The sequence below is a fragment of the Myxococcus sp. CA005 genome (assembly GCF_006518205.1).
GTDB classification, from domain to species: domain Bacteria; phylum Myxococcota; class Myxococcia; order Myxococcales; family Myxococcaceae; genus Myxococcus; species Myxococcus xanthus.
Map to the genome: position 1 here is coordinate 171329 of NZ_SRLV01000001.1, position 51122 is coordinate 222450.

At 69.5% G+C, this 51122-nt stretch carries 49 protein-coding genes (1 of these 49 cut by a window edge); 22 read left to right on the forward strand and 27 right to left on the reverse strand.

Annotated elements, in window-relative coordinates:
• From FMQ63_RS00655 to FMQ63_RS00670, 4 genes are all read left to right on the forward strand, one after another.
• Positions 1-245, forward strand: partial view of an alpha/beta hydrolase gene (locus FMQ63_RS00655; protein WP_011556319.1) — the end only. 565 nt of this gene lie to the left of the window's left edge; only the last 245 of its 810 coding nucleotides appear in the window; its start codon lies off the left edge, out of view; its stop codon occupies positions 243-245.
• Between the two features lie 216 nt (positions 246-461).
• Positions 462-1346, forward strand: a complete 885-nt coding sequence (locus FMQ63_RS00660; RefSeq protein ID WP_011556318.1) for an S-methyl-5'-thioadenosine phosphorylase — start codon at positions 462-464, stop codon at positions 1344-1346.
• Complete coding sequence (gene mtnA / locus FMQ63_RS00665; protein ID WP_011556317.1) at positions 1343-2449, forward strand: S-methyl-5-thioribose-1-phosphate isomerase; 1107 nt, start codon at positions 1343-1345, stop codon at positions 2447-2449. Before FMQ63_RS00660 ends, mtnA begins: the two co-directional genes overlap by 4 nt.
• Complete coding sequence (locus FMQ63_RS00670) at positions 2446-3117, forward strand: class II aldolase/adducin family protein (RefSeq protein ID WP_011556316.1); 672 nt, start codon at positions 2446-2448, stop codon at positions 3115-3117. Before mtnA ends, FMQ63_RS00670 begins: the two co-directional genes overlap by 4 nt.
• Here FMQ63_RS00670 and FMQ63_RS00675 read toward each other — a convergent pair.
• Both FMQ63_RS00675 and FMQ63_RS00680 read right to left on the reverse strand, forming a co-directional pair.
• Complete coding sequence (locus FMQ63_RS00675) at positions 3071-4297, reverse strand: metallophosphoesterase (protein ID WP_026113846.1); 1227 nt, start codon at positions 4295-4297, stop codon at positions 3071-3073. The two genes, FMQ63_RS00670 and FMQ63_RS00675, sit on opposite strands and share 47 nt — an antisense overlap.
• Before the next feature lie 105 nt (positions 4298-4402).
• Positions 4403-4936, reverse strand: coding sequence for an FHA domain-containing protein (locus tag FMQ63_RS00680; RefSeq protein WP_011556314.1), 534 nt, complete (start codon positions 4934-4936; stop codon positions 4403-4405).
• A gap of 198 nt (positions 4937-5134) precedes the next feature.
• Here FMQ63_RS00680 and FMQ63_RS00685 point away from each other — a divergent pair, with 198 nt between their 5' ends.
• From FMQ63_RS00685 to FMQ63_RS00705, 5 genes are all read left to right on the forward strand, one after another.
• Complete coding sequence (locus FMQ63_RS00685; RefSeq protein ID WP_011556313.1) at positions 5135-7180, forward strand: hypothetical protein; 2046 nt, start codon at positions 5135-5137, stop codon at positions 7178-7180.
• Positions 7181-7514: 334 nt separating this feature from the next.
• Positions 7515-7781 (forward strand): alpha/beta fold hydrolase, encoded by a 267-nt coding sequence (locus tag FMQ63_RS00690; protein WP_331274239.1) that lies wholly within the window; start codon positions 7515-7517, stop codon positions 7779-7781.
• A 187-nt stretch (positions 7782-7968) separates the two neighbouring features.
• Positions 7969-8382 (forward strand): hypothetical protein, encoded by a 414-nt coding sequence (locus FMQ63_RS00695; protein ID WP_020478024.1) that lies wholly within the window; start codon positions 7969-7971, stop codon positions 8380-8382.
• 3 nt (positions 8383-8385) lie between these two features.
• The gene (locus FMQ63_RS00700; protein WP_011556310.1) at positions 8386-9444 is read left to right on the forward strand and encodes a peptidoglycan-binding domain-containing protein; all 1059 of its coding nucleotides are present in this window, start codon (positions 8386-8388) and stop codon (positions 9442-9444) included.
• A 97-nt stretch (positions 9445-9541) separates the two neighbouring features.
• Complete coding sequence (locus FMQ63_RS00705; protein WP_020478025.1) at positions 9542-12274, forward strand: hypothetical protein; 2733 nt, start codon at positions 9542-9544, stop codon at positions 12272-12274.
• Between the two features lie 16 nt (positions 12275-12290).
• On the opposite strand, the gene FMQ63_RS00710 is transcribed toward FMQ63_RS00705, so the two are convergent.
• The 4 genes from FMQ63_RS00710 to FMQ63_RS00725 form a co-directional block, all read right to left on the reverse strand.
• Positions 12291-12491 carry a VOC family protein gene (locus FMQ63_RS00710; protein ID WP_331274222.1) on the reverse strand — a complete coding sequence of 67 codons (201 nt, stop codon included), beginning with the start codon at positions 12489-12491 and terminating at the stop codon, positions 12291-12293.
• An 83-nt stretch (positions 12492-12574) separates the two neighbouring features.
• Positions 12575-14218, reverse strand: a complete 1644-nt coding sequence (locus FMQ63_RS00715; RefSeq protein WP_011556306.1) for a long-chain fatty acid--CoA ligase — start codon at positions 14216-14218, stop codon at positions 12575-12577.
• Positions 14219-14309: 91 nt separating this feature from the next.
• Complete coding sequence (locus tag FMQ63_RS00720) at positions 14310-15347, reverse strand: 6-phosphofructokinase (protein WP_011556305.1); 1038 nt, start codon at positions 15345-15347, stop codon at positions 14310-14312.
• Positions 15348-15427: 80 nt separating this feature from the next.
• Complete coding sequence (locus tag FMQ63_RS00725; RefSeq protein WP_011556304.1) at positions 15428-16855, reverse strand: amidase; 1428 nt, start codon at positions 16853-16855, stop codon at positions 15428-15430.
• A gap of 67 nt (positions 16856-16922) precedes the next feature.
• On the opposite strand from FMQ63_RS00725, the gene FMQ63_RS00730 reads away from it, so the two are divergent.
• On the forward strand, positions 16923-17651 hold the full coding sequence (locus FMQ63_RS00730; RefSeq protein ID WP_011556303.1) for a glucosamine-6-phosphate deaminase: 729 nt from the start codon (positions 16923-16925) through the stop codon (positions 17649-17651).
• 15 nt (positions 17652-17666) lie between these two features.
• Here FMQ63_RS00730 and FMQ63_RS00735 read toward each other — a convergent pair whose 3' ends face one another.
• Together FMQ63_RS00735 and FMQ63_RS00740 are read right to left on the reverse strand one after the other, a co-directional pair.
• A complete protein-coding gene (locus FMQ63_RS00735; protein WP_011556302.1) occupies positions 17667-18398 on the reverse strand; it encodes a lytic transglycosylase domain-containing protein in 732 nt (243 codons plus the stop codon).
• Positions 18399-18408: 10 nt separating this feature from the next.
• The gene (locus tag FMQ63_RS00740) at positions 18409-19137 is read right to left on the reverse strand and encodes a TetR/AcrR family transcriptional regulator (protein ID WP_011556301.1); all 729 of its coding nucleotides are present in this window, start codon (positions 19135-19137) and stop codon (positions 18409-18411) included.
• 98 nt (positions 19138-19235) lie between these two features.
• Between FMQ63_RS00740 and FMQ63_RS00745 the strand changes: the two genes are divergently transcribed.
• Entirely contained in the window at positions 19236-19796 is a 561-nt protein-coding gene (locus FMQ63_RS00745) for a sterol desaturase family protein (protein ID WP_011556300.1), read from the forward strand.
• A gap of 11 nt (positions 19797-19807) precedes the next feature.
• Here FMQ63_RS00745 and FMQ63_RS00750 read toward each other — a convergent pair whose 3' ends face one another.
• The 3 genes from FMQ63_RS00750 to FMQ63_RS00760 form a co-directional block, all read right to left on the reverse strand.
• Complete coding sequence (locus FMQ63_RS00750; RefSeq protein WP_011556299.1) at positions 19808-20353, reverse strand: hypothetical protein; 546 nt, start codon at positions 20351-20353, stop codon at positions 19808-19810.
• Positions 20354-20371: 18 nt separating this feature from the next.
• Complete coding sequence (locus FMQ63_RS00755) at positions 20372-20998, reverse strand: hypothetical protein (protein ID WP_011556298.1); 627 nt, start codon at positions 20996-20998, stop codon at positions 20372-20374.
• A 141-nt stretch (positions 20999-21139) separates the two neighbouring features.
• Positions 21140-22525, reverse strand: a complete 1386-nt coding sequence (locus FMQ63_RS00760) for a M28 family metallopeptidase (protein WP_011556297.1) — start codon at positions 22523-22525, stop codon at positions 21140-21142.
• 233 nt (positions 22526-22758) lie between these two features.
• On the opposite strand from FMQ63_RS00760, the gene FMQ63_RS00765 reads away from it, so the two are divergent.
• The 3 genes from FMQ63_RS00765 (at position 22759) to FMQ63_RS00775 (ending at position 25185) form a co-directional block, all read left to right on the forward strand.
• Positions 22759-23454, forward strand: a complete 696-nt coding sequence (locus tag FMQ63_RS00765; RefSeq protein ID WP_225909546.1) for a carboxypeptidase-like regulatory domain-containing protein — start codon at positions 22759-22761, stop codon at positions 23452-23454.
• Position 23455: 1 nt separating this feature from the next.
• Positions 23456-23980, forward strand: coding sequence for a hypothetical protein (locus FMQ63_RS00770; protein WP_011556295.1), 525 nt, complete (start codon positions 23456-23458; stop codon positions 23978-23980).
• 113 nt (positions 23981-24093) lie between these two features.
• Complete coding sequence (locus FMQ63_RS00775; RefSeq protein WP_011556294.1) at positions 24094-25185, forward strand: hypothetical protein; 1092 nt, start codon at positions 24094-24096, stop codon at positions 25183-25185.
• A gap of 10 nt (positions 25186-25195) precedes the next feature.
• On the opposite strand, the gene FMQ63_RS00780 is transcribed toward FMQ63_RS00775, so the two are convergent.
• The 4 genes from FMQ63_RS00780 to FMQ63_RS00800 all read right to left on the reverse strand — a co-directional run bounded on the left by FMQ63_RS00780 (position 25196) and on the right by FMQ63_RS00800 (position 29593).
• On the reverse strand, positions 25196-25684 hold the full coding sequence (locus tag FMQ63_RS00780) for an STAS/SEC14 domain-containing protein (RefSeq protein ID WP_225909545.1): 489 nt from the start codon (positions 25682-25684) through the stop codon (positions 25196-25198).
• Between the two features lie 100 nt (positions 25685-25784).
• Complete coding sequence (locus tag FMQ63_RS00785) at positions 25785-27122, reverse strand: carboxypeptidase regulatory-like domain-containing protein (protein ID WP_020478028.1); 1338 nt, start codon at positions 27120-27122, stop codon at positions 25785-25787.
• A 269-nt stretch (positions 27123-27391) separates the two neighbouring features.
• Positions 27392-29185 carry a hypothetical protein gene (locus tag FMQ63_RS00795; RefSeq protein ID WP_225909544.1) on the reverse strand — a complete coding sequence of 598 codons (1794 nt, stop codon included), beginning with the start codon at positions 29183-29185 and terminating at the stop codon, positions 27392-27394.
• Positions 29186-29215: 30 nt separating this feature from the next.
• Positions 29216-29593 (reverse strand): hypothetical protein, encoded by a 378-nt coding sequence (locus tag FMQ63_RS00800; RefSeq protein ID WP_225909543.1) that lies wholly within the window; start codon positions 29591-29593, stop codon positions 29216-29218.
• Between the two features lie 175 nt (positions 29594-29768).
• Between FMQ63_RS00800 and FMQ63_RS00805 the strand changes: the two genes are divergently transcribed.
• On the forward strand, positions 29769-31175 hold the full coding sequence (locus FMQ63_RS00805) for an FAD-binding oxidoreductase (RefSeq protein ID WP_011556289.1): 1407 nt from the start codon (positions 29769-29771) through the stop codon (positions 31173-31175).
• 12 nt (positions 31176-31187) lie between these two features.
• On the opposite strand, the gene serA is transcribed toward FMQ63_RS00805, so the two are convergent.
• The 5 genes from serA to FMQ63_RS00830 all read right to left on the reverse strand — a co-directional run bounded on the left by serA (position 31188) and on the right by FMQ63_RS00830 (position 38392).
• Positions 31188-32441: a phosphoglycerate dehydrogenase gene (gene serA, locus FMQ63_RS00810; protein WP_011556288.1), complete on the reverse strand. Its 1254-nt coding sequence runs from the start codon at positions 32439-32441 to the stop codon at positions 31188-31190.
• Between the two features lie 69 nt (positions 32442-32510).
• Positions 32511-35732 (reverse strand): hypothetical protein, encoded by a 3222-nt coding sequence (locus FMQ63_RS00815; protein WP_011556287.1) that lies wholly within the window; start codon positions 35730-35732, stop codon positions 32511-32513.
• A 2-nt stretch (positions 35733-35734) separates the two neighbouring features.
• Complete coding sequence (locus tag FMQ63_RS00820) at positions 35735-36082, reverse strand: hypothetical protein (protein ID WP_216608565.1); 348 nt, start codon at positions 36080-36082, stop codon at positions 35735-35737.
• A 180-nt stretch (positions 36083-36262) separates the two neighbouring features.
• Entirely contained in the window at positions 36263-37900 is a 1638-nt protein-coding gene (locus FMQ63_RS00825; RefSeq protein ID WP_011556284.1) for a serine protease, read from the reverse strand.
• Between the two features lie 114 nt (positions 37901-38014).
• Positions 38015-38392, reverse strand: coding sequence for an STAS/SEC14 domain-containing protein (locus tag FMQ63_RS00830; protein WP_011556283.1), 378 nt, complete (start codon positions 38390-38392; stop codon positions 38015-38017).
• Between the two features lie 215 nt (positions 38393-38607).
• On the opposite strand from FMQ63_RS00830, the gene FMQ63_RS00835 reads away from it, so the two are divergent.
• From FMQ63_RS00835 to chrA, 4 genes are all read left to right on the forward strand, one after another.
• Entirely contained in the window at positions 38608-38997 is a 390-nt protein-coding gene (locus FMQ63_RS00835; RefSeq protein WP_011556282.1) for a hypothetical protein, read from the forward strand.
• Positions 38998-39190: 193 nt separating this feature from the next.
• Entirely contained in the window at positions 39191-40171 is a 981-nt protein-coding gene (locus FMQ63_RS00840) for a fumarylacetoacetate hydrolase family protein (RefSeq protein ID WP_011556281.1), read from the forward strand.
• On the forward strand, positions 40168-40827 hold the full coding sequence (gene maiA, locus FMQ63_RS00845; RefSeq protein ID WP_011556280.1) for a maleylacetoacetate isomerase: 660 nt from the start codon (positions 40168-40170) through the stop codon (positions 40825-40827). The genes FMQ63_RS00840 and maiA overlap by 4 nt, the downstream gene beginning before the upstream one ends.
• A gap of 69 nt (positions 40828-40896) precedes the next feature.
• Positions 40897-42108: a chromate efflux transporter gene (chrA, locus tag FMQ63_RS00850; protein WP_011556279.1), complete on the forward strand. Its 1212-nt coding sequence runs from the start codon at positions 40897-40899 to the stop codon at positions 42106-42108.
• Here chrA and FMQ63_RS00855 read toward each other — a convergent pair.
• From FMQ63_RS00855 to FMQ63_RS00875, 5 genes are all read right to left on the reverse strand, one after another.
• Positions 42095-42580 carry a hypothetical protein gene (locus tag FMQ63_RS00855; RefSeq protein WP_011556278.1) on the reverse strand — a complete coding sequence of 162 codons (486 nt, stop codon included), beginning with the start codon at positions 42578-42580 and terminating at the stop codon, positions 42095-42097. The two genes, chrA and FMQ63_RS00855, sit on opposite strands and share 14 nt — an antisense overlap.
• Positions 42577-43035 (reverse strand): hypothetical protein, encoded by a 459-nt coding sequence (locus FMQ63_RS00860; protein ID WP_011556277.1) that lies wholly within the window; start codon positions 43033-43035, stop codon positions 42577-42579. The genes FMQ63_RS00855 and FMQ63_RS00860 overlap by 4 nt, the downstream gene beginning before the upstream one ends.
• On the reverse strand, positions 43032-44528 hold the full coding sequence (locus tag FMQ63_RS00865; protein WP_011556276.1) for a fused MFS/spermidine synthase: 1497 nt from the start codon (positions 44526-44528) through the stop codon (positions 43032-43034). Before FMQ63_RS00865 ends, FMQ63_RS00860 begins: the two co-directional genes overlap by 4 nt.
• A 112-nt stretch (positions 44529-44640) precedes the next feature.
• Positions 44641-45465 carry a hypothetical protein gene (locus FMQ63_RS00870; RefSeq protein WP_011556275.1) on the reverse strand — a complete coding sequence of 275 codons (825 nt, stop codon included), beginning with the start codon at positions 45463-45465 and terminating at the stop codon, positions 44641-44643.
• A 25-nt stretch (positions 45466-45490) separates the two neighbouring features.
• The gene (locus tag FMQ63_RS00875) at positions 45491-46561 is read right to left on the reverse strand and encodes an aminomethyltransferase family protein (protein ID WP_011556274.1); all 1071 of its coding nucleotides are present in this window, start codon (positions 46559-46561) and stop codon (positions 45491-45493) included.
• Positions 46562-46599: 38 nt separating this feature from the next.
• On the opposite strand from FMQ63_RS00875, the gene FMQ63_RS00880 reads away from it, so the two are divergent.
• From FMQ63_RS00880 to FMQ63_RS00890, 3 genes are read left to right on the forward strand one after another with little or no spacing between them, the layout of a single operon-like run.
• Positions 46600-46926, forward strand: coding sequence for a cupin domain-containing protein (locus FMQ63_RS00880; protein ID WP_011556273.1), 327 nt, complete (start codon positions 46600-46602; stop codon positions 46924-46926).
• A complete protein-coding gene (locus tag FMQ63_RS00885; RefSeq protein WP_026113844.1) occupies positions 46923-48341 on the forward strand; it encodes a thioredoxin domain-containing protein in 1419 nt (472 codons plus the stop codon). The genes FMQ63_RS00880 and FMQ63_RS00885 overlap by 4 nt, the downstream gene beginning before the upstream one ends.
• A gap of 18 nt (positions 48342-48359) precedes the next feature.
• A complete protein-coding gene (locus tag FMQ63_RS00890) occupies positions 48360-48749 on the forward strand; it encodes a translation initiation factor (RefSeq protein ID WP_020478031.1) in 390 nt (129 codons plus the stop codon).
• 396 nt (positions 48750-49145) lie between these two features.
• On the opposite strand, the gene FMQ63_RS00895 is transcribed toward FMQ63_RS00890, so the two are convergent.
• Both FMQ63_RS00895 and FMQ63_RS00900 read right to left on the reverse strand, forming a co-directional pair.
• A complete protein-coding gene (locus FMQ63_RS00895) occupies positions 49146-50150 on the reverse strand; it encodes an isocitrate dehydrogenase (NAD(+)) (protein WP_011556270.1) in 1005 nt (334 codons plus the stop codon).
• Positions 50151-50295: 145 nt separating this feature from the next.
• A complete protein-coding gene (locus FMQ63_RS00900; RefSeq protein ID WP_011556269.1) occupies positions 50296-51066 on the reverse strand; it encodes a DUF2270 domain-containing protein in 771 nt (256 codons plus the stop codon).
• Positions 51067-51122: the final 56 nt, after the last annotated feature.

A 51122-nucleotide genomic window follows, 5' to 3' on the forward strand; every position in this document is an offset into this window, starting at 1 on the left:
TCCGCCTGTTGGCCCGGGACCGGTATGACACCGCGTCCAAGGCCGCCGCCGTGAAGCTGCCCGTGCTCATCATCCACGGCGAGGAGGACACGCTCATCCCCGTGGACATGGGGCGCCGGCTGGGCACGCTCTTCCCCCAGGCCGTCGTGGAGACAGTGGCTGGGGCGGGGCACAACGATGTCCTCGAAGACCCCGGAAAGGTCTACAGACATCGGATGGCGTCATTCGCACTGGGAGAACCCTGAGCGGCGGAGTCGGGTGGATTTGACGCTGTCTGTCTGGCTTCAATGTCGACACATGGCGACATGGCGCCGCACCGGGGCGGTGTCGAAGGGACCGGGCGCACGGCCCCATGAGCGCTTGGACAGGACCGCGCTCTGGCTTGCTCGAGGCCGCCGCGACTCCTACGCTCCCTGCCGCCGGCGCATTCCTTGTGCCGGCGTCCACCGGGAGCCCGCCGCATGTCCAACCCTACCTCGCCCGTCATCGGCATCATTGGTGGCAGTGGCCTGTACCAGATGGATGGCCTGACGGACGTCGAATGGAAGAAGGTGACGTCCCCCTTCGGTGAGCCTTCGGACGAGCTGTGCTTCGGCACGCTCGGAGGGCACCGCGTCGTCTTCCTGCCGCGTCACGGGCGAGGCCACCGGCTGGCGCCGACGGACATCAACTTCCGCGCGAACATCGACGCGCTCAAGCGCAGCGGGGTGACGGACCTGCTGTCGTTGTCCGCCGTGGGTGGCCTGCGCGAGGAATACCCACCGGGCACCTTCGTCGTCGTGGACCAGTTCATCGACCGGACCTTCGCCCGGGACAAGAGCTTCTTCGGCACGGGGCTGGTGGCGCACGTCTCCATGGCGAAGCCGGTGTGCTCGCGGCTGGGGAACGCGGTGATTTCCGCGTGCGAGGGCCTGGGCGTCGTCGCGCGCCGGGGCGGCACGTACCTGGCCATGGAGGGGCCGCAATTCTCCTCCAGCGCGGAGAGCCACATGTACCGGAGCTGGGGCTGTGACGTCATCGGCATGACGAACATGCCGGAGGCCAAGCTCGCGAGGGAGGCGGAGCTCTGTTACGCGACGGTGGCCATGGTCACCGACTTCGACTGCTGGCATCCGGACCATGACGCCGTCACGGTGGACCAGGTTGTCTCCGTGCTGCTGGGCAACGCGGGCAAGGCGAAGGGACTGGTGAAGAACGTGGTGCCGCTGCTCGGGTCGCATACTGGCCCCTGTGCACAGGGCTGCCACAGGGCGCTGGACCACGCCATCATCACCGCGCCCCCGGCCTGGGACGCCGCCATGGTGGAGAAGCTGTCCGCGGTCGCGGGCCGGGTGCTGCGCCGATGAAGGTCCATGGCAAGCCGATGCGCTCCATCTGGCTGGCGCCGGACGCGCAGGCCGCGGAGGCCATTGACCAGACGCGGCTGCCGCATGCGCTCGTCAGCGTGCGGCTGACGACGCTGGATGAAGCCGCTCATGCCATCCGGAGCATGCTGGTGCGCGGCGCGCCCCTCATCGGTGCCACCGCGGCCTATGGCGTCTGGCTGGCTTTGCGCGCGGATGCCTCGGACGGCGCGTTGGAGCACGCGCTCGCGGTGCTGCGGGGCACGCGCCCCACCGCCGTGAATCTGCACTGGGCCCTGGATGACATGCGTCAGCTCCTGGCGCCGCTGCCTCCCGCTGAACGGGTGGCTGCCGCGCTTCGCCGCGCGGAGGCCATCAGCGACGAAGACGTGGCCATCAACCGCGCCATCGGTGCGCACGGCCTGAAGCTCCTGGAGGACGCCTGGATGCGCAAGGGGCGCCAGGGCCGTCTGGAGGTGCTCACGCACTGCAACGCCGGCTGGTTGGCCACGGTGGACTTCGGCACCGCGCTCTCGCCCATCTACCAGGCGCACGACGCGGGCATCCCCGTGCACGTCTGGGTGGACGAGACGCGCCCTCGCAACCAGGGCGCGCAGCTCACGGCCTGGGAGCTGGGGCAGCACGGCGTCCCGCACACCGTCATCGCGGACAACGTGGGGGGCCACCTGATGCAGCACGGGCAGGTGGACCTGTGCATCGTCGGCACGGACCGCACCACGGCCCAGGGCGACGTGGCGAACAAGATTGGCACCTACCTCAAGGCACTGGCGGCGAAGGACAACGGCGTGCCCTTCTACGTGGCGCTGCCCTCGCCCACCATCGACTGGACGCTGCGGGATGGGGTGCGTGAGATTCCGATTGAACAACGCGACGGCACGGAGCTGAGCGACGTCACCGGACGGTTGGCGTCGGGCGAGGTGGCCACGGTGCGGATTACGCCGGAGGGGAGCCCCGCGGCGAACTACGCTTTCGACGTGACGCCCGCGAGGCTGGTGACGGCGCTCATCACCGAGCGCGGCGTGTGCCCGGCTTCGCACGACGGGCTGCTGTCGCTCTTCCCGGAGCGGCGCGGGAGGGCGGAATGAGCGGTGCGTGCGAGCACCTCGCCCTGCGCGAGTCGATGATTGCCACCGCGCGGCGGATGAATGCGTCCGCGCTCAACCAGGGCACTTCCGGCAACCTGAGCGTGCGGGTGGAGGCCGGCTTCCTGCTGACGCCCACCGGCATGGACTACGACTCGCTGGTGCCGGAGGACCTGGTCCTCATGCGCTTCGACGGCAGCCACGAGGGGCGCCGGAGTCCGTCCTCGGAGTGGCAGCTCCACCGGGACATCCTGGCCGCCAGGCTGGAGGTGGGCGCGGTGCTGCATGCGCACTCCATGTTCTGCACCACGCTGGCGTGCCTGCACCGGGACATTCCCGCCTTCCACTACATGGTGTCCGCAGCGGGTGGCACGGACGTGCGCTGCGCGCCCTATGCCACGTTCGGCACGGCGGAGCTCGCGGCCCACGTGCTGGCCGCGCTGGAGGGGCGCAAGGCCTGCCTGATGGCGAACCACGGCATGGTGGCGGTGGGCAGGGACTTGGCGGCGGCCTTCAAGCTGGCCGTCGAAGTGGAGACGCTGGCCGCCATGTACTGGCGGGCGCTCCAGGTGGGTGAACCGGTGCTCCTGGACGGCGCGGAGATGGCGCGCGTCCTGGAGAAGTTCAAGACGTACGGCCAGCAGCCGACGCCCCCGTCGCGCGAAGCGTGAGGACCGTCACCTCTGTCGGAACGCCGATGCGGAAGGGCAGCCAGTGCCCCGTTCCGCCGGACACGTAGAGCTGGTGGTCGCCCTGGCGGTAGCGGCCCAGCATGTACTTGAAGACGAACCACAAGGCCGGGACGCCCAGGAAGGCCACCTGTCCGCCGTGGGTGTGGCCGGCCAGCGTCAGCCGGGCGCCGCGCTCGGCCGCGAGCGGGAAGAAGTCCGGATGGTGCGTCAGGCAGAGCACCACCTCTTCGGGCGCCACGTCGCGGAAGCCGGCCTCCGCGGACTGCTGCATGCGCTCCGCCTTCACGCGGTGACTGCGGCCGGACATGGGGTAGTCCACGCCCACCACACGCACGCGCTGGCCGGCGTGCTCGAAGGCATGGGACGTGTCCACCAGCAGGCGAACGGGGCCGCCTCGCGCCTCCACGTCGGCGTAGGCCTGGCGGATGGCCTCCAGGCCGCGCCAGTGCTCGTGGTTGCCCAGGATGGCGAGCATTCCGTGACGGGCCTTGCACTCCGACAGCGCCGCCATGGTGCCGTCGAGCTGGTCCAGGTCGTCGATAAGGTCCCCCGTCATCACCTGGAGGTCCACCTTGGCGTCGTTCATCGCCCGCACGGCGTCTTGCAGGTACTGGGTGTCGATGAACGTGCCGACGTGGACGTCCGTAATCTGGCCGATGCGGAACCCGTCCATCGCCGGAGACAGGCCGGGGAGGTGGATGTCGACCTCGCGGACGGAGAACTGCGTGTAGCCGTTGGCGAGCCCCACCGAGCTCGTCCCGGCCGCCAGCAGCGGCACCGCGCGGCCGGCGTTCGTCAGCAGGTTGCGGCGCGCCATGTTCACCGGCGGGGCGGGGTTGGCCTCGGGCGCGGTGAGGGGCGGCTCCTGGCGGGCGGGCCGGTCCAGCCACCTGCGCAGCAGGAGGAAGGGCGCGCCGGCGAGGACAATCATGATGATGGCGACGGACCAGCCCACGGAGAAGACGCGCAGGGCCGCATCCCCCACGGGAAGCTGCGCGTGCCGTCCGGCCACCGCGGAGTAGAGCCACGCCACCAGGGACAGGAAGGTCCCCAGCGCGAAGGCACCCAGGCGCCACTTTCGGAGCAGGCCGGGCCACAGCGACCGGAGCACGGCCCAGGCGCTGACGTTGAAGACGAGGAGGAACAGCAGCCTGCCCATTGACGGTGCTCCCTTGGCGTGAAGGGGAACAGTCATAGCCGGGGCGGGCGACATGCGCCGCAGGAAGTGGCTGGGGCTTGAAGGGAGTGTTCCGTCCCCGGCCCCTCAGCCCCGGCTGGGACTGGCCATCCTCAGGTGAGCGTGGAGCGTCTCCGTGCGCAGGTAGAGGAACTGGGCATCGCCAAAGGCCAGGGCGTCGCCGTCGTTGAGCATCCGGTCCTGGTCCGGCCCCAGCGAGGAGGCGTTGACCCAGGTGCCATTCATGGAACCCTGGTCGCGCACCGAGCAGTCACCGGCCTGGGCGTGCCACCGCAGGATCGCGTGGAGCTTGGACACGGACGGGTCGGGTACCACCAGGGAGCAGCCTTCGATGCGTCCCACGGAGAACTCCTCTCCCTCCGTCTCCGGCCTGAGGAAGTGGACCTCCAGGGCATCGAACCCGCGCAGCATCACGAACAGCCGGTCCACGAGCCGTGTCCGGTGGGCCATGCCCACGGTGCGTGCCTCGCCGAGCCGCATGGCCACCTGTTGGAAGACGGGCTCGGGAGGTTGTTGGACCAGCACGACGCGGCCGGATGCTTCGAGGAAAGCCTCCAGGGTTGCCAGGGCGAACGGGCGCAGTTGCTTGACGGACGGCATGGTGCCCGCACCTTAGACCGCGTCGCGCGAAGTTGGCGCTGGACCGCGCCCATCCCCCATGGAGTGTCCACCGCCGGTCGGGAGCCGCGCCGTCCCGCCGCTCCATGACGCGCGCGACCTTTCTTGGGGGAAATACGTCCGCTTTCATCGCGCCGGGGCAACTGAACCCCTTCCGCGAAGCCCTCCAGGAGCGACGACATGACGATGCGGATGAAGCGGTATGGCGCTGGACTGTTGACGGCGTGGTTGCTGGCGGTGGCTCCCGCCTGCGGCGACTCGGATGAAGGCGCGCCACCGGACGCGGGATTGCCCGACGCGGGCGACAGTGGGATTCCGGATGCGGGTGACAGCGGCACACCCGATGCGGGTGAGGAGCTGCCTCCGCTGCTGGTGCCCGCGGGCTGCAACCCGCTGGCCTCCGAGCATGACTGCCTCCTGCCATACCCCTCCGACTACTTCCTCGAGGAGGATGCGGCGCTGCCGTCCGGCCACCGGGTTCGGCTCTCCGAGGCGGCGAAGCTGAAGGCACCCGACGGCGCCGCGTTCGACTTCACGGACCTCCACCCGGCGGACGGTTACTCTCATGGCACGCAGGTGCTCGCGCTCTTTCCGGACGGTGTGGATGACGCGCGCCTGCCGTCGGTGACGAGCCCCACCGCCGCGACGAACGGGAACACGGTGTTCCTCGACGCGGAGCGCGGTGAGGGCGTGCTCCACTTCGCGGAGCTGGACCCCAGGGCTCCGGACGACGCGCGCCGCGCCTTGCTGCTGCGGCCCGTGGTGCGGCTGCGCAACACGGCCCGCTACATCATCGCCCTGCGCGGGCTGACGGCGAAGGACGGCACGCCCGTGCCGGTGCCCGAGGGCTTCCGGCGCATCCGGGATGGCCAGACGGCGGGAGACCCGCTGCTGGCACCCCTGGCCGCCAGGTACGAAGCGGACATCTTCCCGGCGCTGGAGGCCGCGGGTGTGCCGCGCGCGGAGCTCCAGCTCGCGTGGGACTTCACCACCGAGTCGCAAGAGGGCGTCACGCAGGACATGCTCCAGGTGCGCCGCCTGGCGATGGAGGCGCTGGAGGCCACGCCCCCCGCCGTCACGGTGGCAGACGTGCGGGATGACGTGGACGCCAACGTCGCCCGGCGCATCACCGGCACCTTGCGGGTCCCGCTCTTCCTGGAGAGCGACCAGCCCGGTGCGCTGCTGGCCCGTGACGAGGAAGGCCGTGTGCGGCGCAATGGCGACGCGGAGGTGCCTTTCACGCTCCAGATTCCTCGCAGCGTCTGGGGGCAGTCCGTGGCGCCGGTGCGCTTGCTCCAGTACGGCCACGGCTTCTTCGGCCGGCAGGCGGAGGCGGATGGTTCCTTCGTCCGGCCCTTCATCCAGGCCACGCGGATGGTGGTGCTGACGGTGGACTGGTGGGGCATGTCGCAGACGGACGCGCCGGGCGTGCTCCAGGCGATGGCGGGCAACCCTGGCCAGACGATGCGCTTCACCGACCGCGTCCACCAGGGCATGGTGAATCAGCTCGCCGTGACGTACGCGGCTCGGACGACCTTGGGGGCGTTGACCGAGCTGCAGGACGACGGCGTGCGCGTCTTTGACCCGGAGCAGACGTACTTCTACGGCATCAGCCAGGGCCACATCCTGGGCGGCACGTACGTCGCGCTGTCGCCGCACGTCTCACGGGCCGTGTTCAGCGTGGGCGGGGCGGACTTCTCGCTGATGATGTTCCGCGCCCGGCCCTTCGGCATGTTCCTGGATGCGATTGCCCAGACGGTGCCGGACGCGCTCGACCAGCAGAAGTTCGCGGCGCTGACGCAGACGTCCTTCGACCGCATCGACCCGCTCACCTATGCGCCGCACGTGCTCGGCGACCTGTATCCCGGAGCGCCCGCGTCGCGCCGGGTGCTGGTGCAGTACGGCCTGGGGGATGCGCAGGTGCCCAACGTGGCCACCGAGCTGCATGCCCGCGCCATGGGATTGACGCAGCAACTGCCCGCCACCTGGCGCGTGCCGATGCTGCCCGCGGAGGAGGGGACGGTGGAGGGCTCGGCGCTGGTGCAGTTCGACTTCGGGCTGCCGTCGCCGCTGCCCGGCACAGTGGCGGACCTGCCGGCCGCCGACAATGCCGTTCACGAAGGCGTGCGCCGGGACGACGACGGACGGGAGCAGGTGGACCGGTTCCTTCGGCCAAACGGACAGGTGGAGGTCACCTGCGACGGCATCTGCTTGGGTGGCAACTAATGAGCTTCAGCTTGTTGAGTTAAGGGACAGGCCGGCGTGAGCGAAGTAGGCGCGCAGGGTGGCGGGACGATGCTGGAGCCGCCGAAACTCCCTGCGCGCCTGCCGACGCAATTCGTCGATGCTTCCAGGCAGAGCGTTGAGCAGCGCCTTCTTGACGCTCGCATTCCGCAGCTGCCCGCAGTTGCCGCCCCTGCAGATGGTGCCTCCTCCTCGCCCGAGGCCGCCGCTGCGGGGAGCCGGCCGGATTCGGCTTCACCCCGCATGAGGAGAGCCTCGTCCTGGAGGCGTTCGTGGACCGGCTCGGACTCCGGGACGTGACGCTGGTCATGCAGGACTGGGGCGGGCCCATCGGCATCGGGCTCGCGGAGCGCCCTCCCTCGCGGACAAGCCGACGCTCATCTTCTGGGCGCTCGAGGACGTGGGCTTTCCCCAGCGCGACAGGGAGCGGTGGGAGCAGGCCTTCCCGAATCACAGGAGCGTCGAGTTCCCCGGCGTGGGCCACTTCTTCTTCGAGGACACCACGGACGACGTCATCTCGGAGATTCGCGCGTTCATGTCCTCCGCCGGCCCCGGGGTTCGCGTGGGAGGGGCTCCGCGCTGACGGCCGGGGCCCACGCCGCTACGGCCCCTGCGTCCAACGAGAACGCAGCCCGCGTCCCTTCACGACGCAGCGCCCTCCGGCCGATGCGCCTCCGCCCCTGGAGCCGGCCCCCGCCGGAATGGCGTCCCGGTTGCATTTGCACGGACGCACTGGCCTCGCATCGCCGCGCCCGACAGGAATGGATGGAATGCCCCCCTTCATCATCCGCACGCAACAGGGCCTCACCCTCCAGCACGCAAGCGAAGCGCGGTTCCGAAGGGAGATGGTGGAGCACCTGCGGACCCACTTCCCGGAGCGGACCACCGGGCTGGAAGCACGCGAGCTGGATGCGCACGTCGAGCGCGCACTCCAGGCCGCCCGCGACTATGGGCTCGCGAGCCGGCGGGAGCTGTGCCGCTTCCTCAACCTGTGTGGCCTCCATGGCTGGGACTTCGACCGGCGGCCGCGCAACGCCTGGATGAAGGCCATGCTCACGGCCCCGGACGTGACGGCCCCCGGCGCCCGGCTGGACCGGCTGGTGGAGCACTCCCTCCACCGGCTGGAGTTGGAGTCCCACCGCACCCGGCTCGAGGGCGAGTTCGGCCTTCACGAGGAGACGTGAGCCATGTCCGAGGCAGTCCTCCGTCAACAGCAGCTCCAGGCCGCGGAGGAAGCAGCGGCCCGGCAGAGCCACACCACGCCCCCGGACGGGGTGTGCATGCCATGTGGCTTGCGAAGCCTCCGGGCCCTGGAGGTGTGCGTGGTGGGCGAGGATGACCAGGGCCTGATGGACGTCCAGGTGGAGCTGCGGCTGGCACCGGGCCAGCTCCTGCGGGCCCGGACCAACCGTGAGGGCCGTGCCCGCTTCGAGGGGCTGGAAGCGGACGCGCGCTACACGCTGGGCCTGCCAGACCTGGACGCGGCGGCCTGGGAGCTCCTCGCCGAGGAGCCCCTGCCGGCGGAGCGGGCCGTGAGTGACGTTCCGGCCGCGTGGCAGCAGGCACCGTCCGCACAGCCGCCGCGCGTCCCCGAGGCCCATGTTGTCGACCAGGGAGACTGCATGAGCAGCATCGCCCACCAGCACGGCTTCCTGCCGGAGACGCTGTGGAACCTGCCGGAGAATGCCGTGCTGCACGCGAAGCAGCGCCAGCGCCACGTGCTGTACCCCGGAGACACCATCACCCTGCCGCCCCGGCGGGCGCGAGACGAGGAGGCACGGGCCGGACGCTTGTACCGGGTGCGCCGCAAGGGCATTCCCGACATGCTGCGGCTGCGCTTCCTCGACGTCGACGAAGAGCCCCGGGTGGGGCTCCCCTTCCTCCTCAGGCTCAGGACCTTCTCGGGGGAGAGCGTCCGGGACGTCCGGGGCGAGCTGGACGGGGACGGCTATGTCCAGGCGACCATCCCTCCCGATGCGGACCTGGGGGAGCTCATCCTCGGGACGGGGCCCGACCGCGAGACCTATCAACTCGAGCTCGGCCACGTGGACCCGCTCGGCACCTTCCCCGGGCTCCAGGACCGGCTGGCGAACCTGGGCTACTTCAGCTGCTGCGAGCAGGACAGTGAGCACCACCCGGTGACTCGCCAGGCCCTGGAGCGGCTGCAGCTGGCGTATGGCCTGAAGCCCACCGGGAAGCTGGATGGCGCCAGCCGCGAGCTGCTGAAGGCACTGCACCTGTCGTAATCGGAGACGCGCCATGGCCCGCTGTGCTCTCTGCAAGACCCATGTCGCCGACGGGAGCATCTGTCGTAATTGCGGCCAGCCGCTCTGCAACCGCCACATGGCCATGCATTCGTGCGGGTCCTCCTCCGACACGGACTCCAGCGACGAGTTCCAGCCTTGGGTCGAATCGGACGATGAGGACTGGGCGCTCGTCCGGGAGGAGAAGAGGCCGCGCAAGCGCCAGAAGAAACCGACGCCGAAGGCCCAGAACCCGAAGGAGAAGGAGAAGGAGGCCAGCTCCGACAACGAGGACGAGGACGAGGACGAGGCCAGCTCCGACAACGAGGACGAGGACGAGGGGGGGCCGGCCCCACTCCGGGGGCCTTCGCCCGACTTCGAGTACTACAGCAGCGATGACGACGAGACGCCGCTGGGCCCGATTGAGACCAGTAACCAGGGCACATACACCGCCAGGAAGGAGTTCGAGGCCACCGTGGCCTTCCTCCGGGCCGTGCAGGACCTCTTCGAGAACCTGTCGAATCACTACCAGGTCTGCCAGGCGACGGCGGAGCTGCTCAAGATACCCCAGGGGCCCATCCACCAGTTCACGGAGAAGGCGCTCTTTCACACCATCAAGAACAAGCAGAAGATCGCCGGACAGAACAGGGGCTACGAGTTCCGCATCTCCACCCCGGCGCAGTGGATGGCCCTGGCGAAGCTCCTGCGGAATGCGCAGTACCGCCCCTGCGACATCATCGTGGAGCTCTGGCCCAAGGCCGCGCGCAACCGCATGTGCATCCGGGGTGGGAACTCGCTCATCAGCCCCTATACGGGCATGGCCCGCACCTGGCCTTCACTCGCGCTGGAGCTGCATCAGACTGCCCTCATGCTGGGGCTCGAGGTCTGCGCCCGGGTGCTCAAGCAGGAGGTGCGCCCCAAGGGCATCGAGCGCATCGGACATCAGTTGCTGGCCGCCATCATGCTCCGTGCCTACAGGGGCCAGGGGGCGGAGGTCTTCGACTTCCTCGTCGGCAACCTCGGGCTCGGCAGCAAGGATATGGAGCGCCTCGAGGAGTTCATCTCCGAGTTCTTCGCCCTGTCCTTCGGCGTGGAGTCCGAGCGCCTGTTCCTCACCCACCTCGAAACGCTGCTGCACCTGGAGAACATCGCCAACGGCTTCAAGTTCTCCCTGAACCCGAAGATTCGCTGCTCCCGGGGCGGCACGCCTGGGGTGGTGGGCCAGCACCTCTTCAACTTCCTGAATGTCTTCTCCGGCATCCGGGAGATTGGCGGCGAGAACCAGCACGTCTACATCCCCGCCAGGCTCGAGAAGACGCCCCATGGCAAGGAGAAGGACGTCGCGAAGTACCAGGGCTTCGTCCTCGAGAAGGAAATCCAGCAGGCCCTGCGCTTCAAGGACATGCACGGGCGCGGCAAGAGCAAGCGCTCCCGAGGCAAATCCATGGTGGCGGGCGGGGCGGGCTTCTTCCACCTCAAGCCCTTCCTGGGAGGCCAGAACAAGAAGGGCAATCCCTACCGGGACTTCACCACCCGGACGGTCATCGAGGGCGTCTGGAATCAGCTCCGGCCGGTGGCTCCCGAGGAGGACCGTGGGCAGCTCCATGCGGACCGGCTGGAGTTCATGGCCTGCATCCGCATCTACAACACCCTGGCGAACTTCCTCCGCAGGAGCACCCAGAGCATCACCCGGGGGTACTGGGACCAGCGCTTCCGCTTCTACGGAGGCAATACGCGCATGGATGCGGAGTGGCTGGTGGGGTGGATCTCCAGCCTCCTGCTCGGTCGCAGGTCGTATGATTACGTGAGCACGATCTGGAGCCAGAGCCTGCCCATGCTGGGGAGCACGCTCGCGTTTCCGGACGTCGTGCAGCAACTGGTGGAGCGGGCCTTTCCCCAGCTCATGGGTGGCAAGCGCCTGACCCTGGACCCGTCCCATACGTATCAGCGGCACGGGTTCTGCTCCGGGATGAGGGTGTTGGAGGCAGAGCAGCTCATGCGGACCCTGCTGTCCGCCGGCTGGGTGCTTCAGGAGCGCAAGTACGGAGACGAGTGGCTCGGCAACGAGCACATGGAGGAGCTGTTCCTGCACCACCTCGCGGAGGCGAGCCCCTCCTTCGCCCAGGTTCCCCCGGTGGATGTGAATGCGGTGTGGTGGGAGATGACCGCCGCCATCGTCGACTCCCTCGCCGAGCAGTCCGCCTCCCCCCAGGGGGTGAGCCCCTTCCTGGTGTGCCCCATCAACCTGGGCAATCGACACTGGGCCTGCTTCGTCATCGAGCTGAACCTGGCCGACCTCTCGTCGCCAACGGTGTATTTCTTCGACTCCCTGGGCAGCAACGCCCAGAAGCTGGCGGTCGTCCGCCGCATCATCGAGGACACGCAACTGCTGAGCAGTCCCACGCTCGTGGACCTCTCCGCCGCCGTCCAGACCGACGGGCATACCTGTGGCACCTGGATGCTCGAGGCCGCCAGGCTCATCCTCCAACTGCGCCTGTCCGGAGTGGACCTGGCCGACATCGGCACCTTCCACGCCGAACTCCTGGCACTCCAGGAGCAGATTGGGGACCTGCACGCGCAGAACGTCCAGTTCCAGGAGGACTACGCGGCGGAGGACTCCATCGACGAGGACTCTCATGACACGACGGGAAAGGCCTCCATGGGCGCGTCGAAGAACTCGGACGTCGAGTTGATGAGCGAGGAGGTCGACCCGTTCGCCGAAGGGGAGGTCGACCCGTTCGCCGAAGGGGAGGTCGACCCGTTCGCCGAAGGGGAGATCGACCCGTTCGCCGAAGAGGTGGAAGGGATGAGTGAGGACGACTCCTCCGCCTGAGCAGGTGGGTGGCACCTCAGGCGGCGCGCGGGCGGCAGTTGACCTCGATGAGGAGGCCTCCGGGCGCCGTGCAGTACACCATCGTGCCGCGGTTGTTCCGGATGACCTCGGAGACCTCCAGCCCGTCGCCCTTCGCGCGGGCGTGGAACTGCGTCACCAGGTCTTCACTGTCCACGTAGAACCCGAGGTGGAACCCCAGTTTCGCCCTTGACCTCACTCCCTGAAGCTCACTAGCGCAGGGCCAGAAGTGACCTCCGCGCGTCAGAGGCGGACGCGTGGAGGTCACTGCCTCGTCGCGGTCTACGTCGCCGCGTCTGCCTTCGGATTCTTCAGCAGGTGGTCGCCGTAGTCCTCACGCAGCTTCGTCTTGAGGAACTTGCCGGTGGACGTCCGCGGCACCTGCGGGACGAAGACATAGTCATCCGGCAGCCACATCTTCGCGAACTGGCCCGCCAGGTGCGCGGTCAGCTCCTCCTTCGTGACCTGCTGCCCCTCCTTCAGTGCCACCGCGGCCAGCGGGCGCTCATCCCACTTCGGATGTTTCCCGGCGAAGACGGCCGCCTCCAGCACGGCCGGGTGCGCCATCAGCGCGTTCTCCAGCGCCACGGAGGAGATCCACTCACCGCCCGACTTGATGACGTCCTTGCTGCGGTCGCAGATGCGCACGTAACCGTGCGAGTCGATGGTCACCACGTCGCCCGTCTTGAACCAGCCGTCCTTCGTGTAGCGGTCCGCGCCCTCATCGCTGAAGTAGGACGACGCGACCCAGGGCCCCCGGACCTCCAGTTCGCCCATCGTCTCCCCATCCCAGGGCAGCAGCGTGCCGTCGTCGCTGGCGACGCGCGTCTCCACGAAAGGCAGCGCGAACCCCTGTGACGCCCGCGCCGAGGACTTCGCCTCATGCGCCGCCTGCCGCAGCGGCCCCTTGACCTTCGCCATCGTTCCGACGGGGCTCATCTCCGTCATGCCCCACGCGTGAACCACTTCCAATCCATGCCGCTGCTGGAAGCCCTCAATCAGCGACGGAGGCGCCGCCGAGCCACCAATCAGCATGGACCGCATGCTGCTCAGGTCCCACTTGTTCGGTGCCTGGTCCAGCAACGCGAGGATTCCAATCCAGATGGTGGGCACGCCGCCCGCCAGGGTGACCTTCTCCGCCGCCATCAAGTCCAGCAGGGAGGGCGGGTCCAGGTGCGGCCCGGGAAGCACCAGCTTCGCGCCGGTGAGGACGGCGTCGAAGGCCAGGCCCCACGCGGCGGCGTGGAACATGGGCACCACCGGCATCACCGCGTCCGCCTCGCGCATGCCCGTCACGTCCGTCATGCAACACGCCAGGGCGTGCAGCACGGTGGAGCGGTGGCTGTAGAGCACGCCCTTCGGATTGCCCGTGGTGCCCGACGTGTAGCAGAGCATCGACGCGGAGTTCTCATCGAGCTGGGGAAAGTCGAAGTCCGGGGACTCGGCCGCCAGCAGTGCTTCGTAGTCGAGCGTCCCCTCCGGCGCGGGGCCCGCGTCCGGCACCACGATGACGTGGCGGATGCTGGGCACCGCGTCCTTGAACTTCTCGAACAGCGGCAGCAGCGAGCGGTCCACCACCACCACGGAGTCTTCCGCGTGCCGCGCGATGTAGCCCAGGTCATTGGGGTGCAAGCGCAGGTTGAGCGTGTGCACCACCGCGCCCATGCACGGCACGCCGTAATACACCTCCAGGTGCCGGTAGTGATTCCAGCTCAGCGTGGCCACCCGGTCCCCCGCCTTCACGCCCAGCCGCGTCAGCGCGTTGGCCAGCCGGCACGTGCGCGCGTAGAAGTCCGCGTACGTGTAGCGGTGCAGCGACTTGTCCGGGTTGCGGCTGACGATTTCCGAGCGCGGGTAGAATGTCCGTGCGCGCTCCATCAAGTGGCTCAGCGTGAGCGGGAAATCCATCATGCGGCCTGGCAGCATCGGCACCCTTCCTTGTGACGGCGTGAGGAGGTGCCGATGCTAACGGAGCGCGGACCCGTGCTTCATCCACGCTCCGCGATGCTGCGTTGCGTCAGCCGAAGAAGACCTGGGCGACTTCGAAGAACTCCTGCGGGACGCGCTTGAGCTCGCGGGTGGCGTCCGCCAGGTCCACGCTGATGATGTCGTTGCCTCGCAGCGCGGCCATCTTCCCGAACTCGCCGCGGGCCACCATGTCGCAGGCGTGGACGCCGTAGCGGGTGGCGAGCACGCGGTCATGCGCGGTGGGGGCGCCGCCGCGTTGGATGTGGCCCAGCACGGACACGCGCGTCTCGAAGCCGGTGCGCCGCTCGATTTCGTGCGCCAGGATGGTGCCCACGCCACCGAGCCGCGGCCTGCCTGCCTCGTCCAGTGCGCCGCTGGTGACGAGCTGCTCCTGCTGGTCCGCCGACAGCTTGATGCGCGTACCCTCCGCCACCACGACAATGGAGAAGGTGCGCCCGCCCGCGTGGCGGCGCTGGATGTGCTCGGCCACCTTCGCGAGGTCGGCGGGAATCTCCGGCACCAGGATGACGTCCGCGCCGCCAGCGATGCCCGCGTAGGTGGCAATCCAGCCCACGTGACGGCCCATCACCTCGCAGACGATGACGCGCTTGTGCGACTCCGCGGTGGAGTGCAGCCGGTCAATGGCCTCGGTGGCGATGGCGACGGCCGTGTCGAAGCCGAAGGTGAAGTCCGTGGCGTTGATGTCGTTGTCGATGGTCTTCGGCACACCGACGATGCGCAGTCCTTCCTGCGACATGCGCGTGGCGGCCGACAGCGTGCCTTCGCCACCAATGGCGATGACGGCGTGGATGCCGTTGCGTTCGATGGCGCGCTTGACGCGCTCCAGCCCGTTTTCGACCTTGAACGGGTTGACGCGCGAGGTGCCGAGGATGGTTCCGCCCCGGTGGAGGATTCCGGACGTGGTTTCACGCGTGAGGCGGAAGTGGTTGTCCTCCAACAACCCCTTCCAACCATCTCGGAGGCCCATCATCTCGAAGCCGTGGGCGTTGGCGCGGCGGACGACGGCGCGGATGACGGCGTTCAGGCCGGGGCAGTCACCCCCGCCGGTGAGCACGGCGACTTTCATGGAGAAACGTTCTACCGCGCCCGACGCCAGACGCGATGTCCAAGTTCGCCCGAGCGCTCACCCGGGGACCTTCCAACCCTCTATCCGAACACCGCCGGACGACGCTGGGCCCAGGGGCGGGCAGCCTCCAACTGGGCGGCGAGCCGGAACAGGGTGGCTTCATCTCCAAAGCGCCCCATGAACTGAACGCCCACGGGCAGGCCGTCCGGGCTCCAGTGGAGCGGCAGGCTCATGGCGGGCAGCCCCGTGATGTTGGCCATCGGGCAGTGGGAGGCGAAGGCGCCCGCGCGGAGCAGCGGGGCCATGGGCTCGCCCGGTGGCGAGGAGAACGTGCCCAGCGGCGGCGCGAGCTCGTTGAGGGTGGGCATCAGCCAGACGTCCACGTCATCGAAGTGACGGAGCGCGGCGCGGCTGTGACGCTGCAATTCCGCGCTGGCGCGCAGGTAGGCGGACAGGCCCTGGTCCAGGCCATATTGGTAGAGGGCCCAGGTGAATGGCTCGAAGTGCGAAGCCTCCGGACTGCGTCCCAGGCGCTCGGCCATCGCGTCGATGCTGAAGACGACGCCCGCGGTCCACACGGTGATGAAGTGCTGGCCCACCGCGTCATCACCGGGCACCTCCAGGCTGCCCTCGTCCACGTGGTGGCCCAGGTCCTCCAGCAGCCGGGCCGCGGAGTGGATGGCGGCCAGGCACTCCGGGTGGATCGCGGCGCCCATGGGGTTTCGTACGGCCACGCGGATGCGCAGGCGGCCCGGGGGCGTGTTGACCTCCTGGGTGTAGGGCCGCGCCTTGGCGGGGGCCTGGTAGGGCGTCCCCGCGTCCGCGCCGCAGGTGACGTCGAGCAGCGCCGCGCTGTCTCGCACGGAGCGGGTGAGGGCGTGTTCGGTGACGAGCCAGTGGACGGCGTCCGCGATGTCGCCGCCCATGGGGTTGCGGCCCCGGGTGGGCTTGAGGCCGAAGAGGCCACATGCGGCGGCGGGGATGCGGATGGAGCCGCCGCTGTCCGTCGCGTGGGCGAAGGGCACCATGCCGCTGGCCACCGCCGCCGCCGCGCCGCCGCTGGACCCGCCCGGAGAGCGCGAGGTGTCCCAGGGGTTGCGGCAGGGCCCGTGCAGCTCGCCCTCCGTGGTGGGGAGCAGCCCCATCTCCGGCGTGTTCGACTTGCCCAGCACCACCAGGCCGCTGCGCCGGTGGCGCTTCACCAGCTCGCTGTCCTGGTCTGGAATGTAGTCCTTCCCGAAGCGCGAGCCGTGAGTGAGCGGGTGACCCTCCTGGGCCGTGAGCAGGTCCTGGAGCAGGAAGGGGACGCCGGTGAAGGGGCCCGGAGGCAGCGTTCCCCGGGCTCGCTCGCGCGCCTGGTCGAATTGCGTCTGGACGACCGCGTTGAGCGTCGGGTTGAGGCGCTCGATGCGGGCAATGGCCGCATCCACGAGCTCGAGCGGCGTGGCCTCCCGGCGCCGGACGAGCTCCGCCTGTGCCGTCGCGTCGAGACTGACAAAGGGGTCCATGTCCCCGACTTTGTCATGATTCACGCGACCTGGAAGCGCACCCGGTGCATGCCTATGTTTCGGACCCATGCGCATCCGCGTCTTCGATTCCGAGCGGGAGGCCGCCGCCACGTGCGCCCAGCGAATCGCCCGAGCGGCGGCGGCACACCCCTCCCTGGTGCTGGGGCTCCCCACGGGGCGTACGCCGCTCAACGTGTACCGGGAGCTGGTGGAATTGTTCACACGCGGCGGTTTGGATTGGGCCCAGGTCCGCACCTTCAACCTGGATGAGTTTCTGGGTGTGTCGGCGGACGACGCGGGCAGCTTCCGCGCCTACATGGAGCGGCACCTCTTCCAGCACGTCAACCTGTCGCCCGCGCACATCCAATTCCTCGATGGCGCGGTGGAGGACGCGGAGGCGGAGTGCGCGCGCTACGAGGCCCGGCTGGCCGAAGCGGGCGGACTGGACCTGGTGCTGTTGGGGCTCGGTTCGAACGGGCACCTGGCCTTCAACGAGCCGGCGGACGGACTGCGAGCGCGGTGTCACCGGACGCGGCTGAGTCGTCAGACGCGCGAGGCCAACCTCATGCTCTTCGGGGATGACCCGTCGCGCGTGCCGATGGAGGCGCTCACGTTGGGCATGGCCAGCATCCTCCAGGCACGGCAGGCGCTGCTGCTGGCTTTCGGCGAGGCCAAGGCGGAGGCGGTGCGCGGCATGGTGGAGGGCCCCGTGTCCCCCCGCTGTCCCGCCTCCTTCCTCCAGCTCCACCCGGACGTCGAGGTGTGGCTGGACCCGGCGGCGGCCCGCGCGCTGTAAGGCGCTGCGACTGCCTCAGCTCCGGCCATTCTCCGCGGGCGCTGCGGGCTTCTTCGGCTCCTTCGCCGCGGACGCCGGTGCCTTTGTGCGTGCTGGAGCCACCGGCTTCGGCTTCGCCACGGGCTTCACCGCGGGCGGCGCCTTCCGCGGCGGAGGCGGGCGCGTCAGCTCCCACGCCGCGAGCACCTTGGGCACGTAGAACTCCGTCTCGCCATTGCGCGGCACGCGGCCATTCACGGAGCCTGGGCCCGCGTTGTATGCGGCCACCGCGAGCCGCACGTCACCGAAGCGCCGCAACTGCTGGGCCAGATAGCGCGCGCTGCCGTCAATCGCCGGCTCCGGGTCGAACGGGTCCTTCACACCCAGCATGGCCGCGGTGCCGGGCATCAGTTGTCCGGGCCCCATGGCTCCCGCCGGGGAGATGCGGTGCACGCGCGTCTCCGACTCCACCTGCACCAGCGCGCGCAGCAGCCCCGGGGGAAGGCGGTGCCGGCGCTCGGCCGCGTCGATGACGGGCTCCAGGGGCGCGTGTCCCTCCACCAGGCACGACGGCCGGTGCGCCAGATACGCGCGCAGCGCGCCCGCCTTGGCCTCCAGGAACGAGAAGGACAGCGGCGACACGAAGCTGTTGCCGAACCAGGCCACCGCGACGTTGAGCAGCACCACCGGCGCGAGCACACACGGCAACCACCACGCCCACCCGGGCACCGTCATCCCCCCACGCCGTGCCGCCCGCTTGCGTCCCACCCCTCCACCCTTAGGGGCGCTTGGGGCCTCCGTCCAACTTCCGGCGCCCAGGGCGGACCTCCGGGGGAAGGCGCAGCCCGTCCAGCACCAGCGTGGTGAGCGCGTCCGGCAGCTCCAGCGGGTTGCCGATGTCCTCCTCGCTCAGCACCGCCAGCAGCAGCCGCTCCACGGCGCCCACCACCGCCAGTCCGCTCACCGCCGGACGGATGGGGCGCAGCAGCCCGCTGGTGTGCGCCTTCTGCGTGATGTCCACCGCGTGACGCGCCACCTGCCGCGCCAGCTCCGCCACCTTCGTCCGCGCCCCCACCGCCGGCCCCCGGCACTCCTGGAGGTACAGCCGCACCACGCCCGGGTACTGGAGCAGCGCGCTGGCAATCACCGCCGCCACCGCGCGGTACGCGTCGAACATGGCCTCCACGTTGCGCGCCTCCGCCAGGGAGTGGCCGCACGTCTCCAGCCCGGCCAGCAGCTCGCGGCGCACCGGCTCCAGCAGGCCGTCCACCAGCGCCGCCTTGTCGTCGAAGTACCGGTAGAACGTCCCCTTGGCCACCCCGGCCGCCTGGGTGATGTCGTCGATGGTGACGCCATCCAGGCCCCGCGCCAGGAACAGCTTCAGCGCGGCGTCCTCCAGTGTCTGCTCGCGCTCTCGGCGGTGGGCCTCGCGGCGGCCTCCGGGCCGTGCGGGCGGCTTGCCCGTCTCCTGGGCGCCACCCGCCCGCGTGCCATCCCGGCTCGCCATTACCGTGCGCTCCCGTCCATTGCGCGGTAGAAAAAGAGTGACCAAATAGTCATTTATGGGAAGCGAAGCGCCGGCCGGGCGCTTCGCCGGAGGCGACCATGATCGGCATCCCCCTGGGCTGGGTTTACTCCAATTTCGGTGAATGGGTCCTTCACAGGTCCGTCCTGCACGGCCTGGGGAAGAACCGGAAGAGCTTCTGGAGCTTCCACTGGCACGAGCACCACCAGAAGTCGCGGCGCCACGACATGGTGGATGACCAGTACATGCGCTCGCTGTGGAGCTGGTCGGCGCAGACCAAGGAGCTGATGGGGCTGGCGGTGCTGGCGCTGGCCCACGCGCCGCTGTTGCCGGTGGCGCCCTTCTTCGTCGGGACGGTGTGGGCCTGCGCGGCGAACTACTACTTCGTCCACCGGCGGGCGCACCTGGACCCGAAGTGGGCGCGTGAGCACCTGCCGTGGCACTACGACCACCACATGGGCAAGGACCAGAACGCGAACTGGTGCGTGACGCACCCGTTCTTCGACCTGGTCATGGGCACGCGGCGCGAGTTCCTCAACGTGCAACCTCCCGCATCCAAGCAGCCCGCGCCCGTCGAACAGCCCGTGCCCGCGCCCGTGGAGGCCCGGAAGCGCACGGCGGCGGCTTCCGGGCTCCGGTAGCTACGGGCGGCCTAGAACACCAGGTCGAAGTAGTTCGCGTGCGCCTTCACGCCCGCGCAGGCGCGCAGCGAGGCGGTCCAGTCCTCGGAAGGCAGCGTGCCCCGGGCGTCGAAGATGAACTCGAGCTCGGGCTGCCGGGCCAGGTCCATCAGGTCCACCGGGCCGGTGCTGGTGAGCTGGATGGTGCGCGTGGGCGCGGTGCTGGTGCGCGTGTACTCACCGATGACGTGGGTGTCGTTGGAGCCCGGCTGGCGCACGGAGACGTTGGCGCGCTCCACGCCGCTGAGGTCCGTGTCGGCCGTCACCTCGAAGACGCGCAGCCGAAGCTCGGTTTCGATGTCCGTGTCCTCGGGCAGCGGGTCGGAGATGTCACCCAGCGGGAAGGTGATGCTCCGCTCCACGTTGACGGTGAGTGGCAGCGCCGCGGGGAAGGCCAGGTCGCGCTCCGTCTTGCAGATCTCCTCGGCCTCGGCCTCGATGAAGAAGAGGGATTCACAGCCGGTGGCGAGCATCGCGATGCTGGAGAGGAGCAGGATGCGGAAGGAAGTCGTTCGCATGGTTGAAAAGCTCCTGGCTCAGAAGAAGTAGAGGATGAAGCCCAGCTTCACGGAGGGCATGGTGGCGCGCACGGAGAGGTTCCTCGCGGTGACGTCCGGGTCATCCGTGGCGTCCTGGAGCAGGGCGCTCGCGTCGTCCACGCCCAGGTCCACGTAGCTGAGGCCCAGGTGCAGGAAGAAGTTGAAGCGGCTGGCCGCGCCCACCTCCAGGCCCACGCTGCCGGTGACGTAGTTGTACGTCACGTCGCGAATGGCCGCGCTGGCCCGGCTCGGCGTCGCGCCCAGCCAGTCCACCACGTCGTTGTAGTCCGAACCGAAGTAGTGCCCCGCCTCCACGTTGAAGGACGGCGCCAGGAAGGTCTGCATCGGCAGGATGCTCAGGCCGCCGCGCAAGCCGAAGCTGAGCGTGTTGGTGGTGGGACCCGCTTGCAAGCGCAGCCACGGCAGCGGCCGCAGCACCGCGGACAGGCCCACGCCGTGCGGCGCGCCCGCGTCCAGCATGAGGCCAAAGCGGTGTGGGGTATCCGACCCATCGGCCAGGGCCGGTGTCGCGGCCCCCAGGCCCAGGGCGCAGGTGAGCGCCGCGCCGTGCCGTCCCAGCAGGAATGTCCTTTGTCGTCTCGTCGAGGATGTCGCCATCGTCATGTCGTGTTCCAGCGTGTTCCGGCCCGGTGGCCATCATTCGCGCGACCGGGCGGAAAATGAAGCGGCGTCAGGGAAAATGACGGCGGGAAGAGGCCGCTTCGGCGCTGGTATCCGACATTGGCGGCCTGGGCCGCCGGTAATTCAGGGTTCTGCCGTCCGATTGGCGGCGAGCCCGATGACGTTGACCATCAAATCCTTGATGCGGCGCGGCTTCTCTCCGCCGTTGTCGCGGAGGATGAGGTCGATGTCGTCGTCGGCCCGGTGGTACTCGGGGATGAGGTCTCCGCCGCCGTTGGGGTTGGACAGGCCTTCGAACATGAAGAGGACGTCCTCGCCCTTGCGTCCGAAGGACGCACCGTCCTGCCGGTCGCGGAACACGTTGATGTCCCGGTTGATGCGGTCGAACGGGTCATCGAGCTTCGCGTTCGCCTGGTCCAGCACTTCCCGGAAGTAGTTGGGCTGCCCGCGCGAGTTGGTGTCCACCACCGACAGGCGCTGGTCATCCCAGCGGCCCACCATGTCCACGTTGATGACGCCGGCAATCTCCTCCATGCCGAGCCCCGGAATCGGGTGGTCCACGAAGTACTGCGAGCCCACCAGGCCCTTCTCCTCGGCGCCCGTCCACAGCAAGAGCACGGAGCGGTCCAGCTCGCCGCGCTTGGCCGCCTCCGCCAGCTCCGGCACCGCCGCCATCAGCACCGCGCTGCCGGAGGCGTTGTCGTCCGCGCCGTTGAGGACGTTGCCGCGCCGGTCCACGCCATCGTGGTCCAGGTGGGCCATCACCACGATGACCTCGTCCTTGTTGGGCCCCGAGCCCGGCAGCAGCGCCATGGTGTTCACCGCCTGTCCGGACGCGGAGGCCAGCTGGCGCAGCTCCTCCACGCTTCGCTGCGCCCCCGCGCGCGGCGGCGCCAGGGGCAGGCCGCGCGCGTTCATCGACTTCTCGTACTGCTGGTTGAGCAGCGCGAGCGTCTCCTTGGGCATGTTGTCGTCGAGGTAGAAGCCGCCCTCGAACAGCGCGTGTCCGTAGGTGCTCGGCGTGTGGGCGTGCTCGCCCGACTCGCCGCGCACCCCGGGCCGGCCCGCGAACGAGTACACGTCGAAGCGCTGCTCGAAGGCGTTGTCCGGGTTGTTCGTGTTGGGGCCGAGGAGGCCGTACTTCTGCACGTGCTGCTGCACGTACAGCGACGCGGCATCCAGACCGGCTGACGGGCTGTCGCGGCCCTGGAGCTCGTCCGAGGACAGGTATGCGATGTGCGTCATCGGGTCCGAGTCCACCGCGGCGCTGTCCACCTCCGGCTCCGGCGCGGGGGCTGGCTCCACCGGCGCGGTGGGCGGCGGCGTGGGCACGGTGCACACGAGCGGCCGGGGCGCGCGAGCCGACGACTCGAAGCGGTCCGCGTTCCAACCGGGAGGGGCGCTGGTGGGCTTCGCCGGGGACTCGGAGGCCCGGGCGTCCTTCGCCACGGCGGCGCGCGGCGGGAGTGAGGGGAGAGGACGCGGGCTGTCGTTGACTTTCGTGGCCATGGTGGAGGAATCCCGGTGCGCGTGGGGGTGGCGCGTCTTGGAATTATCCGCCCCAGCCGTCCGGAAGTTGTGCGCCTTCTTTTCCCCTGAGATTGCCGGGGGTTGTTGAAGGCCGGACGTCGCTCCGCCCCGCCGGTCAATACCTGCACCTGGAAGCCGGTGACACGTTGCAAGTCCGGAAAGCACCGGGCTGCGAGTGGCCCGGGTCGACCGGCCCAGGACGGGGGGTCCGGATGATCGACGAAGTCGATCAACGTTTGAAGGCGTGGGTGGGCCGCATTGCCGGTGATGTCCCGGTGTTCCTGGGCGTGCCGGACCGCGAATCGCTCGAGCGAGGCGTCTGTCTGTACCTGTTGGAGCTGGGGCCCGCGCCTCCGGTCCGGAGCGGGGGCGGGGGGCGCGCGTCGCTGCAGATTTCGGTCTGCTACCTCATCACCGCGGGGGCGGAGTCCCCGGAGCGAGCGCACCGGCTGCTGGGTGAGCTCGTCTTCGCGGCCATGGAGGAGGCGGACTTCGAGGTGGAGCTCACGCCGGTGCCCACCACGGTGTGGGCCGGGCTGAGGACCGCGCCGCGTCCCTGCTTCCGCCTGCGCGTCCCGGTGCGGCGGGAGCGCTCGATGCCCGTCATCCACCGGGTGCTCTTTCCCGCCACGCCCCAGGCCACGCCGACGCCCGCGGAGGCGCTGTTGGGCTGTGTCGTCGGCCCGGGGGACGTGCCGATTCCGGGCGCGCTCGTCGAACTGCCCACGCTGAAGCTCACCACGCGCACGGATGCCAAGGGCTGCTTCCGTTTTCCCAGCGTGCCCCCCGTGGCCACGCTGGGACGGCTGGAAGTGCGCGCGAAGGGTGCGCTGCTCGAGCTGGGCCCGGAGGTGCTTGCCGCCGAGCCCCAGCCGCTGCTCATCCGCCTGCCGTTGAAGGAGGAGTGACATGCCGCAAAGCCACCCATCGCCTGTCACCTCCGAGGAGACGCTACGCGGCGCCGAGCGCGTTCCCGCGTCACCGAGTGCCACCGCGCCGAACCCTGCTCACGGGGCGCTGGAGACGTCCTGGATTGATGAGTGGGGCATGGCGCCCGAGGCGTCCTTCCCCGATGCGTGGAGCGCGCGGCTGAAGGCGTCCGTCGCCGGTGCGCCCGATGCGTGGAGCGTTGGCCCCGTGGCTTCCATTCCCGGCGTCTCCGATGCGTGGGGCGCAGGGCTGGAGGAGACTGTCTCTGCTGTGCTCGACGAGTGGGACGCAGGGCGGGTGTCGATTGTCCCTGCTGCGCTTGCTGCGCGGAGCCCGGGGCCGGAGACGACAGCGCCTGATGCGTGGGGCGTGGGGCCCGAGCTGTTCGCGGTTCATGCGCTGAGCCCGGCGGCTCGGGGCCTTCGGGCGGCCACGTCGGAGACCTGGGAACGGAGCGAGCCTCCCCCCGTGGCCACCGCAGGGAAGCGACGCCAAGGCGAATGATGGAACGGACAGCCTTCCGCGACAGGCCGGGCGATGGGGGAACCACCGGGCCTGAGGCGGGAGCGCTGGCCTGACTCGCTCAATGCCGCACGGTCCTCCAAGAGAGCAGGTCGATGTCTCGCGTCTTCGATGTCTCCGCAGTCACGGACACCCTTCGTCTGTCCCCCAACGGGACGGGGGAGGCCGTCTTCCACGTCATCAACGCCTCGCGTGCCCCCGTGCGCGCGCGCCTCTCGGTGGTGCCTGACGCAGGCGCCCGGCGCGAGTGGCTCTTCATCGACGGCGATACCCAGCGCGACTTTCCTCCGACAGGCGCGCAGCGAATCCTCATCCGGCTCCGCGTGCCAGCGGGGACGCCACCGGGCCACTTCACCTTCCACCTGCGAGTGGAGGACTGCGACGGCCCCGACACTCGGTTCGCGCAGGGGCCCGCCGTCACCGTCGAGGTGGTCTCCTCGCCGCCCGCCGCGAGGGCGTTCCCCAGGAACTGGGCTGTCATGGCGGTGGCGACGTTCATCCTGCTGGGGACGGTGGCCTCCCTGCTCGCCGCGGGCAGGGCGAGGCAGCCCAGCCCTGGGGCGCCCTGTCCGGATGGGCATTGTGGCAAGGGGCTGACGTGCGCGAAGCAGCTCGATGGGGGCGTGTGCCTGGCCTCGCAAGGCCAGCCCTGTGAGGCGGGCTCCCAGTGCATCACCGGCTTCTGTGAGCCCGGCGTGGGGTGCACGGTGCCGCTGGGAAAGGACTGCGTCTCCCCGGAGGACTGCCCGGGCGCGCTGACGTGTGCCGACGTGCTGGGCTCGTCCGTCTGTCTCCTCGAGCCGGGAGAGGACTGCGAGCACGACCGCGACTGCGCCAGCTTCTTCTGCAACGCGGAGCGCAAATGCAACCGCGATGACGGACGCTGTGACAGCAACGCCGAATGTCATTCGCCCACGCAGTGTGGCGCGACGAAGCTGTGCCAGCTTCCAGATGGACAGCCGTGCATGCGGCACGAGGCCTGCCTCTCCGGTTACTGCTCGGAGACCTGCCAGATATCGCCGGAGTCCTTCCAGTGCGAGTCACCGTGCCCCGCGTACACCGCATGTGTGTCGGGAAGCTGCACCCCCGTGGACGGCAAGCTCCTCAACCAGAACATGCTGCTGACGGCGCCTCGAATCCTCAAGGGCATCCGGGAGCTGCGCATCCAGCAGGGCACCCAGCCGTAGCCGGTGTGTGTCACTGCAGTGCCGGCCGCACCGTCTTGCCGATGTCCACCAGCCGCCGCACCTGTTCTTCGCTCAAGCCCAGGTGCCGCGCGGCGCCCGGGATGTCCCCCGGAATGAAGGCGCGCATGGCCCGGGGACTGAACCAGTTGAAGAGCGTCACGACGCCGCGGACCAGTGGGGACTCGGTGAACACCGCCGTGGGCGGAATGACGTAGTCCTTGGGCACCTGGTTGAGCGCCTGTTGCCGCTGGGTGGCATTGGGCCCGGGCCCTTCGGCCAGGACGAGCTGCCCGGTGGCCGTGTCCTGGTGACGCGCGATGAGCTCGCAGTAGCGCGCCCAGTCGTCGGGGGCCGGTGGCTGCGCGTTGTGCGCCACCACCAGCACCGTGCCGACATATGCCAGCCCCAACGTCCGGCTCTGCACCACATCCTGGATGTCGGGCGCGTCGAGCTGGACGGGAGCTGTCATCGCCGCGTCTCTCCGTTGGATTGCGAGCATGCCGGAGTGTTCCTCCGCATGACTCCATGTGCAACCTGTATTCCTTGGAATACTTGCCGCTCCGGCGCCCAATGTGGGGCGCAGGAGGAGCGGCTTGGAGCTACCGGGCAGGGACGCGGAGGACCAGGCCCGGCGGAGGTAGGCTCGAGGCGGAGGTGGTGTCTCCCCAGGCCGCGATGGTGCCGTTGTGCCGGAGCGCCAGGCTCTTGTTGAAGGCCTGGCCCGCGACGGTGGCGACATCCGTCAATCCCGGGGGGAGCGTCGTCTGGCCAAAGGCGCTATTCCCCCATGCGACGACGGTGCCGTTGGACCGGAGCGCCATGTAGTGGTGTTCGCCTGCCGCGACATCCACGACGTCGCTGAGGTCCGGGGTGAGCGCGAGGTCGTAGTACGCCGCGCCAAATCCCCAGACGGCCGCGGTCCCGTCCGCCCGCAGCGCCAGTGCGCTGCTGCTCGTGTTGGAGATGGCCACGACGTCGTCCAGGTCCGCCGGGACGACGAGGAGGTCGAACACGTCCTGCCCCCAGACGGTGACGGTGCCGTCCGCCTTGAGCGCCATGCCGTGGTACGCCCCCGCGGACACCGCGACTACGTCCTGAAGCCCTTCAGGGACATGCGTCTGCGGGTCGATTTCCGCACCGATGGCCACGACCGTCCCATCCCGCTTGAGCGCGAGGGCCAGGACTCCGCTCGCTCTGATGTCCACGACGTCCGACAGGCCCGCGGGCACCGGGACGGGGTCGGGGCCTCCCCACTTGACCACGGTTCCATCCGCCTGCAGGGCCACAGCGAAGGTCATCCCCGCGCCCACGCTCACGACATCGGAAAGCCCCGCTGGAATCGGAGTGACATCATTCAGGGGGTCGGCCGAGCCCCAGACGGTGACGGTGTTGTTCGGCAGGACGCCAATGCCCCAGTGGGCCGCATACGCGAGGGTCCGCTGTCGGAGCACTCGCAGCGACGCGGTGGCGGCGGGCTTCCAATCCACGCCAAGCGTGACGACGACCTCCTGCTCGCCGGGCACAACGCTCCCCGGCACGCGCACCACCACCTCCGTGTCCGACCAGGACAGGTACTCCTCGGCGTCCACGCCGCCGATGGAGACGCGGGAGGTGCCACGCATCTCGCCGAAGCCGGAGCCGGTGAGCTTCAGGTGGCCTCGCTGCACGGTGAGGGCGGGCGCCTCAAGCACCAGGGCATCCTGGCGGCGGCTCAGTGACAGGTCGACCGACGTCGTCTGACCCGGCTGGACCTCCAGCGTGTCCCCGGCCCGCTGGTAGTGGCTCCGATGGGCCTCCACGGTGTGCGTTCCCGTGGGGACGTTGTCGAACGTGAAGCGGCCTTGCGCGTCCGTGGTCACGCTGTCGCGCACGCCGGAGAGGATGACGGTGGCGCCCTCATGGTGGCTCTCCCCTTCGAGGAGGGCCTGTCCCGTCACGCGGCCGAGCTGTGTCCCTGAGTCGTGTGGCTGTGTGCCGGCGTCGGGCGTGGAGGCGGGACTGTCTGGGGTGCAGGCGGAAAGGACCAGGAGGAGGGCCCAGAGCCATGAGGTTCTTGCGAGACGCATCATCGGATTTCCAGTGTGTGCGGGGGAGGCGCTCCTCGGGCGGGAGGAGTCCTTCGACGAGGAATAAAGCCTGTGGCAGCCACCTGTCGCCCACTGGGAATTGTTATTCAAAATGCGTCTGGCGTTGCCAGCGTCTGCGTCTAGTCGAGGATAAGTTCCAACATCAGGTCGTCCTCGGGGTCCTCCTGGATGGATGCGTCCGAGTCGTCCACGTCGTATCCCTTGAGGGAGAAGCCCAGGGGCGTCTGTGCGCCGATGCAGGGAATCGTGCGGGGCGAGGTGCCCACGCCGTCGCCATCCATGTCGGGGTAGAGAACCGTCCAACGATAGCGCGCGGCGTCCGAGTCATCGCAGTCATTGCCCGTGGCCTGGGTGAAGTAGGGCTCGGGGAGTGACGCACCGGTGCACACGGTTCCTGCTTCGGGGTGGGTGTGCCCATCCGCGTCCCGGTCCACATGCGCGTAGGCCGCCTGTCGCCAGCGCGCCGCGTCTTCCGCCGCGCAGTCCGTCCCCCGGGCCGACCACGGCGCGGGCACCGTGCCATCCGTGCACAGCGCGACCGCGTCTCCCGCGCCCACGCCGTCCCCGTCCGCATCCGTCCACGCCTGGACGGTGGTGTGGATGCTCGGGTCCGCGTCGTCGCAGTCGTTCCCTCGTGGTGTGGTGGCATGGCCGGGCGGCAGCGCCATGCCCGAGCACACCGTGCCCACCTCCGGCGCGGTGAAGCTGTCACCGTCCGCATCCCGGTGCGAGTAGGCCAGGAGCCTCCAGAGGAGGGGGGCCGTGTCGTCGCAGTCGGTGTTCACCACCGAGTACCCAACGGGAATCTGCCGGCCCGCACAGAAGGTCTGCCGCGTGCCTGCGCCGAAGCGGTCCCCGTCATCGTCGGAATACACGTGCCAGGTCACCATGACGGTGGCATCGCGGTCGTTGCAGTCATGACCGGTGGGCCACTGGGCATAGCCCGGAGGAAGCGCCGCGCCGCTGCAGGTCACGCCCTGTTCGGGCACCGTGTCGCCGTCACCGTCCGAGTCCCGGTGGGCATAGGAGCGCCACTGCCACCGCGTGGCGTCCTCCGGCGCGCAGTCAACGGAGTCCAGCGCGTAGCCGGGAGGCGCCGTGCGGCCCGTGCACCGCATGACGGGGTCACCACTGCCGAAGCCGTCTCCGTCCACATCCGCGTAGACGGTGCGCTTCTGCCACCATGCGGCGTTCGTGTCGTCGCAGTCCAGGCCGCGCGCCTCCAGGGCGTAGCCGGCGGGAAGTGTCATGCCGGAGCAGACCCGGCCTTCCTCGGGCACGGTGAAGCCGTCGCCGTCCGCGTCCCGGTGGGTGTAGTCGCGCCACGTCGAGCGCGCGCGGTCGTCGGGTGCGCAGTCGCCGTCGACCGCCGCGTAGCCCCGGGGCAGGTCCTTGCCCGCGCAGTGGGAGATGGGCTCGCCGTTGCCGATGCCGTCGAAGTCCGCGTCTGGCCAGAGCTGGGTGGAGGCGGCGAAGCGGGGGGCGTTGTCGTCGCAGTCCGGCGCGCCGGGTTGCTCGCGGTAGCCCTCGAGCGTGTCTCCCACGCAGGCCGTCACGGGGCCCTCGCCGGTGGCGCCGTCGTTGTCCTGGTCCGGGTAGAGCCCGGCCTGCTCCCGCCAGCGGGTCGCGTCGCCCGGAGCGCAGTCGCCGCTCTGCTGGCTCCAGCCCTCCGGGAGTTGCTCGCCAGCGCAGACCTCGCGCAGCGCGCCAGCGCCCACGCCGTCGCGGTCATCGTCCGCGTGACCTTCCAGGATCCGCCACCGGTTCGCATCGCCGGGAGCGCAGTCCGCCGCGTCCGCGACCCCATCCCCGTCCGCGTCCTCTTCCGTGGGGCTCGCGCCCGGCGAACACCCCGCGAGGAGGCCCACCACGGTCAGCGTCAACGCCAGCCACGTCTGTCGATTCGTCCCCATGTGCGCCGTTTGTTCCATCCGCGTGTGGACCTAGGGGACGCGGGCCAGCTTGCAGGCGAACTGGATGTAATTGTTGGGATGGTCTTCCACGGACATCGTGAGCAGGTACGCGCCGGGTTTTGACATCGCAAGCAGGGCCATCCGGTCGCAGCGGCTCGCCAGTGTCTGAAGGCTCTCCTGCGCGCCGTGTGAAAGAACGATCTTGAAGGTGACAGTCCGAGGCTCTGCTTCGCCTTGGAGCACGCCCGTGACGTCGATGCGGCCATCGAGCCGGATGCTGTAGTCGTCCACGGTCGTGAAGACATAGGGCCGGCCCCTTGGCGCATCCTCCGCCATCGCGGCGGGCGCCGCGAACAGCGCCGCGAGCAGGGGGAGGGCCAGGATGCGCCGGGACAGGGACTTCGACATAAGGGGTTCCTCGCGGAGGGACTGAAAACGGGCGGATTCCGCCATGCGCCCACGCCCTATACGCCCTCCATTCGATTCCTTGGCGGATTCGGCGCGTCACGGCGCGAACGCCACCGTCCAACGCCCCCCGTGCTGCACCTTGTCACAGCCGTCCGGCTGCAATACGCCTAGAGGCATGTCCACCGCCGCGCTCCCCGCCGACTTCCTCCAGGCCATCACCGAGGGCTTCCCCGCCGACTTTCTCACCCGGGAGCCAGGGGAGCTCCAGGAGTACGGCCGCGATTGGACGCGCGTCTATGCGCCCGCCCCCGCCGCCGTGGCGCTTCCCCGGACGACGGACGAGGTCGCCCGGCTGCTGGCCCTGTGTCACCAGCATCACATCGCCGTGGTGCCCTCCGGCGGTCGCACCGGGCTGGCCGGCGGCGCGGTGGCGGCCCGGGGCGAGCTGGTCCTGTCCCTCCAGCGCATGACGCGCATGGGGCCGGTGGACCTGCTCGGCAACACGGTGCGCGTGCAGGCGGGCGCGGTGACGGAGGCCGTCCACCACCACTGCGCGGAGCACGGCCTCACCTGGCCGGTGGACTTCGCCTCCAAGGGCTCCAGCACGGTGGGCGGCAACATCGCCACCAACGCGGGCGGGGTGAAGGTCATCCGCTACGGCCTCACGCGCCAGTGGGTGCTGGGGCTCCAGGTCGTCACCGCCCAGGGGGAAGTGCTGGAGCTCAATGGCGCGCTGGAGAAGAACAACACCGGCACGGACCTGCGCCAGCTCTTCATCGGCAGCGAGGGCACCCTGGGCGTCATCACCGAGGCCACCCTCAAGCTCACCCAGCTCCCCGGCAAGCAGGACGTGTTCCTCTTCGCGGTGCCGGACGTGGCGGCCGTGCTGCGGCTGTTCCGCGACGCGCGCCGGCAGAACGCCTTCAGCATCTCCGCCTACGAGTTCTTCACCGACAGGTGCATGGCCCGCCTGGGCCGCCACCGCAAGCTGCGCCCGCCCTTCGAGACCCCCAGCGAGTGCTACGTGCTGCTGGAGGCGGAGGCGAAGGACGCCGCCGCGGTGGAGGGCTGGCTGGGCTCGCTGTTCGAGCGCGAGCTGGTGACGGACGGCGTCCAGGCGCAGGGCGCGGCGCAGGCGGCCGAGCTGTGGGCGCTGCGCGAGGGCATCAGCGAGAGCCTCTCCGCCACCGGCCTGCCGCACAAGAACGACATCTCCCTGCCGGTGGCGGGGCTGGAGGCCTTCTGCGCGGAGCTGGAGGCCCTCTTCAGCGCGCGCTACCCGGGCTGGGAAATCTGCCTCTTCGGCCACATCGGCGACGGCAACCTGCACGTCAACGTGATGAAGCCGGACGCCATGGACAAGGCGGAGTTCCTGGCCCACACGAAGCAGGCGGACCCCACCATGTTCGCGCTGGTGCAGAAGCACGGCGGGAGCATCTCCGCCGAGCACGGCGTCGGCCTGCTGAAGAAGGACTACCTGGGCTACTCACGCGCGCCGGCGGAGCTGGCCCTGCTGCGCACCCTCAAGCGGGCGCTGGACCCTCGAGGCATCCTCAACCCGGGCAAGGTCGTGGATGCCTGAGGGCGCCGGACGTCAGGACAGGATGCGCGTCTTGATGTCCGTCTCCAGCCCGGCGATGGCCTCGCACACCGGGGTGGACACGTCCTGGTCCAGGTCCATCAGCAGGTAGCCGATGTTGGCGTCCGTGCTGAGCACCTGGGCGTGGATGTTGGCGTTGAGGTCGGAGACGATGCGGTTGATGTCGCGCAGCACGCCCGGGATGTTGCGGTGCACGTTGAGGATGCGGTGCGTGCCCGGGATGAGCGGCGCCTCGATGTTCGGGAAGTTGACCGCGCCCGTGCTGGCGCCCGCCTTGAAGTACTTCAGCAGGCTGGTGGCCACCTCCTTGCCGATGGAGGCCTGCGCCTCTTCCGTGGACCCGCCGATGTGCGGCGTGAGGACCACGTTGGGCAGGCCCTGGAGCGCGGTGACGAAGCCGTCCGAGTTGCTCTCCGGCTCCTCCGGGTAGACGTCCACCGCGGCGCCGCCCAGGTGCTGGGACTGGAGCGCCCGCGCCAGCGCGTCGATGTCCACCACCGTGCCTCGGCTGGCGTTGATGAGGCAGGCGCCCTTCTTCATCTGGGCAATCTGCTCGGCGCCCATCATCATGTGCGTGGTGGGCAGCGCGGGCACGTGGAGGGTGACGAAGTCGGAAGCGCCGAGCAGCTCCTCCAGGGTGACGGCTGGCTGCGCGTTGCCCAGCGGCAGCTTGGTCATCACGTCGAAGTAGAGGACGCGCATGCCCAGCGCCTCGGCGATGACGCCCAGCTGCGAGCCGATGTGGCCATAGCCGATGATGCCCAGCGTCTTGCCGCGCACCTCATGGCTGCCGGTGGCCACCTTGCGCCACTGGCCCGCGTGGACCTCCTGGCTGCGCTCGAAGAGCTGCCGCGTCAGGACGATGACTTCCGCAATCACCATCTCCGCCACGCTGCGCGTGTTGCTGAAGGGCGCGTTGAAGACGGGGATGCCGTGCGTGTTGGCGGACGTCAGGTCCACCTGGTTGGTGCCGATGCAGAAGGCCCCAATGGCCAGCAGGTTCTCCGCGTGCTCCAGCGCCGCGAGCGGCACCGTCGTCTTGCTGCGGATGCCCAGCAGGTGCACCCCCTTCAGCCGCTCCGCCAGTTCGTCCGGCTTGAGGGCGGACGAGACGCGCTCCACCTGGAAGCCCTCGGCGGCCAGCATCTCCCCCGCGGACGGGTGGATGTTCTCCAGCAGCAGGGCTCGGAAGGGGCCGTCACTGCTGATGGCGCGCGTCGGAGAGGGCGGGAACTGGGGAGGGCTCATGGCGCCTTGCGTTAGACCTGGGGCTCCGGACTGTCAAGGGTGGGGTGGGGCTCGCTTGAGGTCCATGCGTCATTGCGCGGGGAAGCGCGGCTCGTAGAACTCCTTGGAGTCCCACTTGACGTCATGGAACTCCGCCTCGCCCGCCTTGGTCTTCGCGACGCAGCGGACGATGTTGTCCTTAGTGAACAGGCAGGGCTCGGCGTGGGGGTGGCCCGTCGCCGCGGTCTGGAACGCGCGGTGGATGAATTGGGGCTCGAGCTTGCCCAGGGCCAGGATGCGGTAGAACTCCTGGCTGAAGGGCAGGGCCTGGGAGGTCTGGTAGCGGCTGCGGAACGCGATGACGTAGGGCGTGCCATGGTTGATGAAGAGCCGGGCGAAGTGATGCTCCCAGCCAATCAGGCACGAGCTGAAGAAGGCGAGCAGCCGGGGCGGCTTCTTGCCGCGCTTGAAGGCCTGCTCGATGGCCTCGTAGGTGAACTCGACGTCGCGGCTGCTGTCGTTGTCGTCCACGGTCCACTGGATGACGCTTCTCAGCGTGTGGTCGGGGCTCAAGAGGCTCCAGCCCAGCTTCGGCATGATGAGTGACTCTTTCGCCCACTGGGTGAGCGCGACCGGGTCGAAGCCGGTTTCCACGCAGAGCTCCTCCTCCTTGGCCGCCAGTCCCTCCACCTTGGACTGGTCATTCCTGCACCACGTCGGGTAGCGGGGATAGGCCATGTCCATGGACGCGAGGCGCATGGCGTGCTTCGAGCAGCGCACGTTCCCGTGGGTGACGTGGTGGTAGATGTCGCAGTCGCCGAGCTGGTTCACCCAGGTGTCGAAGTTCGCGTCCCGGTCGAAGAAGCGCTCACGGAACGGACCCCGTGAGGCCAGGGCGAAGGCGTTGCTCACGTGCCCCAGCTCGACGTTCCACTGCAGCCCGGGGTCCGCGCGGTCGTAATAGAAGAGGGTGCTGAGCTGGTCGACAGGCGCGGGCGGGTCGAGCGCCAGGATGTCATCGTGGGTGATGTCCCAGCCCCGCAGCTTGAGGTTGCACTTGCCGCAGAAGTGCGGGTCGAAGCGGGCCGGCGCATGATGCGGGTACTGCGGCCGCTTCTGCTCCCAGTCGGGGTAGCTCATCATGCAGTTGTGGTCGAGCGGGTCGTGGTGCTGGGGAACCACGCCCGAGGAGGCCTCGTGGTGGGTCAACCAGAAGCAGTGGCCCACCTCGTGGGTGAAGACGAAGTCGGGGTTCGCATCCACGCTCTGGTCGATGATGCCCAGCAGGTCGCCGTTGCCGTTGGAGGTCGTGGGCACCTCTCCGGCGTCCGACGTCTCGAGCGCGTCCACGATGTCGTCCGACAGTTTGTATTCGAGCATGACGATGCCGCCGCAGGGCGCATCCCCCGTGCGGAGTCTGTCGGAGATGCGCGAGAGCAGGAATCCGCCGGCGCTGCGGACGTTCGCCGTGCTGACCAGCTCGTTGAACATGTCGCTGACGAAAAACCAGATGTTGTTCTTCTGGTTGGCGCTGAGTTCCACGTCAGGGCGGAGCCGCACGACGGGGCTGGCGTCATGCACGTGCGTGGTGTCCAGCAGGCCAACGACGCTGGCGACGGACGGCTTGACGTGCGTCCGGATGTGGGTGAACCAGTCCGAGTAGTCCGTGTCGTTGATGACCTGGGAGATGCGCCGGTACTGCGTGTGGGAGAAGTCGACCTCCAGGTAGGCCTCCGCGTAGCGGTCCCGGCACTTCTGCGGCAGGTTCCCGTGGTTGCGCAGCGGCCAGCTTACGATGCCGAAGACCTCCACCCGGCGCCAGACGACGATGGGCTTCGTCTCGTACTGGCAGACGGGGTTGGCGGCCTCAAGCTGCATGGCATTGCCGCGGCCCGCGTAGCTGAGCCGCGCGCGCACCTGGTATCGGTCGCCGGCAATCAGTGACGGTTGGAGGTAGATGCCCGAGCGGCCCACGCGGTTCGGATGCGCGGCGCCGTCCGTGAATGCGGGGACCCAGAGCTTCTTGGCCCTGGCGTCCTCCGTGGGCGTTGCGTAGGGGGCATAGGACTGGGGCTCCCGCCAGAAGGGGTTGCGGAAGTTGCCGTCCTGGGTGCGGATGCCGCCGTAGGCCACGGGGCAGTTCGTGCCACCGTCGCCCGCGAGGTCGACGAAGTCGCTGCCGAGGACGCGGTTGACGTAGGCCCGGGTTCCCAGGTGCAGGTCGTGATTCAAGGGCAGGTGCGACACGTCCTCGCCCGGCTCGAGCGCGGACCAGTCCACCCGCACCGCGCCCACGGCCTGGGGGGCGGCGACGCGGCTTCCATCATGGCCCTTGAGGTAGATGACCGCTTCGAGCGGCACGAGCGGGCGGTTGAGCTTGCCGGCCTCGCTCCTCGTCTTGTTGTGCAGCGTGCTCCAGTCGATGGCGGCATTGCCCCGGTTGGAAGGAATCTGCCGCATGAACTCGTCGGTCTGGTTGGCGAGGTCCTCGTCGAAGCCCACGGCCTCCACGTAGACCCGCAGCGGCGCTCCATTCCCTCCTGGAATCGCGGTGCCTTCCGGGACGGGGTTGCTCTGGTCGTCGACCAGCGTCGGCCGTGCGCCATGGGCGTGCCCCAGCGCGCCGTCCAGCGCGTTCTCGAAATCGTCGTTCGTGGGCGCGGGGATGATTCGCAGGTCGCCGTGGTTGCGACGGAAGCGCTCCTTGGCCTTGTCCAGCAGGTCCGGGGTGGCCGCCGCGCGTGCCGGAGGGCCGGCGTAGTACCCGAGCTGGTTGAGCTTGTGGCAGATGCTGGCGGCGGTGCCCCGGACGAACACCTCGCCGGTGGCCAGCCAGGGGCCGCGGACGACCTCCACGGAATGGTAGAGGACGTTGACCCGCGCGGTGGTGGGAGGCGGGAGCGGCAGCTCCCTCGCTTCTTCCTCCGGGAGGGATTCATCGCGCCGGGACTCGCAGGGCGCCACGCTGCCCAGCTCGGTGTTGGGCAGGTCCTCGGGCTGGCGCAGGTCCTCGCGCGCATCCTCTTCGATGACGGCTTCGACCCGGAGCGTGTAGGGCGCCCTCAGCGGCGTGGCGAAGGGTTCCTGGACGGCGTCATTGCCCACGTTCAGCGCGCCCGACCAGGTGATGGCCGCAGGGCCGCCGCGGCAATCGAGCGCGTCCGAGCGGTACACGAGGGCATCCGCGTAGTCGCGCACCTCCAACTGGACGGAGACGAGCCGCCCTTCATCCGGCGGGTCGTAGGTGACGGCGAGCGTCTCCTGGGAAGGAGCGAAGTGCGTCCAGTCGCAGCGCAGGGGGAGGTAGGGCATGGTCAGGGCACGGTAGGGGAGCGCCCGCGACGGGGCCGCAGGTAATGGCGCTCAATCCAGTCCATCTTCCGGGAAGGCGTGAGGTACGGCCGCGCGAGCACGGCCTGGGGCCAGGCATGGGCCGGGTCCGTGTCGAAGTGCTCGCCCAGGCAGAGCTGGCAGGCGATGAAGCGGGCCACGTCCCAGCGTGCGGTGATGCCATGCCGGGCCGCGGCGTCGATGCCGCGCTCGGCCCGTGCGCGCAGCTCCCGCTCCTTCAGGTCCGCGCTCTCCCGGGGGAGCTGCGTCCTCAGGAAGCGCACCACGCTGCTCACGTAGGTGCCGCGTATCGAGGTGTCGAGGCACGCCATCTGTTCGGGTCGAATCCTCAGGACCACGCACGCTCCGGGACCGAACGGCCGAATGTGTGAATTTTAACGCGCGACGGGGAGGGCCTTCAACCGCGAGCGGGTGGCCAGATGCGACAGCGGGGCGGCCACTCCGTGAAGAGTGACGCGCCCCGCGGTGCCCACCTCGTCGGTGGAACGTGACTACTGAACGGTCCAGCCCACCGTGCCGCTGCAGCTGGTGTTGCCGTAGCAGCCCGCGCGGATCTGATACGTGCCGCCCGCGCCCGCCGGCACCGTGTAGGTGGCGTGGGAGAGCGAGCCGCAGCCGGCGCCGTCGTCGTTGAACTTCACCTGCGTGCCGGCGGCGTTGTACAGGCGGATGAACGAGTCGCCCGTGCCGGAGGCGCCCGTCACGTTGCAGGTGCCGAAGGAGAGGCTCTGGCCGGCCGTGAGGGTGACGTTCTCGTTGGTGGTGTTCTGCCGCGCGCTGTCGGAGTTGACCGAGCTGTAGTTGAACGTGCCGGAGTTGGCCGGCGGCGTCGCCGTGCCAATGGTCCACGCCACCGTGCCGCTGCAGCTGGTGTTGCCGTAGCAGCCCGCGATGATTTCGTAGTTCCCAGCCGCGCCGGCCGTGAAAGTCACGTTGGAGCCGCGGCCCGTGGCGCAGCCGTCATCGTTGGAGGCGACCTCGATGCCGCTGGGGCCATTGACGCGCAGCCACGTGTCGCCGGTGGCGCTGGCGCCCGTCAGGCCGCAGGTGCCCACGGTGATGCTCTGGCCGGCGGTGAGCTCCACCGTGTGGCGGGTGGTGTTCACGGTGGCGTTCTGGGTGTTGCTGGCCGTGAAGTCGAAGGACGTCGGCGGCGGCGGCGTGGTGTTGCACAGCCGGACGCTGGTGTTGGTGGCGCAGAACGCCTCGATGGCCGGGCGGATGTAGGTGATGTCTTCGCCGCTGCACCCGGTCTCCGCGCACTGGTTCACGACGCGGCAGCTGCCCTGGTAGACGTAGTCCGTCGTACCGCGCACCAGGATGCCGGCGATGGTGTGGCTCGACATGTCGTAGACGGCCGAACCGGAGTTGCCGCCGAAGGTGTCGGTGGTGGCGACGAAGTAGTCCAGCGTGCTGGCGCGGCCGTTGCGGACGCTGCCGCCCGAGTCAATCTTGAGCGGGATGCCGCTGCCCGAGCCGATGACGGCCACGTTGGCGCCCACCGCCATGGCGGCGTTGCCCGGGCGGATGGGCGCGGGCGTGAAGCGCGGCGCCGCCGAACGGTCCAGGCGGATGATGGCGTAGTCCAGCGTGCGGCCGCTGGAGGTGTTATCCCGCCGCACGACAATCTCCTTGCAGCTGAAGATGTCCTGCGTGGTCATCGTCTGCACCGAGTTCGCGTCAGGCCGGTAGAAGTTGAAGGCCCACTTGAAATCCCTGCAGTCGGCCGCGGTTTCCACGCAGTGGCCGGCGGTCAGGAGGAGGTCATCGTCGATGAGCGTGCCCGAGCAGTAGCCGGGCGACGGGTCGTCGATGAAGCGCTGGCCCGCGCAGAGGTTGACGTATTCGCCCAGGGTGGGGCTGTCGAAGACGACGTTGTTGGGGTCCGAGTCGTCAATCTCGTACGGGTCGACCATGACGGCGCTGGCCTGCATGGCGTACTGCCGCAGGGTGGCGTCGGGGTGCGCGTACACGTCCATCCGGTCGTCGTTGCCATAGACGACGGGCTGCTCGGTGGAGCCGCTGCCGGCGGGCTCGCCCTCCTGGGCCGGTCCACAGGCCGCGACGGAGAAGGTACACAACAGCGCGCCGAGCAGCTTCCTGCGGGCGTCGGTCCGGGGGATACGCATGAGACAACCACTCCTACGGGAGATGTGAGGCCCAGCCCCGTCGGGGGCGGGCCGCCGCAATATATGTGAAAAAAGGCGTTCCTGCTGTCTGCTGGCGGACAGTTCGCGTGCGCCTCAGTCCGCGTCGGGGTCGCGCAGCCACTGGAGGGCTTCCCCCCGCGTCTCGAAGGTGCGGGTGGGGATGCTCAGCATGGCGCGCTTCGTCATCCGCCAGGCCTGGAGTCCGGAGGGGGCGTCACTGACGACCCGGGCGGAGCGCTTCATGCCGTGGAGCTGGGCGAAGGCGTTGAGGCTGGCCATGGCCGTCACCACGTCGCTGGGCATCACCCGGAGCTGGGACTGGTCCACCAGGGCGGACCACTCACCGGCCAGGTCGTTGATGGCCTTCTTCACGTCGGCCAGGTACTCGGCCAGGTCCGCGGTAGTGACTTGCGGGGGATAGACAACCTCGAGGATGCGGTCCTGCGAGTGAACGGTGATCTGGAATGGCATGACGGTGACGGGCTCCGGACGGGCGCGCCATCCTAGCCGCAGGCGGTGACACGTCTAGAGCGGGAGGGCGGATGGGGCGCCCTGGCGGCACCTTCCCGGCCCTGTCCGGAAGGGCAGGGAATGTCAGACCCACCTGGTACTGACGTCCCTGCCGCTGCTCCGGTACCGGCGCGCCGAAGGGGCGCGCCGGCGGCTGCACCCGGCAAGGGGGTTTCATGAACACGAAGTTGTACGTCCTGGGCGCGGTGCTGGGCGCCGCCCCGGGCCTGCTGCCGGTGGTGTCGGCGCCGCCGGTGGCGTCCACGCAGGAGTCGCGTCAGGACTCGCGCGGGACTTCTCGAAAGGGCCGGGGAGGCCCGGCGAAGGGCGCATCCGCTCCCGTCCATCCGGCGGGCGTGACGCCACCTCCAGAGGCGAAGGACGCGCTGGAGACCCAGGGGGCGGTCCCCGACGAAGGCCGCACGAGGGGTGGAGGCCAGAGCAAGGCTCCACGCCATCCGTGCGAGGCCATCACCATCATCCAGGTGCCCTGCGATGCCGAGCAGGAGGCCTGCGAGTACACGTACTGGCACTGCCCCGAGGTCGTGAATCCGCTCCGGGCGTGAGTGACTGCAGCAGCAAGGAGCGCACGGGCGGCCGGTTCCGCCCGTGCGCTCTTTTTTCGCGACGTGTCGGCCGTTCGCTTTTCTCCGGTGGCGCGTGTCCGTCTTGCTTGACACCCCGGATTCTCCGTCGGAAAAGCCCGGACACACGAGGCGGCCCGGCTATTTTCCTCAGAGGCCGCCGGGGAGCCCGGCATTGAAGCTCGCGACGCTCAAGGACGGAACCCGTGACGGCCGCCTCATCGTCGTCAAGCGGGACAACACGGCCTATGCGCTGGCCACCAACGTGGCGCTCACGCTGCAAGCCGCGCTGGACGACTGGGAGACGAAGGAACCCCAACTGCGCGCGCTGGACGCCCAGTTGGAGGCGGGCACGGTGCAGAGCCGCCCGCTGGACGTCAGCGCCCTGCACGCGCCCCTGCCGCGCGCCTACGAATGGGTGGACGGCAGCGCGTACCTCAATCACGTCATCCTGGTGCGCAAGGCGCGCGGCGCCGAGCCCCCGGAGACGTTGAAGACGGACCCGCTGGTGTACCAGGGCGGCTCCGGGGACTTCCTGGCGCCCACCGCCGACATCCCCCTGGCCGACGAGGCCTGGGGCCTGGATTTCGAAGGCGAGGTCTGCGCCATCCTGGGCGACACGCCCCAGGGCACGAAGGCGGAGAACGCGGCGCCGCACGTCAAGCTGCTGATGCTGGCCAATGACGTGTCCCTGCGCAACCTCATCCCCAACGAGCTGGCCAAGGGCTTCGGCTTCTTCCAGAGCAAGCCGGCCACGGCCTTCAGCCCCTTCGCGGTGACGCCGGACGAACTGGGCGCGGCCTGGCACGACGGGCGCATCCACCTGCGGCTGCGCTCGGTGCTCAACGGGCAGCAGGTGGGCGACACGGACGCGGGTCCGGAGATGCACTTCTCCTTCTTCGACCTCATCCAGCACCTGTGCAAGACGCGCAGCTACACGGCGGGCACCATCCTGGGGAGCGGCACCGTGTCCAACGCGGACCGCGAGCGCGGCATCTCCTGCCTCGCCGAGCGCCGGATGATTGAGACGATTGAGCAGGGCGCGCCCAAGACGCCCTTCATGAAGCCGGGCGACACCATCGACATCGAGATGACGGACGCCGAGGGCCGTAGCGTGTTCGGCCGCATCTCGCAGAAGGTGGTGAAGGTTCCATGAAGGGCCTTCGGCTCTACAGCTACTGGCGCTCGTCCGCGTCCTGGCGGGTGCGCATCGGCCTGCACCTGAAGGGGCTGGAGTTCGAGTACGTGCCGGTGCACCTGGTGAAGGACGGCGGCGAGCAGAACAGCGCCGCGTACCGGGCGGTCAATCCCATGCGCACGCTGCCCACGCTGGAGTGGACGGAGGCGGATGGCACGGTGCGCCGGTTGTCCCAGTCGCTGCCGGTGCTGGAGTACCTGGAGGAGCGCTTCCCGGCGCCCGCGCTGCTGCCCGCTGACGCGTTCCTCCGGGCGAAGGCCCGGATGCTGGCGGAGATGGTGAACTCCGGCATCCAGCCCCTGCAGAACCTGTCCGTGATGCAGCACGTCAAGCAGTCGCTGAACGCGGACGACAAGGCGTGGTCGGCCTACTGGAACACGCGGGGCTTGGAGGCCCTGGAGGCGGCGGTGCAGTCCACGATGGGGCGCTTCTGCGTCGGGGATGCGGTGTCGCTCGCGGACGTGTGCCTGGTGCCGCAGCTCTATGGTGCGCGCCGCTTCGGCGTGGACCTGGCGCCATACCCCACGCTGCTGCGCATCGAAGCCGAGTGCCAGGCGCTGCCCGCCTTCCAGGCCGCCCAGGCCGACCGGCAGCCGGACGCGGTTCCCGCCTGAGTCCGGTGTGGCGGCCGCGCCTGTCGTGGGCGCGGCCGTCGTAAGCACGCCGCGGGACACTCGATTCCCATGCGTCCCTCCTCGTCCCCGCAGGGTGGCCTTCCGTCGTCTCCCGCTTCGCCAGTGGACCGCGCCACCGCGCTGCGGGAGCTGGCGGGGTTGTTCCTCCGGCTGGGGACGTTCGCCTTCGGCGGACCGGCGGCTCACATCGCGATGATGGAGGACGAGGTGGTGCGCCGCCGCGGCTGGCTGTCGCGCGAGGAGTTCGTGGACCTGCTCGGCGCCACGAACCTGATTCCGGGGCCCAACTCCACGGAGCTGGCCATCCATATCGGCCATCGGCGCGCGGGCTGGCCCGGCCTGCTGGTGGCGGGCGCGTGCTTCATCCTCCCCGCCTTCTTCATGGTCGCGGTCATCGCCTGGGCGTACACGCGATTCGGCACGCTGCCGAAGGTGGACGCCGTGTTGCACGGCGTGAAGGCCGTCATCATCGCCGTGGTGGCCCAGGCGCTCTGGGGGTTGCTACGCACCGTCGTGCGGACACCGCTGGCCGCCAGCGTGGGAGCGGCTGCCGTGGCGGCGGCTTTCATGGGCGTCAATGAGCTGCTCCTGCTGCTCCTGTCGGGGCTCGCCGTGCTCGCGTGGCGCGGCATGGAACGACAACGGCCAGGCGCGCCTCGGGCGGGGGTGGCGCCGCTGTGGCCGTTGCTGTCCTTGGGGGTCACCACCGCCACGGCCGCCGCACCGTTCACCCTGCACGGCCTCTTCCTCTTCTTCGTCAAGGTGGGCTCTGTGCTGTACGGCAGCGGCTACGTGCTGCTGGCCTTCCTCCGCACCGGGCTGGTGGAGCGCTACGGTTGGCTGACCGAAGCCCAATTGCTGGACGCGGTGGCGGTGGGGCAGGTGACGCCGGGGCCCGTGTTCACCACGGCCACCTTCATCGGCTACGTGATGGGCGGCCCATCGGGCGCGGTGGTGGCTACGGCGGGCATCTTCCTGCCCGCCTTCGTCTTCGTGGCGCTGAGTGGACCGCTGGTGCCACGGCTGCGCCGCTCATGGGTGGCCGGCGCCTTCCTGGACGGCGTCAACGTGGCGTCGCTCGCGCTGATGGCGGTGGTGACGTGGCAGTTGGGACGGGCCGTGCTGGTGAGTCCGTTGCCGGTGGCCCTGGCGGCCGTGGCCGCCGTGCTGCTCATCCGCTATCGCGTCAATTCCGCGTGGTTGGTGCTGGGCGGCGGCTGCGTGGGAGTGCTGGCCGCCGGGGGCCTCAGCGCGGGGTGAGCACGGCCTCGCAGGCGCTCACCGGCTCGTTGGCGAGGTCCGCCCTGCGCGCGGTGCACTTCAGCCGGAGGACCTCGCCTTCGCGCAGGACTTCGCACGCGCGGTTGACCTCGACCGTTGTTCCGGTGCCCGCATCGCCAGGCAGAGTCCCACCATCCGCGTCCACGATGATGGCGACGTTCATGTCCGCCAGGTACCAGTTGTCGCCCTGGCGGAGGTCCACGCTGCCGTCGTAGACGTCCCCCGTCATGGGCAGGCCCGTTCGTTCCTCCGCCTCCACGTCGAGGCGGCAGGTGTCTTGGGGGGTGCTCACCCGGAGGATGCCCGGCGCTCCGCACGTGTTGTGGCCCACGTCGAAGGTGACGCTCTGGGCGGGCTGGTGGCAGCCCTTCTCTCCCGAGTCCGCGACGAGCAGCACCGCCGTGGTGGCGAGCGCGGCCGTGGCCGCGAGGTTCATCAGGATGACTTTCACGTGCTGACTCCAGTGGAGGGTGCGGCGGGGAGGGACGACGGTTCACGGGCGGCGGCGCGGCTGTAACGCACCGCCGCCCAGACAAGCGGCAACGTGACGAGGTCGGTGGGGTCGGCCCAGGCTCGGAAGCTCCGGATGCCGAGCGGCAAGCCCAAGGGGCGCAGCAGCTCACAGAAGAGGTCCGCCGCGGGCTGGGAGACCTTGAGCGCGGTGTAGAGGCACGCGGTGAAGCCCGCGCCCACTGCCACCCTGCGCGCCCTGGGCCAGCGCGTCACCAGCGCCAGCAGCGCGGACACGTAGAGCGGCAGGAAGAAGCAGATGGCGACGTCGGACAGCTTGCCGGTGAGGGCGTTGTGGAAGGTGGGCTTGAGCCAGCGGTCATTCACCGCCATCAGCGCCACGGCGAACAGGGGCAGCGGCGCGAGGAACTCCGGCATGGAGGGAAGGCGCTTCATTGGAGCTTCTCCCCACTCGAGAGGGCCCGCAGGAGGATGGCGTCTGTGAGCCACTCCACCGGGGCCTTGTCGTCCGTCAGTGGCTCGCCTGCGGGCACCGGCTTCAGCTCTCCGGCCACGCGCTCCGCCAGCGGGCGCAGCGATGCGGGGAGCGACGCCGTGCGTTCCGCGAGCCGCTCTGCGAGCCCGGGGGCCCCGGCGAAGAGCAGCGTGTTGCTGTGGTTGCGCGCGTCGGCGGCCCGGACCTCCGGGAAGACGGTGGCCAGCGTGGCGCCCACGGCCTCCACCACCGCGCGCTCCTGCGCGTAGCGCCCCACGTTGAAGCAGGCCACGCCACCGGGATTCAGGCGCGCGGCCACGGCGGCGGCGAACTCGCGCGTCGTCAGGTGGAAGGGGACGTAGGGGAAGCGGAACGCGTCGACCAGGATGACGTCGTACTGGCGGGTGTCGCTTGCGAGGAAGGCGCGCGCGTCTCCGACGTGGACTTCCACCTCGGAGGGCAGGTCGAAGTGCGCACGGCCCAGCCGCACCACCTCCGCGTCCAGCTCCACGCCCACCACCTCCACGCCGGGGTACGTCTCCCGCAGGCCCCTGGCGCTCGTGCCCGCGCCCAGGCCCAGGACCAGCACCCGGGGCGCTCGTGGCGCTGCCTGGGCCATGGCGGGGACCAGCAGGTAGTGCCCGAAGACTTCTCCGCGCACAGGCAGGCCAGGCCGGTGGACGCTCTGCACCGCGTAGCCCTCATCGAAGACGAGTGAGCGGGTGCCGTGTTCGTCCTTCACCACCTGGATGAAGGCATAGGGGGACTCGGCCACGTCCACGGCCTTGGGGGCGCGGGGCAGGGCGTGGGCGCCCAGGGCCAGCGCCACCATGGGCACGCCCACGGCGGGCAGCCGCCACCGCCATCCCAGGCGCCAGGATGCCGTGAGCCCCAGCACCGCCGCGAAGAGCGCCATGGTGCGCGCGGTGCCCAGCAGCGGCAGTACGACGAAGGCAGCCAGCAGCGTTCCGGTGATGCTGCCCACCGTGGATGCGGAGGACAGCCGTCCGGCGTGCGCGCCCGCTGACTCCACTCCCGCCAGCCCCACGCGCAGCACGTACGGCCCCACCGCGCCCAGCACCAGCAGGGGCGGCATTGCCACCACCATCAGCAATGCCACGCGGCCCAGCCCCTCGATGGGGCGTCCCCCCAGCACCGCGGCCGTGGCGCCGGGCAGCAGCACGCGCGCGAGGAAGGGCAACATGGCCAGGGCGAGCGCGGAGAGGCAGAGCGCGCTCAGTAGCAGTGTCAGGCGACCCGAGCGGTCCGCCACGCGGCCTCCCAGATGCGCGCCCAACGCGAGCCCACCCAGGACCAGGGAGATGAGCGCGGCCCAGACGGGCGTGCTGCTGCCGAAGTAGGGCGCCATCAGGCGTGACGCCGCCATCTCCGACGCCATGACGGTCGCGCCGGTAATGAAGGACAGCCATGTCAGCGAAGACGTGGGTCGCATGCTCGGACGCTTGCTTCAGCAAGGTCCGTTCCAATGCGAAGTCCTCGAAATAATTGATGCGGAGGGACAGCAACGGCAGGGGCACCATGACAGACGTGCCAGGGGGTGGGCGTTATCGGGCGGCGACGCCCCGCCGCTTCCGGGCGGCGGTGACCGTCAGCAGCAGCACCACCATGGGGACGCCCAGCACCAGTGGCCACAGCCAGAGCGGCTCGCCGCCGTGGATGACGGCGCGGAACTCGCGGCCCTCGGCGGGGGCGTCCATCAGCTCCGCGAGGTTGAGCTTCCACTCCACGGTGTCCTTCTGCTCGTTCACCGTGCCGTTCGTCTCGCCAATTCCAGGGCCGTGGATGCGGAGGGTGAGGCGGTTGTTGACGAGCATGGCCTTCACCATGCCCTTCGCGAGCTCCTGGGCGGCCTGCTCCGCGGCCTCGTCACCGATGCCGACCGGCGTGGCGAAGGCCTTTTCCGGGTTGAAACGCTGGGTGTAGACGTAGTCCCCGCCCTGGCGCTCGATGCGGAAATCCCACGCATCCTTCGGCGAAGACGGTTGGCCCTGGGTGTGCTGCTCGGCGGCGCGGCGGTAGAGCTCCGGGAGCTGGGTGACGTCCTTCACCGTCACGTCGTAGACGAGATGGACCTGGCCGTCCTTCTCGTAGTCCCGGAGCATCACCTGGGAGACTTCCGGGTCCTGGCGCAGCGCCTGTTCGACCGCGCGCGCGCTCGCGAGCCATTGCTCCTTGGAGACCGGCGCGTTGCCCAGCCGCGCCAGGGCCGTCAGGGACCTGGGCACTCCCATGTCGACCACCAGCCGCGCCGAACCTCCTGGCTCAATCCAGACGTCCTGCTCGACGTTGAAGCAGCCTGTCAGGAAGAGGGACAGCGCCGTGAGCAGCAGCGCGGGGCGAAGCAGGGTGCTCGGTGAGCCATGGAACATGGCTCACCAGTATGCTGGGACTGTTTCACGCGGAGAAGGGGAGGGACGCCACCTTCACCGTGGCGGGGCCCGCCGCCAGCGTCAGCTCGGTGCCCGGCTCCAGCGAGTCCCGGTGCACGTAGCCCAGGGCCACCCGCTGCCCCGCGACAGGCGACTGCACCACGCTGGTCAGCCAGCCCACCTTCTTCTCCCCGCGCCGCAGCTCGGTGCCGGGGGCCACGTCCGCGTCGCCCAGCAGCAGCCCCGTCAGCTTGCGGTTCATGTGGCCGCGGAAGGTGGCTCGGGCGATGACCTCCTGCCCGATGTAGCAACCCTTGTTGTAGGAGATGGCGTTCGCCAGGTTGGCTTCCAGCGGAATGGTGGTGTCCACCATGTCCTGGCCGTACCGGGGGACGCCGGCCTCCACTCGGAGCAGCTCCAGGGCCTCGAAGCCCAGGGGCTTCAGGCCGTGGGCGGCGCCAGCCTCGGACAGGGCCCGCCAGGCGTCCTCCAGGCCGGCGCGCGGCACCCACACGTCGACCCCATGGGGCTCGATGGCGGTGCTCCCCAGCAGCCACACCTCCTGGCCGGCCAGCGTGGCCGTGCGGGCGGCATGGTGCGACAGCGGCGCATGGGGGCTGCCCAGGGCGGCCGACAGGACGTCCTCCGTCCGAGGCCCGAGCAGCCGGAGCAGGGCCAGCTCCCCCGTGGCCTCGTGCAGCTCGGCGTCCTCGGAAATGAGGTATTTATCCAGGAACTCCCGCACCTTGGCGCCGGTGCCGGGCTCCAAGTCCAGGAGGAGGTCTGGCTCCCGCTTGAGGATGCGGGCATCCGCCACCATGGCCCCCTTGACGGTAACCATCGCGGCATAGGCCGCGGTGCCCACTGGCAGGTTGTTCACCTCCTGGGTGACCATCCCGTGTAGGTAAGAGGCCCGGTCTTCTCCAGTGATTCGGAGGGTTTCGCGGTAGGAGGCATCATGGAGGGCCACGGACGCCTTCGCCGCCCGGTACTCTCCCTCCGAGTCTCCATACCCGGCCACGGTTTCCCGGCCGCCCACAGCGCCAAAGCGGGCGCCCGCCTTCTCGTGAAGAAAATGCAGAGACAGCGGTTCCATGTCCGTCGCTATATAGAGGCGAAGGAGCGAATGCCACGATGGATGTGAAGCACCTGTCGTCCTTCCAGGACTTCTCACCGGAGAAGCTCCTGAAGCACAATGTCTTCCAGTCCGGCCGTTTCTTCCTGGACGTGTACTGCCTCCAGCCGGGACAGGCCCAGAAGCCCCACCGCCATGCCACGTCGGACAAGGTGTATGTCGTCCTCGACGGGCGCTGCCGCTTTCGCGTGGGCGCCGAAGAGGAAGTCCACGGCCCTGGCGCCGCCATTTTCGCCCCCGCGGGCGCCGAACACGGCGTCGCCAACGACGGCCCCGATGCCGCCCGCCTCCTCGTCCTGATGTCCCCGCCCCCGGAGCATGCATGAGCTCGACGTCTTCCCCTTCGCCCACCCCCGTGGCGACTCGTGGCGCGCTGGCGCTGCTGGTCCTGGGCCTCGCGGAGAGTGGCCTGTCCATCTTCCAGTGGATGCAGTTGCTCACCCTACGCGGTGGTGGCTCCACCGTGTGCGGCGTCTCCGACACGGTGAACTGCGAGACGGTATGGAACTCCGCCTTCGCCAGCCGCGTGCATGACCTGGTGGGCCTGCCCGTGGCGGCCCTGGGCCTCGTGTGGGGGCTGGTCGCGGTGGGCCTGTCCGCGCTGTTCCTGGCGTGGGCTCGCTCGGGCCGTCCGGTGCGTCCGGCGGCCAACGGGCTGCGGCTGGTGGCCGCCGCGGGCCTGGTGTCCGTGGTGGTCTTCGCCGTGGCCAGCGCGCAGTCGGGCGCGCTGTGCCCCACGTGTCTGGCGACCTATGCGCTGGTGGTGGCCTTCGCGGGTGTGGCCTGGAAGGGCCTGCCCGGACCGCTGCTGCCCGGCGCGGGCGAGTGGGGCGCCACGCTGAAGTGGACGGCGGGTGTCACTGCCGCGGTCTTCCTGGCGACGCTGCTGCCCGGCCGGGCCACGCCCAAGGCGTCGGATGCGTCCGGTGCCGCGCTGCTGCCGCCCGCGCCGCAGGTGGCCAGCACGCAGACGCCGGGCGTGACGCCGCAGACGCCGCCGCCTCCGCCCGCGTCGCTGGAGGAGTTCCTGCGTTCGCTGCCGCCGCAGCACCAGCAGTTCATGGCGGACGCGCTGGCCGCGTACCGCAGCGGGACGCCGCAGCCCGCCGCGTCGCCCGCGCGCCACCGCTACGGACCGGTGGATGCGCCGGTGAAGATTGTCGAGTGGACGGACAGCAAGTGCCCCCACTGCAAGATGCTGGTGGAGGAGCTGTCCGCGCTGAAGAAGCGGGTTCCCGAAGGGAAGATGTCGCTGGAGGCTCGCCAGTTCCCGCTGGATGGTGCGTGCAACCCGGCGATTCCGCGCCGGGGCCCGGATGCGCCCAGCGTGCGCTGCGTGGCGGCGCGTGCGCAGATCTGCCTGGAGGGCGCACCGGACTACTGGGAGCTGCGGGAGAAGATGTTCGCCGCGCAGGCCGTGCTGGACACGGAGCGGGCGGTGGAGATTGCGTCGTCGGGCTCGGTGCCGCGCTCGCAGTTGGAGGTGTGCATGAACAGCCCGGCCACGGCGGCGAAGATTCAGGAGGACTCCCGCTACGCCATGCGCCACCACATCCAGGGTACGCCGCTGGTGCTGGTGAACGGCCGCGAGACGGCGCCCTCCGCGCCGTTCCTCTACGCGCTGGTGATGGCGGAGGGGAATCCGAGCGCCCCTGGCTTCGACGTGCTGCCTCCGCCGCGCCCGCGCCCGGTCGGTGGTCATGGCCACGGCCACGACGACCACGCGGGCCACAACCACTGAGGACGCGGCACCCGCACCATGGGCAAGCGCGACAAGAAGGGTGAGCCGCCGGCGGCACCGGCGGCTCCGTTCAACAATCCGTTCGCCGCGCTCGTGGCGCAGCGGGAGGCCTTGCCCCAGGCTCCCGCCGCGCCCGTGGCTCAGGCGCCTGTGAAGGCCGAGCCCAAGGGCCCCGCGCGCGCGGTGGTTCGCATGGAGCGCAAGGGCCGTGGCGGCAAGGAAGTCACGGTGGTGGAGCACCTGGAGCTGCCCGCGGCGCAGCGCGAGGTGTGGCTCAAGGCGCTGAAGAATTCGCTCGGCTGCGGCGGCGTGGTGGAGGACGACACGCTGGTGCTCCAGGGCGACCAGCGTGAACGGCTGCCCGCGCTGCTCGAGGCGCGGGGCGTGCGGAAGGTCACGGTCGGCTGACTCGCTGGGCGTCGGGCTTTGAGCGAAGAGCCTCTAGCGTCACCGCCTCAAATGCCGCCGCATCCCGTCGAGCCTGCTCGGGACACAGGCACTGCTTCGCCCGCACGAACGCCCCCAGTTGCCCCGGCTCAGTCACCGAGTCCCGACGCTCCGTCATCTTCTGTGCCGCCAATACAGGATGGCTCGGAGCAAGTGCCCCCTACGTCAGTGCCTTCCCAAACGGAGTGAGCTTGGCCCGCTTCGGTGGCTCTCCCGCACTTCGTATCGACCTGGATACCGAGAGGTAGGGGCGTCAAGGACCGGCGTGAAGTTCACGAGGGTGTAGCCCGGACACGAAAAAGCCCGGGCCGCCGTGAAGGCGCCCCGGGCTTCTTGCTACGGCCTGCGCCGTGCGAACTACAGCGCGCCGATGATGGCGTCGGTGAACTCGCGGGTGGTGGCCTTGCCACCGAGGTCACCGGTGCGGACCTCGCCCGAGCCGTACACCTTCCAGATGGCGTTCTCCATGCGGCGCGCCGCCTCGCCCAGCTCCAGGTGGTCCAGCATCATCACCGCGGACATCATCAGGGCGGTGGGGTTCGCGATGCCCTTGCCCGCGATGTCCGGGGCGGTGCCGTGCACGGCCTCGAAGACGGCGGTGCGCTCGCCGATGTTGGCGCCCGGCACCACGCCCAGGCCGCCGACCAGGCCCGCGCACAGGTCGCTGAGCACGTCGCCGTAGAAGTTCTCCGCCACCAGCACGTCGAAGCGCGTCGGGTCCTTCACGAGCTGCATGGCGAGGTTGTCGATGATGACTTCCTCGTAGGTGACGTCCGGGAACTCACGGCCCACCTTGCGGCAGCAGTCCAGGAAGAGACCGTCCGACAGCTTCATGATGTTCGCCTTGTGCACGGCGGTGACCTTCTTGCGGCCGTGCTTGCGGGCGTACTCGAAGGCGAAGCGGGCAATCCGCGTGGAGGCCTTCTCGGTGATGATCTTCAGCGACTCCACCACGCCCGGGACGATGATGTGCTCCAGGCCGGCGTAGAGACTCTCCGTGTTCTCACGCACCACGACGAGGTCCACGCCCTCGTAGCGCGTCTTCACGTTCGGTACGCTCTTCACGGGCCGCAGCGACGAGTACAGGTCCAGCCGCTTGCGCAGGCCCACGTTGGCCGACGGGAGGCCACCGCCCACCACCGTGCCCGTGGGGCCCTTGAGCGCGATGCCGCTGCGCAGCACCGCCTCCACCGTCTCGTGAGGCAGGTTGGTGCCGTACTTGGCCACCACCTCCGTGCCTGCGTCCTTGTACTCGAAATCAAGGGGGACCTTGAGCGCCTCGAGGACGCGAACGGTGGCCGCCATGACTTCGGGGCCAATGCCATCGCCATTGATGATCGTGACAGTTCGTGTGGTCGCCATGGGTGCGGAGTCACAGCACAATTTCCCTGGTGTCGAAAGGACGAAAACGCCCGGGATTCAGCCGGAGGCATGGCGGCCATGAGGTAGGCACACCCTGGTGGGTCACCCGGCCGGTTTCCGGGCGGGAGGGCATCCGCTCCGAGCGTCAGTGCTCGGACGTGGAGGACGGTCGCGGACGCCGGGTGGGCTTGCGCCGGGTGTGGATGGCGTAGGGCCGGTAGAAGGACTCCCACAGGGCCGCCCGGCGTCCCCGGGGCCGGGTCCGCAGCTCGCCCAGGGGTGCCCGGATGAAGAAGGACGACAGGAACAGGTAGGACGCGGTCAGCGTGAGCAGCAGCAGGATGGCCGTCACGGCCTCGCCAGGAATCCAGGCCACCCCCGCCCGCGCCAGGAACTCGTCGAGGTCCACGGGTGGCTTCGGGTGGCTGTAGACCTTCACGAACCACGTCATCATCAGGACCATCAGGATGGGCCCGTAGGCGCGGTTGAGCCGGGTGGAGATGGCGGAGAAGAGGGAAAGCTGGATTTGGGGCCGTTCCAGCTCCAGGGCCAGCTCGCGCAGGGCGTCCGGGTCCATCGGCTCGTGCCGGAGCATGGGGGCCCACCAGCCTTCCTCCAGCAGGCGCACCCGGCGGTTCCACAAGTCGTAGTAGCGGTAGCGCCGCGCCTCGATGAGGAGGAACGACACCACCATCCAGATGCCCACCAGGAAGGTGACGTGTGAACTCTGCGTCGACGCGAAGCCGAAGGAGATGACCGCCGCCGTCGTCGTGATTGCCCAGTTGGTGGTGGTGTCCAGGCGCGTGCGCCAGGTATCGGAGCGGCTCAGCTCCCCCCGGAACAGTTGGGCCATGGCCTGCTGGGAGAGCCAGGGCGACTCCAGCACATCGGTCCTGTCACGTTCACGCACGGGCATCCTTCGCCGGAAGGTGGGCTGGGCAGTGGGCGTTTGCAACGCAGGCGGGGTGGGGG

Coding starts and splice junctions, on each gene's coding strand:
- serA (WP_011556288.1), bottom strand. CDS start 32,441: ATGAGCCCTCCCCAGTTCCCGCCCTCTCCGACGCGCGCCATCAGCAGT.
- FMQ63_RS00795 (WP_225909544.1), bottom strand. CDS start 29,185: ATGGGGACGAATCGACAGACGTGGCTGGCGTTGACGCTGACCGTGGTG.
- FMQ63_RS00755 (WP_011556298.1), bottom strand. CDS start 20,998: ATGACGATGGCGACATCCTCGACGAGACGACAAAGGACATTCCTGCTG.
- FMQ63_RS00880 (WP_011556273.1), top strand. CDS start 46,600: ATGGATGTGAAGCACCTGTCGTCCTTCCAGGACTTCTCACCGGAGAAG.
- FMQ63_RS00730 (WP_011556303.1), top strand. CDS start 16,923: ATGCGCATCCGCGTCTTCGATTCCGAGCGGGAGGCCGCCGCCACGTGC.
- FMQ63_RS00740 (WP_011556301.1), bottom strand. CDS start 19,137: ATGGCGAGCCGGGATGGCACGCGGGCGGGTGGCGCCCAGGAGACGGGC.
- FMQ63_RS00865 (WP_011556276.1), bottom strand. CDS start 44,528: ATGCGACCCACGTCTTCGCTGACATGGCTGTCCTTCATTACCGGCGCG.
- FMQ63_RS00825 (WP_011556284.1), bottom strand. CDS start 37,900: ATGCGTATCCCCCGGACCGACGCCCGCAGGAAGCTGCTCGGCGCGCTG.
- FMQ63_RS00860 (WP_011556277.1), bottom strand. CDS start 43,035: ATGAAGCGCCTTCCCTCCATGCCGGAGTTCCTCGCGCCGCTGCCCCTG.
- FMQ63_RS00900 (WP_011556269.1), bottom strand. CDS start 51,066: ATGCCCGTGCGTGAACGTGACAGGACCGATGTGCTGGAGTCGCCCTGG.
- mtnA (WP_011556317.1), top strand. CDS start 1,343: ATGAAGGTCCATGGCAAGCCGATGCGCTCCATCTGGCTGGCGCCGGAC.
- FMQ63_RS00680 (WP_011556314.1), bottom strand. CDS start 4,936: ATGCCGTCCGTCAAGCAACTGCGCCCGTTCGCCCTGGCAACCCTGGAG.
- FMQ63_RS00875 (WP_011556274.1), bottom strand. CDS start 46,561: ATGGAACCGCTGTCTCTGCATTTTCTTCACGAGAAGGCGGGCGCCCGC.
- FMQ63_RS00660 (WP_011556318.1), top strand. CDS start 462: ATGTCCAACCCTACCTCGCCCGTCATCGGCATCATTGGTGGCAGTGGC.
- FMQ63_RS00895 (WP_011556270.1), bottom strand. CDS start 50,150: ATGGCGACCACACGAACTGTCACGATCATCAATGGCGATGGCATTGGC.
- FMQ63_RS00780 (WP_225909545.1), bottom strand. CDS start 25,684: ATGCTCGCAATCCAACGGAGAGACGCGGCGATGACAGCTCCCGTCCAG.
- FMQ63_RS00800 (WP_225909543.1), bottom strand. CDS start 29,593: ATGTCGAAGTCCCTGTCCCGGCGCATCCTGGCCCTCCCCCTGCTCGCG.
- FMQ63_RS00835 (WP_011556282.1), top strand. CDS start 38,608: ATGAACACGAAGTTGTACGTCCTGGGCGCGGTGCTGGGCGCCGCCCCG.
- FMQ63_RS00675 (WP_026113846.1), bottom strand. CDS start 4,297: ATGGGCAGGCTGCTGTTCCTCCTCGTCTTCAACGTCAGCGCCTGGGCC.
- FMQ63_RS00890 (WP_020478031.1), top strand. CDS start 48,360: ATGGGCAAGCGCGACAAGAAGGGTGAGCCGCCGGCGGCACCGGCGGCT.
- FMQ63_RS00715 (WP_011556306.1), bottom strand. CDS start 14,218: ATGCTGCCAGGCCGCATGATGGATTTCCCGCTCACGCTGAGCCACTTG.
- FMQ63_RS00870 (WP_011556275.1), bottom strand. CDS start 45,465: ATGTTCCATGGCTCACCGAGCACCCTGCTTCGCCCCGCGCTGCTGCTC.
- FMQ63_RS00775 (WP_011556294.1), top strand. CDS start 24,094: ATGTCTCGCGTCTTCGATGTCTCCGCAGTCACGGACACCCTTCGTCTG.
- FMQ63_RS00815 (WP_011556287.1), bottom strand. CDS start 35,732: ATGCCCTACCTCCCCCTGCGCTGCGACTGGACGCACTTCGCTCCTTCC.
- FMQ63_RS00725 (WP_011556304.1), bottom strand. CDS start 16,855: ATGGACCCCTTTGTCAGTCTCGACGCGACGGCACAGGCGGAGCTCGTC.
- FMQ63_RS00820 (WP_216608565.1), bottom strand. CDS start 36,082: ATGGCGTGCCTCGACACCTCGATACGCGGCACCTACGTGAGCAGCGTG.
- FMQ63_RS00830 (WP_011556283.1), bottom strand. CDS start 38,392: ATGCCATTCCAGATCACCGTTCACTCGCAGGACCGCATCCTCGAGGTT.
- FMQ63_RS00760 (WP_011556297.1), bottom strand. CDS start 22,525: ATGGCCACGAAAGTCAACGACAGCCCGCGTCCTCTCCCCTCACTCCCG.
- chrA (WP_011556279.1), top strand. CDS start 40,897: ATGCGTCCCTCCTCGTCCCCGCAGGGTGGCCTTCCGTCGTCTCCCGCT.
- FMQ63_RS00765 (WP_225909546.1), top strand. CDS start 22,759: ATGATCGACGAAGTCGATCAACGTTTGAAGGCGTGGGTGGGCCGCATT.
- FMQ63_RS00885 (WP_026113844.1), top strand. CDS start 46,923: ATGAGCTCGACGTCTTCCCCTTCGCCCACCCCCGTGGCGACTCGTGGC.
- FMQ63_RS00685 (WP_011556313.1), top strand. CDS start 5,135: ATGACGATGCGGATGAAGCGGTATGGCGCTGGACTGTTGACGGCGTGG.
- FMQ63_RS00700 (WP_011556310.1), top strand. CDS start 8,386: ATGTCCGAGGCAGTCCTCCGTCAACAGCAGCTCCAGGCCGCGGAGGAA.
- FMQ63_RS00720 (WP_011556305.1), bottom strand. CDS start 15,347: ATGAAAGTCGCCGTGCTCACCGGCGGGGGTGACTGCCCCGGCCTGAAC.
- FMQ63_RS00805 (WP_011556289.1), top strand. CDS start 29,769: ATGTCCACCGCCGCGCTCCCCGCCGACTTCCTCCAGGCCATCACCGAG.
- FMQ63_RS00745 (WP_011556300.1), top strand. CDS start 19,236: ATGATCGGCATCCCCCTGGGCTGGGTTTACTCCAATTTCGGTGAATGG.
- FMQ63_RS00695 (WP_020478024.1), top strand. CDS start 7,969: ATGCCCCCCTTCATCATCCGCACGCAACAGGGCCTCACCCTCCAGCAC.
- FMQ63_RS00770 (WP_011556295.1), top strand. CDS start 23,456: ATGCCGCAAAGCCACCCATCGCCTGTCACCTCCGAGGAGACGCTACGC.
- FMQ63_RS00670 (WP_011556316.1), top strand. CDS start 2,446: ATGAGCGGTGCGTGCGAGCACCTCGCCCTGCGCGAGTCGATGATTGCC.
- FMQ63_RS00750 (WP_011556299.1), bottom strand. CDS start 20,353: ATGCGAACGACTTCCTTCCGCATCCTGCTCCTCTCCAGCATCGCGATG.
- FMQ63_RS00705 (WP_020478025.1), top strand. CDS start 9,542: ATGGCCATGCATTCGTGCGGGTCCTCCTCCGACACGGACTCCAGCGAC.
- maiA (WP_011556280.1), top strand. CDS start 40,168: ATGAAGGGCCTTCGGCTCTACAGCTACTGGCGCTCGTCCGCGTCCTGG.